This window comes from Microvirga massiliensis (assembly GCF_001006805.1).
GTDB lineage: Bacteria > Pseudomonadota > Alphaproteobacteria > Rhizobiales > Beijerinckiaceae > Microvirga > Microvirga massiliensis.
Window position 1 is genome coordinate 1,069,800 of the sequence record NZ_LN811350.1, and the last position, 47,347, is coordinate 1,117,146.

The 47,347-nt window shown below is 65.2% G+C and carries 43 protein-coding genes, 1 tRNA gene, 1 other RNA gene, 1 pseudogene and 1 riboswitch; of the genes and pseudogenes, 18 read left to right on the plus strand and 28 right to left on the minus strand.

The window, feature by feature from the left end:
• Positions 1-33: 33 nt before the first annotated feature.
• The 12 genes from BN1233_RS04955 to BN1233_RS05010 all read right to left on the minus strand — a co-directional run bounded on the left by BN1233_RS04955 (position 34) and on the right by BN1233_RS05010 (position 15,871).
• Positions 34-1,533, minus strand: a complete 1,500-nt coding sequence (locus BN1233_RS04955) for a phosphomannomutase/phosphoglucomutase (RefSeq protein WP_046862241.1) — start codon at positions 1,531-1,533, stop codon at positions 34-36.
• A gap of 81 nt (positions 1,534-1,614) precedes the next feature.
• Positions 1,615-2,526, minus strand: coding sequence for a 2-dehydro-3-deoxygalactonokinase (locus BN1233_RS04960; protein ID WP_046862242.1), 912 nt, complete (start codon positions 2,524-2,526; stop codon positions 1,615-1,617).
• Positions 2,527-2,571: 45 nt separating this feature from the next.
• Complete coding sequence (gene upp / locus BN1233_RS04965) at positions 2,572-3,201, minus strand: uracil phosphoribosyltransferase (protein ID WP_046862243.1); 630 nt, start codon at positions 3,199-3,201, stop codon at positions 2,572-2,574.
• A 61-nt stretch (positions 3,202-3,262) separates the two neighbouring features.
• Positions 3,263-4,510: a URC4/urg3 family protein gene (locus BN1233_RS04970; protein ID WP_147706958.1), complete on the minus strand. Its 1,248-nt coding sequence runs from the start codon at positions 4,508-4,510 to the stop codon at positions 3,263-3,265.
• Between the two features lie 44 nt (positions 4,511-4,554).
• The gene (locus BN1233_RS04975; protein ID WP_046862244.1) at positions 4,555-5,811 is read right to left on the minus strand and encodes a GTP cyclohydrolase II; all 1,257 of its coding nucleotides are present in this window, start codon (positions 5,809-5,811) and stop codon (positions 4,555-4,557) included.
• A gap of 179 nt (positions 5,812-5,990) precedes the next feature.
• Positions 5,991-7,247, minus strand: a complete 1,257-nt coding sequence (locus BN1233_RS04980; protein WP_046862245.1) for a phosphopentomutase — start codon at positions 7,245-7,247, stop codon at positions 5,991-5,993.
• Positions 7,248-7,293: 46 nt separating this feature from the next.
• Positions 7,294-8,922: an ABC transporter ATP-binding protein gene (locus BN1233_RS04985; protein ID WP_046862246.1), complete on the minus strand. Its 1,629-nt coding sequence runs from the start codon at positions 8,920-8,922 to the stop codon at positions 7,294-7,296.
• Complete coding sequence (locus BN1233_RS04990) at positions 8,919-10,082, minus strand: ABC transporter permease (protein WP_046862247.1); 1,164 nt, start codon at positions 10,080-10,082, stop codon at positions 8,919-8,921. Before BN1233_RS04990 ends, BN1233_RS04985 begins: the two co-directional genes overlap by 4 nt.
• 52 nt (positions 10,083-10,134) lie before the next feature.
• The gene (locus tag BN1233_RS04995) at positions 10,135-11,244 is read right to left on the minus strand and encodes a microcin C ABC transporter permease YejB (RefSeq protein ID WP_046862248.1); all 1,110 of its coding nucleotides are present in this window, start codon (positions 11,242-11,244) and stop codon (positions 10,135-10,137) included.
• A gap of 225 nt (positions 11,245-11,469) precedes the next feature.
• Positions 11,470-13,332: an extracellular solute-binding protein gene (locus BN1233_RS05000; protein ID WP_046862516.1), complete on the minus strand. Its 1,863-nt coding sequence runs from the start codon at positions 13,330-13,332 to the stop codon at positions 11,470-11,472.
• Between the two features lie 98 nt (positions 13,333-13,430).
• On the minus strand, positions 13,431-15,284 hold the full coding sequence (locus tag BN1233_RS05005) for an extracellular solute-binding protein (protein ID WP_046862249.1): 1,854 nt from the start codon (positions 15,282-15,284) through the stop codon (positions 13,431-13,433).
• Between the two features lie 260 nt (positions 15,285-15,544).
• On the minus strand, positions 15,545-15,871 hold the full coding sequence (locus tag BN1233_RS05010) for a hypothetical protein (RefSeq protein ID WP_046862250.1): 327 nt from the start codon (positions 15,869-15,871) through the stop codon (positions 15,545-15,547).
• A 102-nt stretch (positions 15,872-15,973) separates the two neighbouring features.
• On the opposite strand from BN1233_RS05010, the gene BN1233_RS05015 reads away from it, so the two are divergent.
• Positions 15,974-16,921, plus strand: a complete 948-nt coding sequence (locus tag BN1233_RS05015) for a LysR family transcriptional regulator (protein ID WP_046862251.1) — start codon at positions 15,974-15,976, stop codon at positions 16,919-16,921.
• 136 nt (positions 16,922-17,057) lie between these two features.
• Here the strand turns inward: BN1233_RS05015 and BN1233_RS05020 are convergent, their stop codons facing one another.
• Positions 17,058-17,603 carry a c-type cytochrome gene (locus BN1233_RS05020; RefSeq protein ID WP_046862252.1) on the minus strand — a complete coding sequence of 182 codons (546 nt, stop codon included), beginning with the start codon at positions 17,601-17,603 and terminating at the stop codon, positions 17,058-17,060.
• A 326-nt stretch (positions 17,604-17,929) separates the two neighbouring features.
• Between BN1233_RS05020 and BN1233_RS05025 the strand changes: the two genes are divergently transcribed.
• Positions 17,930-18,676, plus strand: coding sequence for a 3-deoxy-manno-octulosonate cytidylyltransferase (locus BN1233_RS05025; protein ID WP_046862253.1), 747 nt, complete (start codon positions 17,930-17,932; stop codon positions 18,674-18,676).
• Between the two features lie 31 nt (positions 18,677-18,707).
• On the plus strand, positions 18,708-19,562 hold the full coding sequence (locus BN1233_RS05030) for a prephenate dehydratase (RefSeq protein ID WP_046862254.1): 855 nt from the start codon (positions 18,708-18,710) through the stop codon (positions 19,560-19,562).
• A 22-nt stretch (positions 19,563-19,584) separates the two neighbouring features.
• Here BN1233_RS05030 and nudC read toward each other — a convergent pair whose 3' ends face one another.
• Together nudC and BN1233_RS05040 are read right to left on the minus strand one after the other, a co-directional pair.
• Complete coding sequence (nudC, locus tag BN1233_RS05035) at positions 19,585-20,496, minus strand: NAD(+) diphosphatase (RefSeq protein WP_046862255.1); 912 nt, start codon at positions 20,494-20,496, stop codon at positions 19,585-19,587.
• Between the two features lie 3 nt (positions 20,497-20,499).
• The gene (locus tag BN1233_RS05040; RefSeq protein ID WP_046862517.1) at positions 20,500-20,916 is read right to left on the minus strand and encodes an HIT domain-containing protein; all 417 of its coding nucleotides are present in this window, start codon (positions 20,914-20,916) and stop codon (positions 20,500-20,502) included.
• A gap of 213 nt (positions 20,917-21,129) precedes the next feature.
• Between BN1233_RS05040 and ffs the strand changes: the two genes are divergently transcribed.
• The 7 genes from ffs (at position 21,130) to BN1233_RS05070 (ending at position 27,006) form a co-directional block, all read left to right on the plus strand.
• An RNA gene (ffs, locus tag BN1233_RS44115) (signal recognition particle sRNA small type) lies at positions 21,130-21,226 on the plus strand.
• Between the two features lie 51 nt (positions 21,227-21,277).
• Positions 21,278-23,095 carry a DNA polymerase III subunit gamma/tau gene (locus BN1233_RS05045; protein ID WP_046862256.1) on the plus strand — a complete coding sequence of 606 codons (1,818 nt, stop codon included), beginning with the start codon at positions 21,278-21,280 and terminating at the stop codon, positions 23,093-23,095.
• Between the two features lie 68 nt (positions 23,096-23,163).
• Positions 23,164-23,484 carry a YbaB/EbfC family nucleoid-associated protein gene (locus BN1233_RS05050; protein WP_046862257.1) on the plus strand — a complete coding sequence of 107 codons (321 nt, stop codon included), beginning with the start codon at positions 23,164-23,166 and terminating at the stop codon, positions 23,482-23,484.
• Between the two features lie 6 nt (positions 23,485-23,490).
• On the plus strand, positions 23,491-24,096 hold the full coding sequence (gene recR, locus BN1233_RS05055) for a recombination mediator RecR (RefSeq protein WP_046862258.1): 606 nt from the start codon (positions 23,491-23,493) through the stop codon (positions 24,094-24,096).
• Positions 24,097-24,212: 116 nt separating this feature from the next.
• Positions 24,213-25,052 carry a 2,3,4,5-tetrahydropyridine-2,6-dicarboxylate N-succinyltransferase gene (gene dapD, locus BN1233_RS05060; RefSeq protein WP_046862259.1) on the plus strand — a complete coding sequence of 280 codons (840 nt, stop codon included), beginning with the start codon at positions 24,213-24,215 and terminating at the stop codon, positions 25,050-25,052.
• Between the two features lie 15 nt (positions 25,053-25,067).
• Positions 25,068-26,237, plus strand: coding sequence for a succinyl-diaminopimelate desuccinylase (gene dapE, locus BN1233_RS05065; RefSeq protein ID WP_046862260.1), 1,170 nt, complete (start codon positions 25,068-25,070; stop codon positions 26,235-26,237).
• A 181-nt stretch (positions 26,238-26,418) separates the two neighbouring features.
• Positions 26,419-27,006, plus strand: a complete 588-nt coding sequence (locus BN1233_RS05070) for a hypothetical protein (protein WP_048708748.1) — start codon at positions 26,419-26,421, stop codon at positions 27,004-27,006.
• Here BN1233_RS05070 and truA read toward each other — a convergent pair.
• The 4 genes from truA to def are packed head-to-tail and all read right to left on the minus strand — an operon-like array spanning position 26,985 to position 29,755.
• The gene (truA, locus tag BN1233_RS05075) at positions 26,985-27,779 is read right to left on the minus strand and encodes a tRNA pseudouridine(38-40) synthase TruA (protein WP_046862262.1); all 795 of its coding nucleotides are present in this window, start codon (positions 27,777-27,779) and stop codon (positions 26,985-26,987) included. The genes BN1233_RS05070 and truA overlap by 22 nt on opposite strands.
• 37 nt (positions 27,780-27,816) lie before the next feature.
• A complete protein-coding gene (locus BN1233_RS05080; RefSeq protein WP_046862263.1) occupies positions 27,817-28,305 on the minus strand; it encodes a GNAT family N-acetyltransferase in 489 nt (162 codons plus the stop codon).
• Positions 28,302-29,237, minus strand: a complete 936-nt coding sequence (gene fmt / locus BN1233_RS05085; protein WP_046862264.1) for a methionyl-tRNA formyltransferase — start codon at positions 29,235-29,237, stop codon at positions 28,302-28,304. The genes BN1233_RS05080 and fmt overlap by 4 nt, the downstream gene beginning before the upstream one ends.
• Positions 29,234-29,755, minus strand: coding sequence for a peptide deformylase (gene def, locus BN1233_RS05090; protein WP_046862265.1), 522 nt, complete (start codon positions 29,753-29,755; stop codon positions 29,234-29,236). The genes fmt and def overlap by 4 nt, the downstream gene beginning before the upstream one ends.
• Before the next feature lie 130 nt (positions 29,756-29,885).
• Here def and BN1233_RS05095 point away from each other — a divergent pair, with 130 nt between their 5' ends.
• Both BN1233_RS05095 and BN1233_RS05100 read left to right on the plus strand, forming a co-directional pair.
• Complete coding sequence (locus tag BN1233_RS05095) at positions 29,886-31,052, plus strand: DNA recombination protein RmuC (protein ID WP_046862266.1); 1,167 nt, start codon at positions 29,886-29,888, stop codon at positions 31,050-31,052.
• 233 nt (positions 31,053-31,285) lie between these two features.
• On the plus strand, positions 31,286-31,789 hold the full coding sequence (locus BN1233_RS05100) for a YciE/YciF ferroxidase family protein (protein WP_046862267.1): 504 nt from the start codon (positions 31,286-31,288) through the stop codon (positions 31,787-31,789).
• 171 nt (positions 31,790-31,960) lie between these two features.
• Here the strand turns inward: BN1233_RS05100 and thiC are convergent, their stop codons facing one another.
• From thiC to rpmH, 8 genes are all read right to left on the minus strand, one after another.
• The gene (gene thiC / locus BN1233_RS05105) at positions 31,961-33,787 is read right to left on the minus strand and encodes a phosphomethylpyrimidine synthase ThiC (RefSeq protein ID WP_046862268.1); all 1,827 of its coding nucleotides are present in this window, start codon (positions 33,785-33,787) and stop codon (positions 31,961-31,963) included.
• A 42-nt stretch (positions 33,788-33,829) separates the two neighbouring features.
• Positions 33,830-33,940, minus strand: a riboswitch (TPP riboswitch).
• A 27-nt stretch (positions 33,941-33,967) separates the two neighbouring features.
• Complete coding sequence (locus BN1233_RS05110) at positions 33,968-34,762, minus strand: pyrimidine 5'-nucleotidase (protein WP_082145153.1); 795 nt, start codon at positions 34,760-34,762, stop codon at positions 33,968-33,970.
• A 273-nt stretch (positions 34,763-35,035) separates the two neighbouring features.
• Positions 35,036-35,932: an acetylglutamate kinase gene (gene argB / locus BN1233_RS05115; RefSeq protein WP_046862269.1), complete on the minus strand. Its 897-nt coding sequence runs from the start codon at positions 35,930-35,932 to the stop codon at positions 35,036-35,038.
• Positions 35,933-36,036: 104 nt separating this feature from the next.
• Positions 36,037-36,408, minus strand: coding sequence for a DUF423 domain-containing protein (locus tag BN1233_RS05120; RefSeq protein ID WP_046862270.1), 372 nt, complete (start codon positions 36,406-36,408; stop codon positions 36,037-36,039).
• Complete coding sequence (gene yihA, locus BN1233_RS05125) at positions 36,405-37,052, minus strand: ribosome biogenesis GTP-binding protein YihA/YsxC (protein WP_046862271.1); 648 nt, start codon at positions 37,050-37,052, stop codon at positions 36,405-36,407. The genes BN1233_RS05120 and yihA overlap by 4 nt, the downstream gene beginning before the upstream one ends.
• 27 nt (positions 37,053-37,079) lie before the next feature.
• A complete protein-coding gene (yidC, locus tag BN1233_RS05130) occupies positions 37,080-38,948 on the minus strand; it encodes a membrane protein insertase YidC (RefSeq protein ID WP_046862272.1) in 1,869 nt (622 codons plus the stop codon).
• Positions 38,941-39,363, minus strand: coding sequence for a ribonuclease P protein component (gene rnpA / locus BN1233_RS05135; protein ID WP_046862273.1), 423 nt, complete (start codon positions 39,361-39,363; stop codon positions 38,941-38,943). Before rnpA ends, yidC begins: the two co-directional genes overlap by 8 nt.
• A gap of 16 nt (positions 39,364-39,379) precedes the next feature.
• On the minus strand, positions 39,380-39,514 hold the full coding sequence (gene rpmH, locus BN1233_RS05140) for a 50S ribosomal protein L34 (RefSeq protein WP_027314822.1): 135 nt from the start codon (positions 39,512-39,514) through the stop codon (positions 39,380-39,382).
• Between the two features lie 346 nt (positions 39,515-39,860).
• Between rpmH and BN1233_RS05150 the strand changes: the two genes are divergently transcribed.
• The 5 genes from BN1233_RS05150 (at position 39,861) to BN1233_RS05170 (ending at position 44,714) form a co-directional block, all read left to right on the plus strand.
• Positions 39,861-40,676 carry a TVP38/TMEM64 family protein gene (locus BN1233_RS05150; RefSeq protein WP_046862275.1) on the plus strand — a complete coding sequence of 272 codons (816 nt, stop codon included), beginning with the start codon at positions 39,861-39,863 and terminating at the stop codon, positions 40,674-40,676.
• Positions 40,677-40,766: 90 nt separating this feature from the next.
• The gene (locus tag BN1233_RS05155; protein WP_046862276.1) at positions 40,767-42,212 is read left to right on the plus strand and encodes a dihydrolipoyl dehydrogenase family protein; all 1,446 of its coding nucleotides are present in this window, start codon (positions 40,767-40,769) and stop codon (positions 42,210-42,212) included.
• Entirely contained in the window at positions 42,205-43,725 is a 1,521-nt protein-coding gene (locus BN1233_RS05160; RefSeq protein ID WP_063776672.1) for a sensor histidine kinase, read from the plus strand. The genes BN1233_RS05155 and BN1233_RS05160 overlap by 8 nt, the downstream gene beginning before the upstream one ends.
• Positions 43,726-43,772: 47 nt before the next feature.
• Positions 43,773-43,849: transfer RNA gene (locus BN1233_RS05165), tRNA-Arg, on the plus strand.
• Positions 43,850-44,354: 505 nt separating this feature from the next.
• On the plus strand, positions 44,355-44,714 hold the full coding sequence (locus BN1233_RS05170) for a hypothetical protein (protein ID WP_147706962.1): 360 nt from the start codon (positions 44,355-44,357) through the stop codon (positions 44,712-44,714).
• Between the two features lie 353 nt (positions 44,715-45,067).
• On the opposite strand, the pseudogene BN1233_RS05175 reads toward BN1233_RS05170, so the two are convergent.
• Positions 45,068-45,262, minus strand: a pseudogene (locus BN1233_RS05175) (hypothetical protein); the annotation flags it as partial.
• A 1,060-nt stretch (positions 45,263-46,322) separates the two neighbouring features.
• Here BN1233_RS05175 and BN1233_RS05180 point away from each other — a divergent pair.
• Entirely contained in the window at positions 46,323-47,165 is an 843-nt protein-coding gene (locus tag BN1233_RS05180; RefSeq protein WP_046862278.1) for a Hint domain-containing protein, read from the plus strand.
• Positions 47,166-47,347 lie beyond the last annotated feature (182 nt).

Sequence of the window (47,347 nt, forward strand, 5' to 3'; positions counted from 1 at the left end):
AGCGCCGACCTTGCAAGCTATTCTCCCAGCCCATCAAATCGTCTGATTGTAAGCCCCAACTTCTGGATTCTCGCGCAGCACACCATCAACCGCCTTGAACATCTCGCGCATGCGCGCTTCGGAAGCGGGACTTTCTACGACTACGACGAGTTCCGGCTTGTTGGACGAGGCGCGCACGAGGCCCCATGTTCCGTCATCCGTGATCACGCGCACGCCATTGACGGTCACGAGATCGCGGATCGCGTGACCGCCGACGGCTTCGCCCGTCTCCTTCATGCTCTTGAAGCGCGAGATCACCCAATCCACGACGCCATACTTAACCTCGTCCGCGCAATGCGGCGACATCGTGGGTGAGCCCCAGGTCTTCGGCAATTCCACATAGAGATCCGCCATCGACTTGCCGGGGTTCCGGTCGAGCATCTCGCAGACGGCAATCGCCGTCAGGGCGCCGTCGTCGTAGCCGCGTCCGACCGGCTTGTTGAAGAAGAAGTGGCCGGATTTCTCGAAGCCCGCGAGAGCGGAGAGCTCGTTCACCCGCCGCTTGATGTAGGAATGGCCGGTCTTCCAGTAGTCCGTGCGAACGTTCCGAGCCTGCAGTTCCGGATCGGTGAGGAAAAGCCCAGTTGATTTGACGTCGACCACGAAGGTCGCGCCCGGATGCAGCTTCGAGAGATCGCGGGCGAGCATCACGCCGATCTTGTCGGCGAAGATCTCCTCGCCGTTATTGTCGACGACGCCGCAGCGGTCCCCGTCTCCGTCGAAGCCGAGGCCGACATCCGCTCCCGTCTCGCGCACCTTGTCCGCGATGGCATGAAGCATCTTCATGTCCTCGGGGTTCGGGTTGTAGCGTGGGAAGGTGTGATCGAGCTGCGTGTCGAGCGGGATGACCTCACAACCAATCCGCTCCAGGATCTCCGGCGCGAAAGCGCCGGCCGTGCCGTTGCCGCAGGCCGCGACGACCTTGAGGCGCCGCTCGAGCTTCGGCCGGTTGGTGAGGTCGGCGATGTAGCGCGCCGGGAAGTTCTCGACGAATTCATAGGAGCCGCCGCCCCGGAGGTTGAAGGCGGCGCCGAGCACGATCTCCTTCAGGCGGCTCATCTCCTCCGGCCCGAAGGTCATGGGCCGGTTCGCGCCCATCTTGACCCCTGTCCAGCCGTTGTCGTTGTGCGAGGCTGTCACCATCGCGACGCAGGGGCAATCTAGCTCGAACTGCGCGAAATAGGCCATTGGCGAGAGTGCAAGACCGATATCCTTCACGCGCAGACCAGCCGCCATCATGCCGGAGATGAGCGCGTATTTGATCGAGGACGAGTAGCCACGGAAGTCGTGTCCCGTCGCGATGTCGGGACGGACGCCGAGCTCGTGAACCAGCGTCCCGATCCCCATCCCGAGGGCCTGGACGCCCATGAGGTTCAGTTCCTTCTCAAACAGCCAGCGGGCATCGTATTCGCGAAAGCCTGTCGGCTTCACGAGCGGGAGGGACTCGTATTCATAGGTGTTCGGGACAAGGTCGCTCTGCGGCTTTGGGAACATGTCGGTCCAGTCCGTTGGGCGGGCATCGGGCCGCCGGGTTTGTCAATTTGTGGGTGGGTGTCGCCTGGGTGGAGGAGTGCATCAAGGCGCATCCCGGCACCTGAGGATCTGCGCGATCCCGACGACGAGGGCGGTCTCGGGCGCGCGCACGGTGCTGTGGAGTCTACGCGCTTCGAGCGCGCTCACGTAGAGATCAGCTCTCGCCTGATCGGCGATGATCGTCACGCTGTCGTAGCCGGCAAACTGGCTGAGCGCTCCATTGACCTCGTCACCCGTGAGGAGGCCGGAGAGGTAGGGCCCGAGCCGCGCCGGCTCCATCTTCCCGGCGACCACTGCGGCGCGCGCGCCGAACAGGAGATTGAGAAGGCCGACACGGGCGGCTCGATCCTCACCGCGGTTGCGCTCCGCTGCGGCGAGCCCCATCGCAAAGCCGGACGGGTCGCCCGGCTCGGTCGCCGGACGCCCGATCATCGAGTGCTCGCGCAACAGCGCATACATCTCGCCGGTCATGTAGCTGGCGAAGCGTTCGATCCGCCCGCCGCTCATCACAACCCATTTCGAATGCGTGCCGGGCAGGCAGACAAGCCCGTCCGCAATGGCGGAGCCGAGCGCCAGCGTCTCTTCGCCCCGCATGACATCACAGGCCTCGGGAGCCGGCTCGAAGAGGAGGCCCGGCACGATATGAGCCTGCCGCCCGTTCCCGAGGTCGACCGGCACCATCGCGCGGGCGATGTCGCGGGCATCGGCGGGGCAGGGCGCATAGGGCGCAACGGCCCAGCCCTCGCGGCTTCCCACCATGCCGACGAGAACTACCGGAGCGTCGGGATTTTCTGACAGCCAATGCCCGCATTGGCGGGAGAACACGCCAGCGTGCTCACCGGGTTTCAGGACGGACACGCCGGATGGAGCCGAGACGCGATCGAGGATCGTTTCGCTCTCGACGAGATAAGCGCGGAAACGCGTCGTTCCCCAATCCGCCAGGATGAAGCGCATGCCGGCCGCTCTTCTGCTCGTGGTCGTGACAACCGAAGTGCGAGCCTACCGCGTTCCGAACATCCGGTCGCCGGCATCGCCGAGGCCGGGAATGATGTAGCCATGGTCGTTCAGGTGATCGTCCACCGCTGCGGTCCAGATACGTACGTCGGGATGTGCGCCCCGGAGCTTCTCGATTCCCTCGGGAGCCGCAAGGAGACACACGAAGCGGATCTCGCGCGCTCCGCGCTCCTTGAGGCGATCGATCGCCGCGACGGCGGAATTTGCCGTGGCGAGCATCGGATCGAGAACGAGAGTCAGGCGATCCGCGAGATCCGAAGGCGCCTTGAAGTAGTATTCGACAGCGTGAAGCGTCTCGGGATCGCGATAGAGCCCGATATGCGCGACGCGTGCCGAAGGGACCAGCGTCAGCATTCCATCGAGGAAGCCGACCCCAGCCCGCAGGATCGGCGCGAAGACGAGCTTCTTGCCCGCGATCTGCGGGGCTTTCATGTGGGTGAGCGGCGTCTCGATCTCGACCATCTCGGTCGGCAGATCGCGGGTGACCTCGTAACAGAGGAGCATCCCGATCTCGTTGAGCAACTGCCGAAATCCCTTCGTCGAGCGCTTCGCCTCCCGCATGAGCGTGAGCTTGTGCTGCACGAGCGGGTGATCGACGATCGTGACGCCTTCCATGTATCTGCCCCTGGCGATGAATGCTCGAAACTGATGGCTGCAAGTCCGTTCGGCCACGCGCCTAGAATACCGTCCCGTCGCTGACAATCGAGAGCGGAGGCGAACCGTCGGCGCGGCGCTCCCGGGCCAGCCGGCGTCCCGTGGCCCAGGTGCCGCCCTCGAGGACCTTGGCGAGCGGAAAATCCGCGGCGGACAGGCCGAGCCTCTCGCGGACGAGGTCAGCGACACGATCGAGGAGCGCGACCGTCAAAGCCCGCCACTCCACGACGAGCTGGGAATCGACCGTATGGGACCGAGCCGCATCTTGCGGGTCGCGCAAGGCCAGAACTCCGGTGTCGAGAAAAAGGCCGCCATTGCGGTATTCCGGCAAACCGGTGAGCCCGTCGACTTCCTCGATCGTGAAACCGGTCCAGGACAGCGGTTCCAGGAGGGAATAGGCGAGCCACTGGGACAGCTTGTGAAACGGCACGAGCCCGTCCGAGGCATCATCCGCATGGGCGAGCGGATGCCGCCAAGTGTCGCCAAGATCGACACCGCCGAGCGTGATCCGCGAGGGCCAGATCGGGCCGAGATGCTCGAGCAGCGCCCCCAGCACGGCAGGCGTCACGATGCGGCCGCTGCGCGCTGTCGCGGCAATCACGTCGAACAGGCCACCCGGCCTTGGATCATCCTCCCGGCCGAAGACCTCCGGCGCCCCGGCGACGACCTGGCCGAGCCGGCGCAACAGGGCGGCGCGCGCCTCGAGTCCGACGAGCGGGTTCTCTGCCGAGACCTGAAAGCCTGCAGCGAGTTCATCCGCGGTCAGGCTCGCGAGGGCCTCCCCGTCGACCCGGAAAGGATCCTCCGGGTGGTTCGAGAAGCTGCCGCCAATGAACATGTCGAAGCTCGCGACCGCGAGGCCCTCCGAGCGTGAATAGGTCTCGCCCGTGCGGCCCTCCTCGTAACGCCAGGCTGGTCCGGCACCGGCATCGAGAAGCACGGAGATGATCGCGAGATCGAAGGCCGCGCGCGCCATGGCGGGCTCGCTGTCGAAGGCGGCGAGGCTGGACACGGTTTCCCACCGGTCAAGGCCTCCGGCCGTGAAGTGGCGCCAGCGGGCGTGAAACGGAACGTCGAGATCGGGATAGGCAGCCTTGATCGTCGTCACGACCTCGTCGGCACAGCCTCCGAGCCGATCCGGATGGACCGTGAAATGCTCGAGCCGTCCGGCCAGTCCTTGATCGAGAAGCTGATGGGCGCGCTCGCGCACTGCAGCAGCGGACAGAAGGCGATGAGCGGCGGCGGCTTCAGGGGGCAAATCTCGGTTCACGACGGCCTGCGCTGCGAGGGGAGAAGAGGGACGGTGGGCGACGGCTAGAAGCGCTCGAGATCGCGCCCCTTGACCCGGGCGAGACTCTCCTCGTCAGGGCCGCCGTCCGGCGTGTAGTAGCCCGCTGCCTTCTTGGCCTCCAGCTCCACCTGCGCATCCGGCGGCACGAGCTCGGGCGGAATGGGCACGCGCTCCACGACCTCGATCCCGGACTCGGTGATCGCGTCGTACTTCATGTTCGACATCGACATCAGGCGATCGATACGCCGGATGCCGAGCCAGTGCAGTACATCGGGCATGAGCTGCTGGAACCGTGCATCCTGCACGCCCGCCACGCATTCCGTGCGCTCGAAATAGGTGGCGGCGGAATCGCCGCCTTCCTGGCGCTTGCGGGCGTTGTAGACGAGGAACTTGGTGACCTCGCCGAGGGCGCGCCCCTCCTTGCGGTTATAGGCGATCACGCCCACGCCGCCGTCCTGCGCTTCGCGCACGCATTCCTCGATGCCGTGCACGAGGTAGGGCCGGCACGTGCAGATGTCGGATCCGAACACATCCGAGCCGTTGCACTCGTCGTGAACGCGGCAGGAGATGCGGCGCTTCGGATCGGCGAGACCAGCAACATCGCCGACGATGTAGACGGTGATGTTGCCGATCGGGGGCAGGAACACGGACATGTCCGGGCGCGTGACGAGCTCCGGAAACATGCCGCCCGTCTGCTCGAACAGCGTGCGCCGCAACTGGCCCTCGGATACGCCGAAGCGGGAGGCCACGCCGGGCAGGTACCAGACGGGATCGATCGCGACCTTGGTGACGGAAATGTCACCCGACGCATGGAGGATGCCACCGTCCGCGCGCAGCCGCGTCCCGAGCGACGCCTGGATCTCGGGCATGTTGAGGCGGGCCTTCGTGACCGCGATCGTCGGGCGGATGTCGACACCGGCGGCGATCTCGTCGCGAAACACCTCGCCGACGCAATGGCCCCAAGGGTCGAGGGAGACGATCCGGCCCGGCTCCGACCATTGCGGGTAAGGACCGATCTCCGTGGTCGGATGGGTGTTGCGGAGGTCGGGCCGAGCGACCGGATTGAGCGCGCGGGCGGAAATCGCCAGCGCCCGGTAGATCGAGTAGGAGCCGCCATGCGCTCCGATGACGTTCCGGTCACCGGGATTTGTGACCGATCCGATGACCGGCCCTCGTTCCTTCGGGTCGGCAGCGCCCCAGCGGATCGGAAAGCGAGCCGTGGCCGTGTTCGGCTCCGGGTGCGAGGTCAGCCGGATATGAGTCGATCGGTTGGCGGTCATCTGTATGTCCGTAACGGCGAAGGCTCCCCGGACATCCCGAGGAGCCCTCTCCTGACAGAGATCGAAGTCTGAGCCGAAACCCCAGGAGCGTCAACGTGTTCGCTGCCGCTTCGTGTGACGGTCTTTCGGGCGGCCGCATCCATCCTTGGTGGCATTGACGGGAGGCGCGGCCCTCAACCTCATGCCCCCGGTGCAGGCTCGTCCTGAAGCCAGGACCGTCCCGCCGCAGGCCTGGGCACGCCGAGATGATCGGCAAGTGTCGCACCGATATCGGCGAGGCTTTCGCGGCGGCCGAGTTCCCGGGGCTGGATGCCGGGCCCGAAGCACAGGATCGGCGCATTCTCGCGCGAATGGTCCGTGCCACGCCACGTCGGATCGTTGCCGTGATCCGCCGTGATCACGACGAGATCCCCCGGTCGAAGGACTTGAAGGATCTCCGGGATCCGGCGGTCGAAGGCCTCGAGCGCGGCGGCGTATCCCGGTACGTCACGCCGATGACCGAACTCGGTATCGAAATCGACGAGATTGACGAAGACGAGGCCGCCATCGGGCAGATGGGCCATGGCTTCGAGAGCAGCCGTGAGGCAGGCCTCGTTGCCGTGTGGCTTGATCTCTTCGCCGGTGCCGCGATGCGCGAAGATATCGCCGATCTTTCCGACGGTGATCACGGGCCGTTCTGCCTTCGCGAGAATATCGAGCAGGGTGTCGGAGGGCGGAGGCGTCGCGAAGTCCTTGCGGTGCGCCGTCCGGACGAAGCCCTCCTCGGGCGAGCCTGTGAACGGCCGCGCGATCACCCGGCCGATGCGGTAGGGATCGCAGAGCCGCCGCGCGATGATGCAGAGATCGTAAAGACGCTCGAGCCCGAACGTCTCCTCATGGGCTGCGATCTGCAGGACGCTGTCTACGGAAGTATAGAGGATCGGCTTGCCGGTGCGCATGTGCTCGGCGCCTTCCTCTTCGATGATCACGATCCCCGAGGCATGACGGTTGCCGAGAATGCCGGGTAGGCCGCCTTCGCGGATGATCGCCTCGGTGAGCTCTTCGGGGAAGGCCGGAATCGTCGTCGGGAAGTAGCCCCAGTCGAAATTGACGGGAACGCCCATGATCTCCCAATGGCCCGACGGCGTGTCCTTACCCTTCGAGGTCTCGACGCCATAGCCCCAGGCTCCGCCGACGCGAGGCGAATCCTCACCGGGCGCCGCGAGCCCGGGCGGCACGCGCCCGGTCGAGGCTTCGCAGGCGAGCCCGAGTCCGAGCGCGGACAGGAACGGCACGGCGAGCGGACCCTCGCGCAACCCTTCTTGGTCTCCCGCGCCGCGGGCGCAGGCTTCCGCAATGTGCCCGACCGTGTCGGCTCCCTCGTCGTCATAGGCGCCAGCATCCGATGCGCCGCCAATGCCGACGGAATCGAGAACGATCAGCAGAGCGCGCGGCATGTCAGGTCTCCGGGAAGGCCGTCACGCGATCCAGCGACATCGCGGTTCACTCCCGCACGACGCCGGTGCCGGCCGTCTCCAGGTGGAAGGCGGCGTTGAAGAGCGCGCGGGTGTACTCCGTCCGGGGCTCCGCGAAAAGGCGCTCGGCCGGCCCCTCCTCGACGACTTTTCCGTCGCGCATGACGAGCACATGGTTGGCGAGCGCACGCACAACCTTGAGATCGTGGCTGATGAACATGTAGGCGAGCTGGTGGCGTTTCTGGAGTTCGCGCAGCAGCTCGACGATCTGCGCCTGCACGGACATGTCGAGGGCGGAGGTCGGCTCGTCGAGCATGACGAAATGCGGCTCGAGCGCCATGGCCCGCGCAATGGCGATGCGCTGGCGCTGACCGCCGGAGAATTCGTGCGGATAGCGATCCATCGTGTTCGGATCGAGCCCGACATCGTGCATGGCGCGAGCCACGACATCGCGCCGTTCGCGATAGGACAGCGCCTTCTCCTGTACGAGAAGCCCTTCGGCGATGATTTCCGCGATCGACATCCGCGGCGACAGCGAGCCGTAAGGATCCTGGAACACGACCTGAAGGTTCTTGCGCATCGGTCGCAGCGCTCTTCTGGGCATCCCATCGAGCCGCTTGCCCAGAAAGACGATCGGTCCCTCGGAGGAGATGAGCCGCAGGATCGCGAGTCCGAGCGTCGTCTTGCCCGATCCGGATTCTCCGACGACGCCGAGGGTCTCGCCCTGGCGAATCTGGACCGAAACCCCGTCGACCGCTTTCACGTAGCCGACGGTCCGCCGGAAGAAGCCGCGCTTGATCGGGAACCAGACTTTGACGGGCCCCGCCTCGACGACGACCGGCGCTCGGGCCGCAACAGGATTGGCACGTCCCTTCGGCTCGGCCGCCAGAAGCCGTCTCGTATATTCGTGTTTTGGATTGGCGAAGATCGTAGCGACCGGGCCTTCCTCGACGATGCGGCCCTTCAGCATCACGCAAACGCGATCGGCGACCTTCCGGACGATCCCGAGATCATGAGTGATGAAGAGCATCGCCATGCCGAGCCGGTTCTTCAGCTCGGCCAGCAGCTTGAGAATCTGCGCCTGCACGGTCACGTCGAGAGCCGTCGTGGGCTCGTCCGCGATGAGCAGGTCCGGTTCGTTCGCGAGCGACATCGCGATCATCACGCGCTGGCGCTGGCCACCCGAGAGCTGGTGCGGGAACGCGCCGAGCCGGCTCTCCGCATCGCGGATCCCCACGAGGTCGAGGAGCTCGAGCGTCCGCGCCCGCGCCTGCGCTGCAGACATGCCCCGATGAAGCTGCAGGATCTCGCCAATCTGCCGCTCCACGGTGTGGAGCGGGTTCAACGATGTCATGGGCTCCTGGAAGACCATGGTGATGTCGTCACCCCGCACTTGGCGGAGCTCATCCTCCGATGCGGCGAGGAGATCGCGTCCCTTGAAGTGGATGCTGCCGCTCGGGTGCCGGGCGGTGGGATAGGGCAGAAGCTTCAGGATCGACAGGGCCGAAACCGACTTGCCGGATCCGGACTCGCCGACGATAGCGAGGGTTTCTCCTTTGCGGATCGAGAACGAGACGCGGTCGACCGCGAGAAGATCCGCCCCGTCCTGGCGAAAGGCGACGGACAGGTCGCGCACATCGAGGAGCGGCTCGTTCATGCGAAGGCCTTTCGCGGATCGAAGGCGTCGCGCACCGCCTCGCCGACGAAGATCAGGAGCGAGAGCATAATCGCGATGACGAGAAAGCCGGTGAGGCCGAGCCAGGGGGCTTGAAGATTGGCCTTGCCCTGCGCGAGCAGCTCGCCGAGCGACGGAGAGCCCGGCGGTAGTCCGAAGCCCAGAAAGTCCAGCGAGGTCAGGGTAGTGATGGAGCCATTGAGGATGAAGGGTAGGAAGGTGAGCGTCGCGACCATGGCGTTCGGCAAAAGGTGCTTCAGGATGATCGCGGTGTTCGACAGTCCAAGCGCCTGCGCGGCGCGCACATATTCGAAATTGCGGGCGCGCAGGAATTCCGCGCGCACGACGCCTACGAGCGAGACCCACGAGAAGAGCAGCAAGATGCCGAGCAGCACGAAGAAACTCGGCGTGATGACGGCAGAGATGATGATCAGCAGGTAGAGCGACGGGATCGCGGTCCAGATCTCGATGAAGCGCTGGAAGAGAAGATCGAGCCAGCCGCCGAAGTAACCCTGCACGGCGCCGGCGGCGACTCCCACGATGGAGGATATCCCTGCTAGGATAAGACCGAACAGCACGGAGATCCGAAAGCCGTAGATCAGACGTGCAACGACATCCCGGCCCTGGTCGTCGGTGCCGAGCCAGTTCCATTCGATGTCGCGGCATCCGGTGCCGCCGTTTCGTTCCGCCAGCGGCCGGCACTGCTCGTCGGTCAACATCCAGGTCGGGGGCGCGGGCGCAGGAACCGGCAGATCCAGATTATGCGTGTCGTAGGAGAAGTGAATCGGCGGCCACAGCATCCAGCCGTTGTCATTGATTTCCTTCGCGATGACCGGATCGCGGTAATCGGTCGTGGCCAGGAATCCGCCGAACTTCTCTTCCGGGTAATCGACGAAGATCGGGAACAGCGTCTCGCCTTTGTAGGAGGCCATGATCGGGCGATCGTTCGCGATGAACTCGGCGAAGAGGCTGAGGATGAACAGGATCGTGAAGATCCAGAAGGACCAGTGACCCCGCCGGTTTGCGCGAAAGTTCTTCAGGCGCCGCCGGTTGAGGGGCGAGAGCCGGATGAAGCCCTCGCGCGGCAGAGGCGGCGCCGTGGGAGCGGCCGCAGGCGACGCGATGGGAACGTTCTCGTTCACCGGCAGAGGCTCCGGCAATGGTGACGCTGGACCGACATGAGCGGTGAGAGCTTCATACTTCGCGGGCCTCGAAGTCGATGCGAGGGTCGATCCAGGTATAGGTCAGGTCGGAGATCAGGTTCACGAGGAGGCCCAGAAGGGAGAAGATGTAGAGGTTCGCGAACACCACGGGATAGTCACGGTTGACGATCGATTCGAACGAGAGAAGTCCGAGACCATCGAGCGAAAAGATCGTCTCGATCAGCAGCGCGCCGGAGAAGAAGGCTCCGATGAAGGCGCCCGGAAAGCCGGCGATCACGATGAGCATCGCATTGCGGAACACGTGGCGATACAGGACGGCGCGTTCCGACAGGCCCTTCATGCGGGCGGTCAGCACGTATTGCTTGCGGATCTCGTCCAGGAAGGAGTTCTTCGTCAGAAGTGTTGAGGTCGCGAAGGCGCCGAGCGACATCGCGATGATCGGCAGCGTGATATGCCAGAGATAGTCGAGGATCTTCCCGCCGAGTGAGAGCTCAGAGAAGTTTTCCGACGTGAGTCCCCGCAAGGGAAAGATCTGAAAGAAGGATCCGCCCGCGAAGAGGACGATCAGGAGAATCGCAAAGAGGAAGCCCGGAATCGCGTAGCCCACGATGACCACGCCGGAGGTCCAGACGTCGAAGGATGATCCGTCCCGCACGGCCTTGCGGATCCCGAGCGGAATCGAGATCGCATAGGAGAGCAGTGTCATCCACAGGCCGAGCGTGATCGAGACAGGCAGCTTCTCCTTGATGAGCTCGACCACAGAGATGTCGCGGAAATAGCTGCGCCCGAAATCGAAGCGGGCATAGTCCCAGAGCATCTTGAGGAAGCGCTCGTGAGCCGGCCGGTCGAAGCCGAACTGCACCTCGAGCTGCTTGATGAATTGCGGATCGAGGCCCTGCGCGCCGCGGTAGCGGGACGATGTATCTCCACCCGCCCCGCCTGGCTGCCCCTGAGCACCGGAGAAATCGCCGGTGCCGCCCGAGATCCGGGATGTGGCGCCGGAATCCTGGCCCTGGATCTGCGCGATGATCCGTTCGATCGGACCGCCCGGCGCGAACTGAACCAGCGCGAAGGAGACGAGCATGATGCCGAGCAGAGTCGGAATCATGAGAAGCAGTCGGCGGGCGATATACGCGAACATCAAACCATCAGTGAGGCAGCGCGCACATCACCTCTCCCACAAAGGGCGAGGCGAAGGTACATTTGGGTTCGTTCTGCCAAATCGGGCCGACCTCTCCCACAAGGGGCGGGTGAGGGTGGCGGCGCCAACGCTCAGGGTCCTGCAAGTTCCCAGTCCTCCAACTCCGGACGAAGCCTTAGATCACGCCTTCTACCCGAGGGAAAGCGTAGCCGAGGCCTTTACGCCTCAGGCGCGGCCGATGCGCTGGGCCTTGGCGGCATCGAACCACCAGGTCCCGGGAGCTCCGGAGCCGTAGCGCGGCTTCCTCTCGGGCCGCGCGAAGACATCCCAATAAGCGATCCAGTCCGTGTCCTTGAACCACATCGGGACCCAGTGATGGCCCGCCCTGAGCACACGGTCGAGGGCCCGGCATGCGAGGTTCAGGTCGGGCCTGGACTTCGCATTGGCGATGCGCTCGATGAGGGCGTCGACCGCAGGGTCCGCGATGCCGGCAATGTTCCGGCTGCCCGGCGTGCGCGCAGCTTCCGATCCGAAGACCACCCGCAGTGAGTCCCCGGGAGTCAGCGAGCCCCCAAGTGCACGGCTCGCCATGTCGAAGTCGAACTCCTCCATCCGGCGCTGGTATTGCGCCGCGTCCACCAGACGCGAACGCGCCTGGATCCCCAAGCGCTTGAGATTGGCCTGGAACGGCTGTGTGTGCGGTTGCAGCGCGGGATTGGAATCGAGAAACTCAATCTCCAAGGGATGGCCGTTGGGGAGACGCAGGATTCCACCGTCCCGCTTGCATCCGGCGGCGCGCAGCAGCTCGTCGGCCCGGCGCAGAAGCTTTCGGTCCTGACCCGATCCGTCGGACACGGGCGGCGTCACGGGCTCTCCGAAGACCGCAGGCGGCAGGCTCGACCGGAACGGCTCGAGGAGAGCGATTTCCTCGGGGCTCGGTGGGCCCACGGCCTTCATCTCGGAATTCTCGAAATAGGACGTGGTGCGCCGATAGGCGCCGTACATGATGTTCTGGTTCACCCACTCGAAGTCGAAGGCGAGGCCGACGGCTTCGCGGATCCGCGGGTCCTTGAAGGCCTCCCGGCGTTGGTTAAAATACCAGCCCTGGATCGGCGCCGGCATATCGTTCGGGATCTCGTCGCGCTTGACCTTTCCCTCGCGCACTGCGGGGAAGTCATAGTTCGTCGCCCAGAATCGCGAGGTGTATTCCTCGTGGTAGTTCAGAGTGCCGTTCTTGAAGGCCTCGAAGGCGACCGTCCGGTCACGGAAATATTCCCAGCGCACCCGGTCGAAGTTGTTCTGCCCGACCTGCACGGGGAGATCGTGTCCCCAGTAATCGGAGACCCGATCGAACTCGATGAAGCGCCCGACCTCGAAACGCCCAACCTTGTAGGGCCCCGACCCGAGGGGGGATTCGAGGGTGGATGCTTCGAAATCGCGATCCTTCCAGTATGCTTCGGAAAAGATCGGCATGCCCGCGACGACGAGGTGGAGGTCGCGGCTGCGTTGCGGCGTAAAGGTTACGCGCAGCACGTCATCTGCTTCCGCCTCTGCAGCCGCAAGCTCGCGGAGAACCGCGCGGAAGGTCGGGTGTCCCTTTTTCTTCAGAATATTGAGCGAGAAGGCGGCATCGCGCGCCGTCAAGCGTGAGCCGTCATGGAAGCGTGCCTCCGGGCGAAGAAGGAACCGGTAGATCAGCTTGTCCGGCGAAATGCGGACGCTCCGAGCAACGAGCCCGTAGAGCGCATCGGGCTCGTCGGCGGAGCCTGACATCAGGGTGTCGAAGGTGGCGCCCATGCCGGCGGCGCCGTCGCCCCGCAGGACGAAGATGTTGAGCGTGTTGAACGTGTCGAAGCTCTGATTCCCGGTCGCCTGCTTGATCTGCTGGACCAGCGTTCCGCCCTTCGGGGCCTGCAGGTTGACGTAGTCGAAGTGCGGAAAATCGGGGCCGTATTTCAGGTCGCCGAAGCTCGAAAGGCCATGCGTTTCTTCCTCGGCTTCGGCGCGGGCCGGCAGCCTTGCAAGCCGCGCACCCGCTAAAAGGGCTGTGCTCCCGGCAAGCACATGTCGTCGTGTCGGATGCCACATCCCGAAACTCCCGTCTTCCGCACCCGGCGGGTTCTGCATCAGATCTCCGGCCACGCGATCGAGAGCCACCTGGGCCCGCAAGCGGAGCCCCAGGTGGCTCAAGGCGAGCCGGTCTTCGCCGCTTCCGTCCGATCGTACCACCAGATCGTCGGGAAGGCGGCAGCCCCGTAGCGCGGCATCGTGTCGGGATGCTTGTAGCGGTTCCAGCGGGCCGTGCGCTGGAAGCGGTAAGTCCATTGAGGCACGACGTAGTCGTGAGCCAGAAGAACGCGGTCGAGCGCCTTCGTGGCGGCGACGAGCTCCTCGCGGGACTTTGCGAAGATGACGCGGTCGATCAGGGCGTCGACACCGGGATCCTTGATGCCGGCGATGTTCTGCGAGCCGAGGCGATCGGCGGCCTGCGAGCCCCAGAACTCGCGCTGTTCGTTGCCGGGCGAGATCGACTGCGCCCAGACATTCGAAACCACATCGAAATCGAAACTGCGCACGCGGTTGACGTATTGAACGGGATCGACCGTGCGCACCGATACGGCGATGCCGAGGCGTTCCAGGGCGGCCTTGTAGGGCAGGAAAACTCGCTCGTCGTTCGGATCGTCGCCGAGGAGCTCGATCGAGAGCGGTTCGCCCCGCGCATTCACGCGATTGCGGCCCTTCAGCTCCCACCCGGCTTCCCGTAGCAGGCGGTCGGCCTCTCTCAGGTTGGCGCGGGTCTTTTCAGGGGTTCCGCCCACCGGGTTGGTATAAGGGGTGGTGAAAACGGATGCGGGAATCTTGTCCCGCACACTTTCCAGAATCTCCTTCTCGAGCCCTTCCGAGAGGCCCGTGGAGGCCAACTCCAAGCCGTGGAAATAGCTGGAGATGCGCTCGTACTGGCCGAAGAACAGGGTCCTGTTCATGTCCTCGAAATCGAAGGCCAGGTTCAGGGCGCGCCGGACCCGGTGATCCTTGAACTGGTCGCGCCGCAGGTTCGGGACGAATGCCTGCATCACGCCGGTGGCGCGAATGGGAAACTCCTCGAGGACGACCCGGCCCTCGTTTCTGGCCGGAAAATCATAGCCGGTCGCCCAGTTGCGGGCCGAGTTCTCGGACCTGAAATCGATCCGGTCGCTCTTGAAGGCTTCGAGCAGGACGGTCGCGTCGCGATAGTACTCGTAGCGGATCTCGTCGAAGTTGTTCGTGCCCTTGTTGACGTTGAGATCCTGTCCCCAGTAGTCCGGCACGCGCTCGAAGCTCGCCACGCGACCCGTCTCGAAGCTCTTCAGACGATAGGGCCCTGAGCCGAGCGGTGGCTCCAGAGTCGTCTGCGTGACATCTCGCGGCCGCCCGTCCGGGCCCGTTCCCTCCCACCAGTGCTTCGGGAGAACGAGAAGCTGCCCCATGATCTGCGGCAACTCGCGGTTGCCTGTCTGATTGAACAGGAAGCGAACCTCGCGCTCGCCGAGCTTCTCCGCCTTCGTGACGTTCCCGTAATAGAAGGCGTACATGGGGCTGTTCGCCTTGAGGGCCGTGAAGGAGAACACGACGTCGTCGGCGGTCACGGGCTTCCCGTCGTGCCATCGCGCTTCCGGCCGGAGACGGAAGGTCACGGAGGAGAAATCGTCCGGATAGCTGAAGCTCTCCGAGAGCAGGCCGTAGGACGCGCTCGGCTCGTCCAAAGCTGCCGTCGTGAGCGTCTCGTAGACGAGTGCGATGCCTTGGACGACCTGCCCCTTCACGCCGGCCACTACGACATTGAAACTGTCGAAGGTCCCCTGCGCACCCAGCCGTACGAGCCCGCCTTTGGGAGCATCCGGGTTTACATAGTCGAAGTGCGGGAAGCCTGCGGGATATTTAGGTTCGCCGAGAAGCGCCGCGCCGTGGCGCCACGTCTCGCCCTGAGCCATGGCGGCCGGTGCGGCAAGCGCCGCGATGGCCGCGAAAACCGCGGCAAGAAGGTGTCGGATCACGGGCATCTCCGGCTGTTGGACCCGGCAGTTATCTTTGTCCGGCATCCCTGCAGGGCAAGTGACGATCCGCCCGATCAAACGGCCGGACGTGACGGGACCTATACCCAAAACGGAGAGAGCGCGTGAGCAAGAGACCGAAAATCGATCGTGGCGGCGGCTTGGTTGATCGAGGCGCGATGAGGGCATGCATCGCATTGCCGACGGGGAGCGTGGCGTCCGCCACGCTCCCCGTCTGCCCTGCAACTCGGTGAAAATGCCGATCCGGCTCAGTGCGCCACGGCCCCATTGACAAGCACCTGATCGTTCCGCCGGCTGATCTCGATTAGGCCGGGGGCAGCGCCCGCCTCGCGGGCCGTGGAGAGCACGATGCTCTGGTTCGGAGCGAGGACAGTCTCGATGCGCATGGGCGTTCCGTTGTCCCGCGCCAGGGTCGCTACGACCCGGAAGCCGTCGCGCTCGACGGTGTAGTAGGCAATGCCGGATACCTCGCCGAGATCTATGTGCCGGGCCTCGATCGGTTGCAGGCCGTCCGCATGGGCCGCACCGATGAGGGCCCATGCGGACGCGGCAAGGATGGTGGTTCGAAGGGTCATAGTCATCTCCTGAGGGTGGGCCGCCGTGCCCGCAGCACGGTGCGGCCGTTACTCAGGAAAGTGGTTTCACTATCATCATTAGTCCAACAGATTGGATCAATGATGACTATCGATCACGTCAATCTTGCCCGTCTGGACCTGAACCTCCTCATCGCCCTCGATGCCCTGCTTACCGAGCGGAGCGTGACGCGCGCTGCAGCCCGCGTCGGTCTCGGCCAGTCGGCCATGAGCCACAATCTCGCGCGCCTGCGAGACCTGTTCGGAGACGAGTTGCTGACCCGAGGGCCCAAGGGCATGCGGCCCACGCCCCGTGCGCTGGCCTTGATCGAGCCTGTGCGGGCCATCCTGTCTCAGGTTCAGGCCCTGGTCTCTCGAGACGAGGCCTTCGATCCGCGGACGGCGGAGCGTACGTTTAGGTTCGGGCTGCCGGACAGCGTGGAGATCATGATCGTCCCTTCGCTCCTCGCCCATCTCTGCGAGGTCGCACCCGGCATCCATCTCCGGTTGCACAACATCGATTCCTCACAGCTTCTGGAAGATCTCGATGCCGATCGCCTCGATCTTGCGATCGGCTACGGGGACTTCGCGCAGGGGCAGGCGCACCACAAGCGGCGTCTCCTGTTCACGGAAACCTATCTGTGCATGTTCAATGCAGAGCGGACGGGGATCACCGGCCCGATCTCGCTCGACGACTACGTGCGGCTGCCCCACCTGCTCACGAGTTTGCGCCCCGGAGAGCGGGGCGTCGTGGACGATGCACTGGCGAAGCTGGGCCTGCAGCGCAATGTCGTGCTCACCACGCCCCGCTTTCTGGCAGTGCCATTTCTGGTGGCGCGAGCGCCGGTCGTCGTCACGATGCACGCGCGGCTGGCTCGCTTCTTTGCTTCGAAGCTGGGGCTCAGCCTCAGCCCACCGCCGGTGGAATTGCACGAGATCGCCGTTTCGCTGCTCTGGCACGAATCCTACGACCGGGATCCCGCACACGCATGGTTGCGTCAGGCCGTTTTGCGACGCGTCGCGGAAACCGCGCAGGAACTCGGGCCGGTATAGCAGTGATCTGCGCCGGGCTCTTTTTCGACTCGGATAGGTTCCGCTGCAAAAACAAAGCCCCTCGGCGAGGGGCTTTGTCGGAAGTCGGTGGAACGGAACGACCCGGCAGTTCGGCGCGGGACCGTTCAGCCCGGCATCACTGCGCCGCAGGAAGCGGCTCCGGGTTGTCCGAAAGAGTGCGGAGATAGGCGAGCAGGTCGGCCCGCTCCTGGGCCTGGCCGATTCCCGCAAAAGCCATGGCGGTGCCCGGAACGGCTTTCTTCGGGCTTGTGATGAAGGCGTCCAGATCCTCGTAGGTCCAGTTGCCCCCCTTGGCCTTCAAGGCCGCCGAATAATTGAAGCCCTCATGGGAGGCGACGGGACGTCCGACGACGCCGTAGAGATCCGGGCCGACCTTGTTGGGGCCGCCCTTCTCGAAGCTATGGCAGGAAGCGCACTTCTTGGCTGCGGTCTGGCCCTTGGCAGAGTCGGCCTTCGCGAGCAGCACGGGGAGCGGTTCGGCGGGGGCTGCCGGCGCGCTTGACGCCGCCTCGGCGCCCTCGGCCGGCGCCGGAAGATCGTAGCCCGGAACAGCGGGCTTCTTCGGCGCGAAGAGGCCGCTCGCAATCACGTTCATGGCAACGACGAAGAGGAGCGTCCCGAATAGTGCGCCCGCGAATTTGTTAGTTTCTAGATTGTCCATGAGGAAACGAACTCTCCAGGCCTCGATCGACGGGCGTCGGCACGCACGTCCGGAGCGCGCAAGCGAGTGCCCGCGCGGCGCGCCGTTGCTTAGCCGTAGTCGGCGGGGTCTGGCAATGGCTCTTTCGCCGGTCTTTGCGTCGCAGTGACGCGCATTGCGCGAATGGAGAGGAGCCGTCCGTTCGGGACGCAGTTCGAGACCTGACAAGAATGAGTGCGCTTGCTAAAGCGCGGCCGCGCCCTCTTAGGGCGCGATGATTTTTCTCCCGTTCCAGTGATGCCGAATCCCTTCATGCTCATCTCATCCGGGTACAGGGCGGGGCGATAATGTCGGCCCCTATCGTCCTCATTCCCGCCAGGCTCTCGGCGACCCGGCTGCCGAACAAGCCCCTCGCAGAAATTGCAGGGGAGCCGATGATCGTCCATGTCTGGCGGCGGGCCGTCGAGGCCGGGATCGGACCCGTTGCGGTTGCGACCGATGCTCCCGAGATCTTGGAGGCGGTGGAGCAGGCGGGAGGCACAGCGGTGATGACCCGCGCCGATCATGTCTCCGGATCGGACCGGATCCACGAGGCGGTCGAGTGCCTCGATCCGGACGGCCGGCACGACATCGTCGTCAATGTCCAAGGGGATCTCCCGACGATCGATCCGGGTGCGATCGCGGCATCCGTACCTCCCCTCGCCGATACGGGTGTCGACATCGCAACCCTCGTCGCAGTGATCACCCGCTCCGAGGAACGGACCGATCCGAACGTCGTGAAGATGGTCGGAAGCGAGATCGTTCCGGGCCGGTTTCGCACGCTCTACTTCACACGGGCGACGGCTCCATCGGGGGAGGGGCCGCTCTATCACCATATCGGCCTCTACGCCTATCGCCGGGCCGCGCTGCGGCGCTTCGTAAGTCTTCCGCCGTCGCCGCTCGAGCGGCGGGAACGACTGGAGCAGTTGCGGGCGCTCGAGGCGGGCATGCGGATCGATGCGGTCCTCGTCGAGGACGTGCCGCTCGGGGTGGATACCCCCCACGATCTCGAACGGGCGCGTGCGGTCCTTGCGCAGAGGCGGCGGTCCGAGTGATCCCTCATAGGCCGTACAATCGGGGAATGACATGAACAAGGTAATCGCCTTCCAGGGGGAGGCCGGCGCGAACTCTCATATCGCCTGCAAGGAAGTCTACCCGGACTTCGAGCCGCTAGGCTGCGCGACGTTCGAGGACGCCTTCGCGGCCGTCTCGGATGGGCCGGCGGCGCTCGCCATGATCCCGATCGAGAACTCCATCGCCGGCCGCGTCGCCGATATTCACTACCTCCTGCCGAATTCCGGCCTGCACATCATCGGGGAGCACTTCCTCCCGATCCATTTCCAGCTGATGGGCGTGCCGGACGCCAACCTCGGCACGATCCACTCCGTCCACAGCCACGTCCATGCGCTTGGGCAATGCCGCAAGATCATCCGGAAGCTCGGGTTGAAGGCCTATGTGGCTGGCGACACGGCGGGCGCCGCGCGAGAGATCTCGCAGGCCGGCGATCCCACGAGGGCGGCCCTGGCGCCGCGCCTCGCGGCCGACGTCTATGGTCTCAAGATCCTCGCCGAAGATGTCGAGGACGAGTCACACAACACTACGCGGTTCATCATCCTGTCGCGCACGGCCCGGTGGGCGGAGCGGAACTCGGCCCCGATGGTCACGAGCTTCGTCTTCCAGGTCCGCAACCTTCCCGCGGCGCTCTACAAGGCGCTCGGAGGCTTTGCGACCAACGGCATCAACATGACGAAGCTCGAGAGCTACATGCTCGAGGGGCGTTTCGCGGCCACGAAGTTCTATGCCGAGGTCGACGGTCATCCCGAGGACCTGCCGTTGAAGCGAGCCCTGGAGGAACTCGCCTTCTTCTCGAAGGAGATGCGGATCCTCGGCGTCTACCCGGCGCATCCGCACCGCGAGGTAGTCCGTCTCGAGGCAGAGTAACGATCGGGCCGGAAAGGCTTGGTCAAGGCGATTCCGCGTAACACCAAGCCCGCAGAAGGTGGTGCGCGATCGCAATCGGCTGCGGCGCCGAGAGGCCTGCCGGGTGCCGGCCTGCCAGCATCAGCTTCACCTCGTCCCGGGAGAACCAGCGGGCATCCTCCAATTCCTCGCGGTCGACGTTGAGCTCCTCGCTCGTGGCCTCAGCGATGCAGCCGATCATCAGGGAAGACGGAAACGGCCAAGGCTGCGAGGAGTGATATCGCACCGCCCCGACGCGTACCCCGGCCTCCTCGAAAGTCTCGCGGCGGACCGCGTCCTCGATCGTCTCGGCAGGCTCAAGGAAGCCTGCGAGACACGAATACATTCCCGGCAGGAACCGGCTCTGGCGTCCGAGAAGGCAGAACTCGCCCCGGGCGACCAGCATGATCACGACCGGATCGGTCCGCGGGAAATGCTGGGCGCCGCAGGATCCACAGTCGCGGCGGAAGCCCGACTGGGCCGGAACGGTCCGCGTTCCGCAGACCGCACAGAACCGATGCCGCCGGTGCCAGTCGAGGACTGACTTTGCGGTCGCGAGGAGCCCGAGCTCTTCCGGAGGAACGAGCCCGCGTACGGCAACCGAGCGGAGATCCGTGACCGTGAAGCCGGGATCGTCCCGGTAGAGATCCGCAGCCGAAGGTGAGGCGAGGGTTGCCACGACCGGCCGTCCCTCCAGAGTCCCGAGGAAGACATCCTCGAAGAGCTCGCCGGCACGAGACAGGCCGGCTGCATCCAGGAGCGCGGTTCCGGGCTCGCCGGCTCGGAGAATGGGGATATCGCCGGCGATCAGAAGATGTGCGGTTCCGGGCTCGTTGCGGTGACGCTCGAGGGCGTCCGCGGGGTGCTCGACGCTATGGCGTACGAGGGGGTTCAGGGAGAAGGCAGGAAGGTGCATCGGTCAGGCCGCCGCGAAGAGGGCTGCCGCGCGGTCGATCAGCGCCTGCGCGGCATGGTCGGGATAGGGGCGGCGCTCGCCATGGCCCCAGACGGGGCTGGGCCAGGCCGGGTCGGAGCGAAAGCGACCGACGACGTGGACATGAAGCTGCGCCACGATGTTCCCGAGGGCGCCGACATTGATCTTATCGGGCTTGGCGATCTCCTCGATCACCCGGACGGCGATCCGGATCTCGTCTATGAGCGCGGCCGCGCTCGCTCGGTCAAGGTCCGTCAGTTCGCTCGCGCCCGGCACCCGCGGAACGAGAACGAGCCAAGGGAAGCGGGAATCGTCGTGGAGAAGCACCTGGCAGAGCGCCAGGTCGCCGATCGGCCGCGTCGATTCCGCGAGCCGCGGGTCGAGGGTGAAGGCGGGCGTCATCGCGGAGGCTGCCTTTCCGGTCGAACTCCCGAACAGGACAGGAGACCCGGGATCAATGGCGGCGAATCGGCTTTCGGCACGAGGGAGGGTGTCATCCGGCCAGTTATTAGACGAGAGTGGCGCGATCCGCATCCTCTTGCGTCCGCTCCCCGCTCTGCCTCCTGCGCCCTGACGCTTCTTGCGTTTGCGCGTTCGAAAGGCCATATAACGGCCGGGAGGTTGGCGAGGGACGTCTCACTCGCCAACCGGGTCAGGTCCGGAAGGAAGCAGCCCTAACGAGACCGAACGGGTCTTCGTCCAGCCTCCCACCTGGTGCTCCCATTCGGCTCAAGCGCCGTCCAGTTTCTTAGCTCACCTGCCGATGGACGACACCGTAGCCGGCACGCCTCCCCTCGACGAGCTGGCTCTGCCCGGTTTTTCGCCAGCGAGTCCGGCAGCGACGCCGTACCGGGTTCTCGCCCGCAAATATCGCCCCAGGACCTTCGATGACCTGATCGGTCAGGAGGCGATGGTCCGCACGCTGTCGAATGGCTTCGAGACCGGACGCATTCCCCAGGCCTGGATGCTTACCGGTGTGCGCGGCGTCGGCAAGACGACGACGGCCCGGATCCTGGCGCGAGGACTCAACTATCAGCGTGCCGACGGAACCGGTCAGCCGACCGTCCACATGCCCGAGCTCGGCATCCACTGCGAGTCCATCATGGAATCGCGGCACGTGGACGTGCTGGAAATGGACGCCGCATCCCATACCGGCATCGAGGATGTCCGGCAGATCATCGACGGCATCCGCTATGCGCCGGTCAGCGCGCGCTACAAGGTCTACATCATCGACGAGGTTCACATGCTCTCCGAGAAGGCGTTCAACGCCTTCCTGAAGACGCTGGAAGAGCCGCCGCCACACGCGAAATTCGTGTTCGCCACCACCGAGATCCGGAAGGTTCCGGTCACGATCCTGTCGCGCTGCCAGCGCTTCGATCTGCGCCGGGTCGAGGCGGACGTGCTCGTCCAGCACCTCGAGCGCATCTGCCGGGCCGAGAACGTGACCGCAGATGAGGACGCTCTCGCGGCGATTGCCCGGGCGGCCGAAGGCTCGGTGCGCGACAGCCTCTCGTTGCTCGACCAAGCGATTGCCCACGGCGCGGGGACGGTCACCGCGGCGATCGTACGCGACATGCTCGGACTCGCCGACCGGGGCCGGATCATCGACCTGTTCGAGGCGGTGATGCGCGGCGACATCCCCGCCGCCTTTGCGGCCCTGCGCGACGCCTACGATGCCGGCGCCGATCCGGCCGTGATCGTGTCGGATCTCGCCGCCTTCACGCATGTCGTCACGCGCCTCAAGCTCATCCCGGATGCGGCGCGCGATCCGGCGCTCACCGAGATCGAGCGGGTCCGCGGCGCGTCCTTCGCAGAACGGCTCACGGTTCGCGCGCTGTCGCGCGCCTGGCAGATCCTGCTCAAGGGCCTTCCCGAAGTGCAGGGGTCGAACAGGCCGGTCGCCGCAGCAGAGATGCTGCTCGTGCGGCTCGCCTATGCGTCCGATCTCCCGACTCCGGACGAAGCTCTGCGGGCGCTGTCCCGCCACGGCGCGGCTGCATCGCCCGCCCCATCGCCTTCGGGAGGCTTCTCGCCAGGAGCAGGCCCCAGTGCGTCTTTGGCGCTCGCCACCGTGAATGCACGCCCCGAACGGCAGGCTCCGGCGCCCGCGCAGAATGCAGCTCCGGTTCTGCGCCTGCGCCGGTTCGAGGACGTGGTGGCCCTCGCCGGAGAGAGGCGCGAGATCAGCCTGAAGACCGCTCTCGAACGGGACGTGCGCCTCGTGCGCTTCGAGGAAGGCCAGATCGAGTTCGCGCTCGCCGAGGGTGGCAATCGCACCCTGGCGAACGATCTGAGCCGTGTTCTCCAGGAGTGGACCGGCGTGCGCTGGGTCGTCGCCCTTGCGGCGTCCTCGAACACCCCGACGCTCTATGAGCAGCAGCAGGCCGCGGCGCGCCAGCGAACCGAGGGGGCGGCAAACCATCCGCTCGTGCAGGCGGTGCTGTCCCGGTTCCCCGGCGCGCAGATCGTCAACGTCGTGGAAAAGGTGCGCGCTGCCGATGATTCCACGGCAGAGACGGATCTCCTCGGCACCGAGGATGCCGCAGCAGCACGGGAACTCGAAACGGACGACGACCTCTGATGAATGGGCCGGCGCCCGGTGCGCACCGGGCAAACGGCGAGTGAAACCAAGGCGGAACGGAGAGAGTGATGCGTGATCTGATGGGGATCATGAAGCAGGCGCAGGCCATGCAGCAGAAGCTGAAGGATGCGCAGGAGGAACTCGAAAACCTCGAAGTCGATGGAGCGGCGGGTGGCGGCATGGTCGCCGTGAAGGTCACGGCGCGCGGCCAGGTGAAATCCGTCCAGATCGATCCTTCTCTCCTCGTGCCGGACGAGAAGGAGATCCTCGAGGATCTCCTCGTGGCTGCCCTCAACGATGCGCGCACGAAGGCCGAGCGCGTCAGCCAGGAGCGCCTCGCAGAGGTCACGAAGGGGCTGCCGCTTCCACCCGGTCTCAACCTGTTCTGACCACCTATGGCCGTGTCCGTTGCAGGTCCCGAAATCGAGAGGCTGATTCAGCTGCTCGCCCGCATACCCGGCCTTGGCCCGCGCTCGGCCCGGCGCGCAGCGCTGCATCTCATCAAGAAGCGCGACACGCTGCTCGCGCCGTTGAGCGAAGCGATGCGCGTGGCGAGCGAGCGGATTGTCGTGTGCTCGACCTGCGGCAATGTCGATACGTCCGATCCCTGCACGATCTGCGCCGACCCGCAGCGCGATCCCGGCATCATCGTGGTTGTCGAGGATGTCTCGGATCTCTGGGCGCTCGAACGGGCCGGTGCCCTCAACGCGCGCTATCACGTGCTCGGAGGCGTGCTGTCTCCACTCGACGGCGTGCGCCCGGAGCATCTCAACCTCGACCGCCTCGTCGCCCGGGCGTCGGAGCCCGGCGTGTCCGAGATCCTGCTGGCGCTCAACGCCACGGTGGATGGCCAGACGACGGCGCATTACATCACGGAACTCCTCGCCCACCTGCCCGTACGCGTGACGCGGCTGGCCCATGGCGTGCCCGTCGGAGGCGAACTCGACTATCTCGACGAAGGCACGCTCTCGGCCGCCATCCGGCAGCGCACGGCTCTTTGAGTCGAGAAGAGGCTCGTCGAGCGCAGCCCGCTTGGGCGCGCTCTTCGACCGCCATTTGCCTTTGTTGCGAAAGCCAGTAAGCAGCCGCGGTCATTCCTTAGCTGCCGAGGCCCTTCATGCATGCCGAACTTGCCCAGACGATCGAAGCCGCGTGGGAGAACCGCGCGGATGTGACCGCCGCGACGACGGGCCCGGTCCGCGATGCCGTCGGGACGGCGCTGAATCTGCTCGACCGCGGGGAGGCGCGCGTCGCGGAGAAGATCGACGGAAGCTGGCATGTGCACCAATGGCTGAAGAAGGCCGTGCTGCTGTCCTTCCGCCTCAACGACATGACGACGATCCCGGGTGGTCCGGGCGGCGCCGTGTGGTGGGACAAGGTGCGCTCGAAATTCGAGGGCTGGACGGATGCGCAGTTCCGCGCCGCGGGTTTCCGCGCCGTCCCGAATTGCGTGGTGCGGCAGGGCTCGTTCATCGCGCCCGGCGTCGTGCTCATGCCGTCCTTCGTCAATCTTGGCGCCTATGTGGGCGAAGGCACGATGATCGACACCTGGGCAACGGTTGGGTCATGCGCCCAGATCGGACGCCATTGCCACATCTCCGGCGGAGCCGGGATCGCCGGCGTCCTCGAGCCCCTGCAGGCGAACCCGGTCATCATCGAGGACAATTGCTTCATCGGCGCCCGCGCGGAAGTTGCGGAGGGCGTGATCGTCGGCGAGGGATCCGTCCTGTCGATGGGCGTCTATATCGGCGCCTCGACCCGCATCGTCGATCGCGAAACCGGTGAGGTCTTCAAGGGCCAGGTCCCACCCTTCTCCGTCGTGGTGCCGGGCGCGATGCCGGGCAAGCCGCTGCCGGACGGGAACCCCGGTCCCTCACTCTATTGCGCCGTGATCGTGAAGCGCGTCGACGCGCAGACGCGCGCGAAGACCAGCATCAACGAACTCCTGCGCGACTGAACCGCCGGACTCCTCATGCCCCACACGCCGCTCTCTCTCGCCGCGAGCCTCGTGCGCTGCCCCTCCGTCACGCCTCAGGAAGGCGGAGCGCTCGCCTTCCTTGCGGGCGTGCTGCAGGAGGCGGGGTTCACGGTGCACCGGCCGGTCTTCTCCGAGCCCGGCACGCCCGATGTCGAGAACCTTTATGCGCGCTTCGGGGCCGGGAGCCCCTGTCTCGTTCTCGCGGGGCATACGGATGTCGTGCCGCCCGGAGATCCCGCCCTCTGGCGCCATGATCCCTTCGGGGGCGAGATAGAAGAAGGCGAACTGTTCGGACGCGGGGCCGTCGACATGAAGGGCGGCATCGCCTGCATGGTCGCGGCCGTCCTCCGGTTCCTCGAGGAGCGGCCGGCCTTCGCGGGCTCGATCGCCTTTCTGATTACCGGGGACGAGGAGGGGCCCGCGGTCAACGGAACCGTGAAGCTCCTCCAATGGGCGCGGGAGCGTGGCGAACGCTTCGACCATTGCATCCTGGGCGAGCCCACGAATCCGAACGTACTCGGCGAGATGCTCAAGATCGGCCGGCGCGGCTCGCTGACCGCACGCCTCGCGGTTCACGGGAAGCAGGGCCACGTCGCCTACCCGCATCTCGCCGAGAACCCGATCCCGGGACTGCTCCGGCTCCTCACCGCTCTTGTCGCAGAGCCGCTCGATGCAGGAACGGCGCATTTCGACGCTTCGAATCTCGAGGTCACGAGTGTCGATGTCGGCAACCCGGCTTCGAACGTGATCCCCGCGGAAGCGCGTGCAGTCTTCAACATCCGGTTCAACGATCTCTGGTCGCCCGAGTCTCTGGCCGCCGAGCTGGACCACCGCCTGCGCGAGGCTGCCGGAAATACGGTTCGTTATACGCTGACCGTCGAGCCGACCAATGCCGTGGCGTTCCTCACGCCTCCCGACCAATTCGTGGCATTCATGAGCGAAGCCATCGAAGAGGCGACCGGGCGGCGTCCCGTTCTTTCGACGACGGGTGGGACCTCGGATGCGCGCTTCATCAAGGACGCCTGTCCGGTGGTCGAGTTCGGCCTCGTCGGCCAGACGATGCATCAGGTCGATGAGCGCGTTGCGGTCGCCGACCTCGATCGTCTTGCCGCGATCTATCTTTCGGTGCTGCGCCGCTATTTCGCGGCTTCTGCAGGGGGCTAAACCGGGAGCCACCTGCCCCGGTGGCGGTAGTGCGGATCACACGATCGAGTGAATGCCCGCGCAAGGCGCCCGTGTTATAATTTTACGATGTGATGCCGTCGGCCGCTGGCTCGCCGCCTCGACCCGGGAACCTGCCGGCGGGCGGAGTCGTTTGGTGTGCGTCGCACAAGGAGCCCCCTTGATGGTTACGGCGGACGAAGTGCAACGTTCCGTGCGCGGCACGGTCGATCTGCTGCAGCAGAAGCAGGAAGCGCTGCGGAGTTTCGATGTCAGCGAGGCTGGATTCTGGAGGTCTTTCGAGGCGATCTGGCTGACACTTCCGGCGCTGACGGTTTCGTTTGTTTTTGCGGAGCGCCGCCTCGTCAGCAACGGCGTTGATATCGGCCTCTGGATGGAGCTGGCGCTTTTCCTCTTTGTCAGCTTCTGCCACGTCGTCAGCTTCGTCGCGTTGCCGGTTGCCATGGCGTTCCTCGCGCGCAGGCTCGGCCTTGGCTGGCGTTATGTTCCATTCGTGATCGTCACGAACTGGGTCAATGTGTTTTCGCTCTCGGCACTGTCGATCCCAGCAGTCCTGATGCTCCTCGGCTGGATTCCCTCGGGCATTGCCGCCCTCACGGGCCTCGTCCTCGCGGTGCTGCTTTTGAGGGTGCAGTGGTTCGCGACGAAGCTCACTTTGGGCGTTTCGGACTCGCTGGCGTTTACGCTCGTGGCGCTTGGCCTGTGCCTCTCGTTCGTCGTCGGGGTCTTTCAGAGCTGGGTGATCGGATGATCATCGGTCGCGGGATCTTTTGACGGATCCCGTACACCGTAGTCCACCCCGACGAGGTAGAGACCGCAAGGTGGCGCCATGGGGCCGCAGCGCGCCCGGTCACGGGCGTCGAGGGCAGCGCGGACGTCGGCGACGCTCCAGCGGCCGCTTCCCGCTTTCATGATCGTACCGACCATCGAGCGCACCTGATGGTGGAGAAAGGAGCGCGCCGAGGCATGGACGCGAATCTCCTCGCCGAGCTCTTCCAGGTCGAAACGGTCGAGAGTGCGGATCGGGCTGTTGGCCTGGCATTCGGCGGCCCGGAATGTCGTGAAGTCGTGCCGACCGACCAACTCCCGTGCGGCGCGCTGCATCTCGTCGGCCCGGAGCGGCCACGGGACGTGCCAGACCCGGTTGACGTCGAGAGCGGAGGGAGGGCGCCGGTTGAGGATCCGATAGAGATAATGACGCTTCACCGCCGAAAGCCGGGCGTGGAAGCCATCATCGACCTGCATCGCACTGACGACGACCACGGGCTCGGGACGAAGATGCGCATTCAGCGCGTCTCGCACCGTATCGGTCCGGTGATCGCGCGAAAGATCCACATGGACCACCTGATGCAGCGCGTGCACGCCAGCATCGGTGCGCCCGGCGCAGTGGATGCGCACCGATTCACCGCAGAACCGCTCGATGGCCTCCTCGACTGCCTGCTGCACCGATCGCCCATTGAGCTGGCGCTGCCAGCCCGTGAAAGACGTGCCGTCATATTCAATGACGAGCTTGTAGCGCGGCATCTCCCGTCACCCGATCGTCTGCGCGTCGCATGGCATGTCAGCTCAGCGCCGCGAAGGCCGGAGCATAGTGTACCGTTCCCGCGATCTGCCGTGCGCGCCTCGTGAGTGCCCGCGCCTGGAGAGACGGGCCGGAATAAGGTGTCCGGAGTTCCTGCGCGGCACGAGCGCTGAATCCGAAGCGGGCGTAGTAATCGGGATCGCCGAGGACGAGCACGAGATCCTCTCCGCCCTCTACCAGCATTTCGAGCCCTGTCGTGACGAGGGCCGTACCGTGCCCCCGGCGCCGATATCCCTCCGCAGCGGCGAGCGGCGCGAGCGCGGTGATGCGCAGGTCAGTGGGCTTCATGCTCATGCGGGAGAACGCGACATAGCCGACTACGCTTTCCACGACGGACACGAGTTCGAGAACGAGGTCGCCGTCATGACGCAAGGCGCAGACGAGGGCTGCTTCCTGCGGGCTCGGGAAGGCAGTCTCCAGAAGCTCGCCGATCGCAGCGTAGTCATCGGGGAGAGCTTGACGGATCACGGTGCAAGCGCCGCGCCGGACGCAAGCCGTACGCCACGCAGGAACTCTACTGCGGGGAGTGGCCCGCGGCCGGCCCGCTGAACCGTGATCAGGCGTAGGGCACCCTCTCCGCACCCCACGATGCCTTCCGCATCGAGAAGTTGGCCGGGAGTCCCGCTTGCATCCACGAGCGCGGCCCGCAGCACCTTCACGCGTTCCGGGCCCTTTCCGAAATCGGCCTCGAAGAAGGCACCGGGAAAAGGCGAGAGGCCGCGCACGTGATCGTGCACCGCCTGCGCGCTCAAGGTCCAGTCGATGCGCGCTTCGGCGTTCGTGATCTTCTGGGCGTAGGTGATGCCCTCGGGAGCCTGTGGGGTGAATTCGAGCGCCCCGCGGGAGAGGGCAGCAAGCGCCCGCACCATGAGATCCGCTCCCAGAGCCATGAGGCGGTCGTGCAGTTCGCCGGCATTCATGTCGGGGCCGATCTCGACTCGCTCGATCATGCCGACCGGTCCGGTGTCGAGGCCCTCTTCCATGCGCATGACGGCGGCGCCGGTCTCCCGGTCGCCGGCCATGATCGCGCGCTGGATCGGGGCGGCGCCGCGCCATCGCGGCAGGAGCGAGGCATGAAGGTTCAAGCAACCGAGAGCGGGCGCCTCGAGGATCGGCTTGGGGAGGATCATCCCGTAGGCGACGACGACCGCCACATCGGCCTGATGGGCGCGGAAAATCTCGGCCGCCTCTTCGGTGCGGAGCGACTTCGGCGTGAGCACGGGGATCCCGAAACGCTCCGCGAGCCGGTGCACGGGGGATGGCCGCAGATCCATGCCGCGCCCCGCGGCGGCCGGCGCACGCGTATAGACCGCGCACACGTCATGGCCATGGCCGATGATTTCCGAGAGCGTCGGAACCGCGAAATCCGGGGTTCCCATGAAGACGACGCGCAGGCTCATCCGGCCTGTGCCTCGCGTCTCGCCGCTTTCCTGAACTTGGTGATCACCCGATCACGCTTGAGCTTCGAGATGTGATCGATGAAGAGCACGCCGTTGAGATGGTCGATCTCGTGCTGGACGCAGGTCGCCATCAGGCCTTCGGCGTCCCGCTCGACGACATTGCCGTCGAGATCCGTGTAGCGGAACCGGATCCGATCCGGCCGCTCGACCTCCTCGTAATATTCGGGAATCGAGAGGCACCCCTCCTCGTAGGCACGCAACTCCTCGGAGGCCCAGGTGATCTCCGGATTGATGAGCACCATCGGATTGCGCTCATCCTCGCTCTTCGACACGTCCATGGTGATGAGGCGCTTTGGCACGCCGATCTGAATCGCGGCGAGTCCGACGCCGGGCGCATCGTACATCGTGTCGAGCATGTCCTTCGCGAGCTGCCGGATCTCGTCGGTAATAGGGCCGACGGGCTCGGAGACGAGGCGAAGCCGGGAGTCCGGCAGAATGACGAGGGGGCGAATGGTCATGAGGCGGTTCGGAGCATCCGGCCGGCGAAATCCACAAGGACTGCGGCGATGCCCGCGGGAGATAAGCGCTCGTTAACCGGCGGTCAAATCGTTCGCGGTCTGTTCGGGGTAGACCAGGGAGACCTCGCTCATGAAGGACATCGCGCTCGTCGTCGCCGGCCGGGCATTCACTTGGGGGGATCTCGTCCTCTTCGGCGGCGGGCTCTGTCTCGTCATGCTCCTCGTCACGGTCTGGCAGCTCATGCGGGCGCGCCGGGAGCGGATCTTCGAGGCCGCCCTCGCATCGGAGCGGGCGCAGGAGATGGACGACAGGGTCGCGGATCTGACCCGCCTTCAGGCCGAGATCAGCGGGCGACTTCAGACCGTGGCCGAAGTGTTCGGAAGCCGGCAGGGGGAATTCGCCAGGCTCGTCGCCGAGCGGCTCGAGGGGCTGCAGCACCGGATGGGGCAGGGGCTCGAGGCGAGCGCGCGGCATCAGGCTGAGAACCTCTCAAAGCTTCACGAGCGCCTGGCGGTCATCGATGCGGCACAGAAGAACCTAAAAGATCTCACCGGCGAGGTGCTGAATCTTCGTGACGTTCTCGCCAACAAGCAGAGCCGTGGCGCTTACGGCCAGGGGCGCATGGAGGCGATCATCCGTGATGGGCTCCCGGCCGGCTGTTTTCAGTTCCAGGCGACGCTTTCCAACCGCACGCGGCCGGACTGCCTCGTTCACCTTCCGGGTGATGCCCGCCCGCTCGTGATCGATGCCAAGTTCCCGCTCGAAGGTTTCATCCAGTTCCGAAACGCCAGGGACGACGAGGCGAGGGCTCGCGCGGCGTCACGGGTGCGCGGCGACCTTGCCGTCCACGTTCGCGACATTTCCGAGAAGTATCTCCTTCCCGGCGAGACGCAGGATCTCGCCCTGATGTTCGTCCCGGCGGAATCGATCTATGCGGATCTCGCCGAGTTCTTCGAGGACATCGTTCAGAAGGCTCACCGCGCACGCGTGGTGATCGTGTCGCCTTCCCTTCTTTCCCTGGCCATCCAGGTTCTGCAGGCCCTCGTGCGCGATGCGCGCGTGCGCGAAGAGGCCCGGATCATCCAGACGGAGGTCCAGAAGCTCGTGCGGGATGTCGGGCGGCTCGGCGAGAGAGTCGCACGGCTCGACGGGCACTTTCGTCAGGCCCAGGAGGACGTGGCGCAGATCCGCACCTCGACCGAGAAGATCACCAAGCACGGCGCCCGCATCGAGGCGCTGGAATTCGCCGAAGCGGACGCCGAGATGCCGAGCTTGCGCGCGGTGCACACCGCGTGAATGCGAGGCACATTGCAACGGCAAAGCTGATGCAATGCACGCCGATGAGCGTTGCGCTCCCAGTGTATTCATGAAGCCAAGCTTGCCGAGACGGGGAAGCCGTTGGACGCGCTCGGCACAGGAACCCGCGCATCACCCTTCGCGTTCAGCCCATAACCGCACGTCGCGAAATGCGACCGGTCTGTCGCGCGTCCCGCGATTTCTTTGCAACGAATATCAGAGGAGCTATGCCTATGGGCCTCCTGTCAAAGGACATCAAGACACTCGACGATCTGTTCGTGCATGGGCTGCAGGACATCTACTATGCCGAGCAGCAGATCACGAAAGCTCTGCCGCAGATGATCAGCAAGGCGAGCGATCCGCAACTCAAGCAGGCCTTCGAGAGCCATCTTGGCGAGACCAAGCAGCAGATCCAGATGCTCGAACAGGTCTTCCGGATGCACGGTCAAGAGGCGAAGGGCGTAACCTGCCCGGCCATCGACGGCATCATCGACGAGGCTCAGGACATTGCGGGCGAAGTCGAGGACTCGCAGGTGCTCGATGCTGCACTGCTTTCCGCAGCCCAGGCCGTCGAGCATTATGAGATCACCCGTTATGGTACCTTGACCGCCTGGGCCAAGCAACTCGGACGCCAGGACTGTGCCCAGATCCTGCATCAGATCATGGAGCAGGAGAAGGCGACCGATGAGAAGCTCAACCGGATCGCCGAGAGCAAGGTGAACGTCCGGGCTGCGTAATATTCAAGCGTCGGCGCTGACACCCCTCACCCGGCTGCTTCGCAGCCGACCTCTCCCACAAGGGGAGAGGTGACGTGCAGCGCCGACGTCTTCACCTCTTTCTCGATGGGAGAGGTCGACGCCCGAATGGCGGCGGGTGAGGGTGGCGGCGCTTATATACCGGGTGAACTTCTACGCTTCCGCCTTCACGTACAACGCCCCACCGCCCGCGCGGAATTCTTCGCTCTTCGTCTGCATCCCTGCCAGTGCTTCCGCTTCCGCACGCAAGTCCTGTGTGATCTTCATCGAGCAGAATTTCGGTCCACACATCGAGCAGAAATGCGCAACCTTGTGGGCGTCCTTGGGCAGGGTCTCGTCGTGATACTGGCACGCCGTGTCGGGATCGAGCGAGAGGTTGAACTGGTCCTCCCACCGGAAGTCGAAGCGGGCTCGTGAGAGAGCGTCATCCCGCATTTGCGCGGCCGGATGTCCCTTGGCGAGATCGGCCGCGTGTGCTGCGATCTTGTAGGTGATGACACCGGTCTTCACGTCGTCGCGGTTCGGCAACCCGAGATGCTCTTTCGGGGTGACGTAGCAGAGCATCGCCGTTCCGAACCAGCCGATCATGGCGGCGCCGATCGCCGAGGTGATGTGATCGTAGCCGGGCGCGATGTCGGTCGTGAGCGGGCCGAGCGTGTAGAACGGCGCTTCTCCGCATTCGCGAAGCTGCTTGTCCATGTTGATCTTGATCTTGTGCATCGGCACGTGGCCGGGCCCCTCGATCATGACCTGGCAGCCCTTGTCCCAGGCAATGCGTGTAAGCTCGCCGAGTGTTTCGAGTTCTGCGAACTGGGCGGCGTCGTTCGCATCGGCGATCGAACCGGGCCGCAATCCGTCGCCGAGTGAGAACGAGACGTCGTAGGCGCGCATGATGTCGCAGATCTCGTCGAAGCGCTCGTAGAGGAAGCTCTCACGGTGATGCGCGAGACACCAGCGTGCCATGATCGAGCCGCCGCGGGAGACGATGCCGGTCACGCGTTTTGCCGTGAGTGGCACATAGGCGAGCCGTACGCCGGCATGGATGGTGAAATAATCGACGCCCTGTTCGGCCTGCTCGATCAGCGTGTCCTTGAAAACCTCCCAGTCGAGTTTGGTCGGATCGCCATCGACTTTCTCGAGTGCCTGATAGATCGGAACCGTGCCGATCGGCACAGGTGCGTTGCGCAGGATCCAGCCGCGGATGTTGTGAATGTTGCGACCGGTCGAGAGATCCATGACCGTGTCGGCGCCCCAGCGGATCGCCCAGACGAGCTTCTCGACTTCCTCCGCAGCGCCCGAGGTCACGGCCGAATTGCCGATATTGGCATTGATCTTCACCAGGAAGTTCCGACCGATCGCCATCGGCTCGAGTTCCGGATGATTGATGTTGGCGGGAATGATGGCGCGTCCGCGCGCGACTTCCTGGCGGACGAATTCCGGCGTGATGAGGGGCGGGATCTCGGCCCCGAAACTCTCTCCATCGGCGAGCTTCGCCTCAGCATCCATGAGCATCTTTTCGCGCCCGAGATTCTCGCGGTGCGCGACGTAGATCATCTCCTCGGTGATAATTCCGGCACGGGCGAATTCGAGTTGCGTCACCGGAGCACCGGGCCGGCCTTTGAGGATCCTGCGCTCCGCGGGGCAGGGTGGCACGAGGCGGTCGGCACTCACGTCGCCATTGTCCTCCGGGCGCACGGCGCGTCCCGCGACCGGATCGAGCGCGCGGGAGCCGAGCCAGGCCGAACGAAGGGCAGGGAGGCCACGCGACAGATCGATGACGGTATCGGGATCCGTATAAGGGCCCGATGAGTCGTAGAGCCGCACGGGAGGCTCGTTCGGATCCGAAAGCGCGATTTCCCGGAACGGTACGCGAATCTCCGCGCGGTCCTGCGGGCAGGAATAGATCTTGCGCGATCCACGGACGGATCCCGTGGTCACGGTCTGGGGAAGATTCTTCGAGGGCAGGACAGGGGCGTTCATTCTTTCCTCCTTGACTCCGGAGGAACGGAACGGGCGCCTGCGGCCGTCCGAACGTTCCAGTCCCTCCGCCGGCATGACCCGGATCAGGTTCAAGGGTCAGGGCGGATGACTAGCCCAATCTCAGCTCCTTCCGGAGCTCCCCTCGGAACGAGCCGACACTCGTCCTCGAGGGGCGTCTTGTCAACTGCCAGTATCAGCTTGGCCGGATTCGGGGTCCGAGGGCGCGTCCGCGCCGATGTCGATGCCCTTAGCGGGCCCGACGCGATCCCGCAGGAACGACGAGAGCTCGTTCGTGATGTGATCGATGTGCGGCGCCTCGACGGCTTCCTGTTCGAAGCTCTCGCGGAACGGATCGATCGTCTTCGGGATGATCAGGATCGTCGTCATGCCGAGATCGTGCGGCACGACGAGATTCTTCGCGATGTCCTCGAACATCGCGGAGCGCTCCGGATCGACGCCGTGCCGCTCGAGAAAGCGTTCGTAGGCGCGCCGTTCCGGCTTCGGCACGAAATCGCTCGCGACGATGTCGAACACGTCCTCGAAATGGTCGAGAATCCCGATCTTGCGGGCGACGTTCTCCGCGTGCTTGCGTGAACCGTTCGTGAGAATGAGCCTGCGACCGGGCAGGCGCTCGATCGCCTCTCCGAGTGCCGTGTTCAGCGCGATATCCGAATGATCGATGTCGTGAGCGAAATCGAGGAAGTCATAAGGATCGATCCCGTATTCCTCGATCAGCGCCCGCAACGTCGTGCCGTATCGATGATAGAAGTATTTCTGCAGAGCCCGTGCGGAGAGCCCGTCGAGCCCGAAGAGATCCGCGATATACAGCGTGATCCGCTCGTCGACCTGCGGCCAGACCCGCGCTTCATGAGGATAGAGCGTGTTGTCGAGATCGAAGATCCAGGTGTCGACATGCGCGAAGCCGCGCGCAGACGTGGCGGAAACATGAGGCCGGATCGGGGGAGGGCCGTTCATTGGATTACCCAGACGCAAATGGGGCCGAGAGCAAGATCGGCACGAACGATCCCGGCCTCGAAAGCGCACTCCGCCGGAGTGCGTAATTTCGCACGACCGGGGCCATTCGCACGGATTCCGCGCACGGGCCCCATAACGGGAAGATAGGTTCGGAAATGGCCCGAGGGAAGATTCCGCCCTCACACGCGATCGAGGAGCCTCCCCGCGCCGGATTCATGCCCCTTCCTGTCAGGAGGGGAATTTGGCAGTTCCCTCGATAGGAGGATGACGCACCTACTCACGACGGATGAGCGTGCCGGCGCCGTGGTCCGTGAAGAGTTCGAGCAGAACCGCATGGGGCACTTTGCCGTCGAGGATCACGACCGCCTCGACACCCTGCTCGAGGGCGTAGATACAGGTCTCGATCTTCGGGATCATCCCGTCGGTGATCGTGCCGTCCGCGATCAGCCGACGGCAATCCTCGATGGTCAGTTCGGGAATGAGGTTCCGGTTCTTGTCGAGGACGCCGGCGACATCGGTCAGGAGCAGGAGGCGCTTCGCCCGCATGGCGCCCGCGATGGCGCCCGCGAAGGTGTCCGCGTTCACGTTATAGGTCTGGCCGTCGGCGCCGACCGCGATCGGCGCCAGAACGGGGATAAGCTCCGCCTTCACGACTGCGTCGAGAACGTCGCGGTTCACCGACTCGGGCTCGCCCACGAAACCGAGATCGACGATCTTCTCGATGTTGGAATCCGGATCCGCCACGGTGCGAGTGACCTTGCGTGCGGTCACCATGTTCCCGTCCTTGCCGCAGAGCCCTACGGCTTTGCCGCCCTCGGTACCGATCCAGCCGACGATCTGCTTGTTGATGGAGCCAGCGAGGACCATCTCGACGATCTCGACGGTCGCGGCATCCGTGACCCGCAGGCCCGCCTTGAACTCGGACTCGATCCCGAGCTTCTGGAGCATCCGTCCGATCTGCGGACCGCCGCCATGCACGACGATCGGCTTGATGCCGGATTGCTCGAGCAGGACGATATCCTCCGCGAAATCCTCGGCCGCCGCGCGGTCTCCCATGGCGTGGCCGCCGTATTTGACCACCACGATCTCCTGATCGTAGCGCTGCATATGAGGCAGGGCCTGGACGAGCACCTCTGCGCGGATGTGCACGTTGGGCAGGGATTCGGTCATGGAAGAACGCTCTTTCGTCTCGCGGCGGGGCGCGGGCGTTCTAGAGAATTTTTCGGGGAAGTGAAATCTCGGATCCATGGCGGCCGGGGCATTCCCGCCAAGCCTCAGCGAGGGTGCGGGACCACCGCAGCGACGAGGCACAGGAGCCAACCCGTCATCAGCGTGAAGCCGCCCGCGGGCGCGGCATAGGGAGCGAGGCGCACGCCTTCGAAAGCGCGCCGCGCCAGATCACCGCAGAAGAGGACGAGGCCGATCGCCAGGAGGAGGCCGCCCGCGCGCGCCAGGCCGGGCCTCAGGACACCTCCGTGCGAGAGAGCCGCAACTCCGAGGAGAGCCGGGGCATGGGCGAGCAGAAAGCGCGCTGCGGTATCGAGTTGCGCCCCGGAGACATGATGGGCGGCGAGCGCCGAGAGGGCGATGCCGAGAATGCCGCAAAGCGCGCCGATGCCTGCGAGTGCCCGGTCGGAGCCGCTCACGCGCCCCGTTCCAGCAGCAATTGCGCGATGGCGGCGCGCAATTCGGGAATGCCCGCGCCGGTGCGGCTCGAGGTCGGCAGCACGATGGGGTGAGCGGCCGGACGGCGGGCGAGGGCCGCGCTGGTTTCCGCGACCCGCGAGGCGAGGCCGCCTCCCTTCACCTCGTCGGCCTTGGTGAGCACCACCTGGTAGGAGACGGCAGCACTGTCGAGGAGGTCCAGGATCGTCTGATCGACTGGCTTGATCCCGTGGCGGGCGTCGATGAGCACATAGACGCGCGCGAGGCTGGCGCGGCCGCGCAGGTAATCGTGGATCAGCTTCGTCCAGGTGCCGACCTTCTCCTTCGAGACGGCGGCGTAGCCGTAGCCCGGCATGTCCACGAGGCTGAAACGGCCGCCGATCTCGAAAAAGTTGAGTTCCTGGGTCCGGCCCGGCGTGTGCGACGTGCGCGCGAGCGCATTACGCCCCGTCAGGGCATTGACGAGGCTCGACTTGCCCACATTGGAGCGACCCGCGAAAGCGATCTCGACCGGGCCCATGGGAGGCAGGCCCGGCAGGCTTCCCGCAGCCCACCGGAAGCCGGCTTCGCCTGCAAAGAGCAGGCGGCCTGCTTCGAGGAGCTCAGGATCGAATGCCTCGCTCATCGGTTGCGAGCCGGGCGGGTTCAACCATCAACCTTTCGCAGGCGCCTTGCGGGCGAAGACACTACGCAGGTTGTCCCACAGCTCGACCTTCACGCCGTGACGCCTCATGATGAGGTATTGCTGCGTGATCGAGAGCGTATTGTTCCAGGCCCAGTAGATCACGAGGCCGGCCGGGAACGACCCGAGCATGAAGGTGAAGATGATCGGCATCCAGCCGAAGACCTGCTTCTGCACGGGGTCGGCGGGCTCCGGGTTCATCTTCATCTGGAGCCACATCGTGATGCCCATGATGATGGGCCACACGCCGAGCATCAGGAAGTGCCCGACCACCGGCACGGCGGCCGGGTCGTAGGGGATCAGTCCGAACAGGTTGAAGATCGAGGTCGGGTCGGGGGCCGCGAGGTCCTTGATCCAGCCGAAGAACGGCGCGTGCCGCATCTCGATGGTGACGAACAGGACCTTGTAGAGCGCGAAGAAGACGGGGATCTGGATCAGCACCGGCCAGCAGCCGGCCACCGGATTGATCCTCTCCTTCTTGTAGAGCTCCATCAGAGCCTGCTGCTGCTTCATCTTGTCATCCGCGAAGCGGTCGCGGATGGCCATCATCTCCGGCTGCACCGCCTTCATCTTCGCCATCGAGGCGTAGGATTTGTTGGCGAGCGGAAAGAACAGGATTTTCAGGAGAACGGTCACGATCAGGATCGAGACGCCGAAATTCCCGAAGAGATGGTAGAAGAAGTTCAGGACTTTGAAGAGCGGCTTGGTGATGAAGTAGAACCATCCCCAGTCGATCAGCAGATCGAAGTTCTTGATCCCGAGCGTCTCCGCATACTGATCGACGACGCGGACCTCCTTCGCGCCAGCAAACAGGCGTGATGACACTTCGGTCGTCGCCCCGGGTTCGATCGTGCGCGCCTGGCCGAGCATGTTGGCCTGGTAGACGTGGCCAGCGCCCTCCTGCCGGGAGGTGAAGGACCCCTGGTAGGTCTGCGTCTGATCCGGGATGACGGCGGCCGCCCAGTACTTGTCCGTGATGCCGACGAAGCCGCCCGTCACGGAATTCCAGACATGGCCGACCGTGTTCTGGCCCGGCACCGGTTCGCCCTTGTCGACGGCATCATACTTCCATTCCTGGAGGCCCTGATCGCCGAGCACGCCGACCAGGCCCTCGTGGAGCACGTAATAACCCAGCGTCGCGGGCTTCCCATGACGGGAGACGAGGCCATAGGGATAGAGGCTGACGGGTGCGCCGCTGCGGTTCTCGACGGCATCCCTGACCGTGAACATCGACTTGTCGTCGACGGAGATGGTGCGGGTGAAGAGGAGGCCCTGGCCGTTGTCGTAGGTGAGCCTCACCGGACGATCGGGCGTCAGCGTAGTGGAATCCGCCGTCCAGACCGTGGTCGGGCCGGGAACGGTATCGGGCTGACCACCGACGAAGCCGAATTCGGCATAATAGGCCTTCGGGCTGCCCGACGGCGAGAAAAGAACGATGTTCGGGCTGTGCGGATCAACCTGCTCCCGATAGTTCTTGAGGACGACGTCGTCGATGCGCCCGCCCCGCAGGTTGATCGAGCCCGACAGGCTCGGGGTAGCGATGCTCACCCGCGGCGAGCGCGCGAGCGCCGCCTCACGGGTTTCCACCGTGGGCGCCCCAGGCGTGGACGGTATCGTGCCGGGCACCGGAGCCGCCGGGCCGCCGGCCTGGCTCGGGGAGGGGGCCTGAGCGCCGGGCGCCGGCTGCGCGCCCTGCTGTGCCGTGTGCTGCTGCGCAGCCTGTTGCTGGGCGAGCCGCTGCTTCTCGGCTTGCGGAACGCCGTAGAAGTAGTTCCAGCCGAGTAGGATCGCGATCGACAGCGCGATGGCGATGAGGAGATTTCGATTGTCTTCACGCATTGTGTGATCCGCCAGGCTCGCGGTCTTTGGAGAGGATCCCCGGATCCGGGCGGGGCGCCGGCCGTTCCTTCGGCCGCCTCACCGCCTTCAGGGCGCGGCGAAGATCCTCGATGAGGGTCTCGTAGTCAGCAGAGAGAATGTCGCGTCGCCCGATCACCACCACATCCATATCGACGGCGGTGTGGTCTCCCGCGGCATCGGCCATGGCCGCTCTGAGGCGCCGGCGGATGCGGTTTCGCTCCGTCGCGTGGCCCACCTTCCTGGTGACGGTCAGTCCGAATCTGAGGCCCTGCGCGTCACCGCGACAGTGGCCCTGGACCGTCATCCGCTGGGTATGGAAGCGGCGGCCGGAGGCCGCCGCGACGAAATCCGATCGTTTCGTCAGACGCCCGACTATGTGCGCGCGGGCGCGCATCGGGCGAGCGCAGCCGTCAGGCCGACAGGCGCTTGCGGCCGTGCGCGCGGCGTGCGGCGATGACCTTGCGGCCACCCTTGGTCGCCATGCGGGCACGGAAGCCATGCCGCCGCTTGCGGACGAGCTTGCTGGGTTGATAGGTCCTCTTCACGGCTCATCTCCGTCCAACGCGGGCGAACGCCTCCCGGCGCCTCTCGCCCCCGCGGGTTCGTCCCGAAACTGTTTTAGAAACGCGAGCAGCGCCCACGATGAGCGCTGACTGGCCGCGCGCTTATGGCGGAACGCCTGTGCGAAGTCAATGTGCGCGCGGACGCACAGGCAATCTTTGGCGCCACCTTTGGCGTCACGGAGCCCAGGCGCGATCACGCACTCGCGGCCCGGACCGCCATGCGCTTGTGCCTTGCAGGAATACGCGATGTTTCTCGCTCTCACGAGGCCGTGACGGGTGCTGTGTCGTGGCTGCCGCCGCGCTACTCTCCGGTCGCACGGAGGATGATGTGAGCGAAGGAGAGGCCGGGAGCGACGAGTCAGGGCAGCGGCGGATCCTCCTGCGTATTCTGCCGGCTCTCGTCCTCGTGCTCGGATTCGTTGCGTTCTTCGCAAGCGGTGCCCATCGCTATCTCAGCCTCGCGGCGATCGTGGAGCACCGGGACCGTCTCCGGGGCCTCGTCGCGTCCCACGGACTGAGTACGATCCTCGTCTATATGTCGGTCTACGTGACGGCGGTCGCCCTCTCGGTCCCTGGCGCCGTCTTCCTGACGATCCTCGGAGGCTTCCTGTTCGGCTGGCTCCTCGGCGGAGCGCTCGCCTCCTTGTCCGCCACGCTCGGCGCGACGGCCCTGTTCCTGATCGCCCGCACCTCGATTGGTGATGCGCTGCTGAGGCGCGCGGGCCCGCGCGTGCAGGCGCTCGCAGCCGGGTTCCGAGAAGATGCCCTGTCGTATCTCCTGTTCCTTCGCCTTCTGCCGATCGTTCCGTTCTGGATCACGAATCTCGCCAGCGCGTTCTTCGGCGTGCCGCTGAGAATCTATGTTCTCGCGACGCAGATCGGCCTGATTCCCGCAACCTTTGCTTTTGCCATTGCGGGCTCCGGGCTCGACAGTGTGATCGCCGCGCATCGCGAGGCCAGAGATTCATGCCTCGCCGCGGCCCGTGCCGATTGCGAAATTGGTCTCAGCGTGGAGAGCCTGCTCACCCCGGAGATCGTCATCTCTCTGGTCGTCCTCAGCTTCCTCGCTCTCGCCCCGGTTCTGGCGAAGCGTCTCGCACGGAGATTCGGCTCTTCGGAAGCGCGTCGCGCCTCAGGCGGCTGAAAGGCGGCTCATGGGGTTGTCGATGCATCCGCCCGGCCGAATTGACCGAGCCGAAACAAAGCTGGTTTCCTCATCAAGGAGGCATGCAGCGTGAGCGAGGTTCTGCAGCCGGATTTGTGCGTGATCGGGGCAGGCTCGGCCGGCCTGTCAGTTGCGGCCATCGCGGCCTCGTTCGGGGTGCCGGTGGTGCTGATCGAGCGGGCGCGCATGGGCGGCGAGTGCCTGAACACGGGCTGTGTTCCCTCGAAGGCGCTGATCGCGGCGGGCGAGCGCCGCCACGCCGCGGAGGCTGCCGCGGCCTTCGGCGCGTTGCCGCCCCTCCTGCTCCCCTCGGCCGATTTCTCCCACGTGCGCGACCATATCAGGAGCGTCATCGCGGCAATCGCGCTGAATGATTCGCAGGAGCGTTACACGGCCATGGGCGTGATGGTGCTGCGCGACAGCGCCCGCTTCACGGATGCGCAGACGGTTGAGGCCGGATCGCGCACGATCCGCGCCAGGCGCTTCGTCATTGCGACGGGCTCGCAGCCTGCCGTCCCCCGGATCCCAGGACTCGAGGCTGTCCCCTATCTCACGAACGAGACCATCTTTGACGTCGCAGAGCGGCCCGCCCGCCTCGTCGTGATCGGCGGTGGGCCGGTCGGCGTCGAGATCGCCCAGGCCTTTCACCGGCTCGGGACGCCGGTGATCATCGTCGAAGCCGAGCCCCGTCTGCTCCCGCGGGACGACCCGGAACTGGCCGGAGTAGTGGAACGGACCCTCATGCGCGAGGGGATCAGCCTGCGCCTCGGCATGGCGATCGAGCGCGCCGAGATGCGCAACGGCAATGTCGCACTGATTCTGAGCCGGGACGGACGCGAAGAGAGCCTCGAGGGGAGCCACCTTCTCGTCGCGACCGGACGCCGGTCGGTCGTCGATGATCTCGGACTCGAGGCGGCCGGGATCCTCCACGACCGGACGGGCATCACTGTCGATCGGGGGCTGCGGACCACGAATCGCCGGGTCTATGCGATCGGCGATGTCGCGGGAGGGCTTGCCGCCGCCTTCCGCTTCACGCATGCCGCCAGCCACCAGGCCGGCCTCGTGATCAGGAACGCCCTGTTCCGCCTTCCCGTACGCGTCGACGATGCGCCGATGCCGCGGGTCACCTACACGGATCCGGAACTCGCCAGCGTGGGGTTGTCCGAAGAGGATGTCCGGGCGAAACGGCGATCCTTCCGGATCCTGCGCTGGACCTTCGCGGAGAACGACCGGGCCCAGGCTGAGCGTGAGACCGCCGGGCTCGTGAAGGCGATCGTCACCCCGCGGGGGCGGATTCTCGGCTGCGGCATTGCCGGTGCGCGGGCGGGCGAGCTCATCACTCCCTGGACGCTCGCGATCGCCAAGGGGCTCAAGGTGCAGGATCTCGCCGCGCTCGTCGTTCCCTATCCGACCTTCTCGGAAGTCACGAAGCGGGCGGCCGTCGAGTTCATCCGGCCGGCCGCCCAGAGCGCCTGGGCGCGGCGCGCGATCAACCTGGTGCGACGCCTTGGCTGATCCTCCCGCGACCGGGGCACCCGATGGTTTTCAGCGGCAGCTGGCGGCGCGGCTCGGGCTTTCCGGCCGCATCCTGTTGCTCACGATCCTGTTCGTGATGATCGCGGAGGTCCTGATCTATGTGCCGTCCGTCGCGAATTTTCGCTTCAACTGGCTGAACGATCGCGTGGCCGCAGCGCAGATCGCGGCCGTCGTTCTCGATGCGGCCCCCGAGGAGCGGATCTCCGAGGAACTCGAGGATCGCCTGCTCAACGGCGTCGGCGCGGAAGCGATCGCGGTGCGGTCCGGCGGAGCCCGTCGCCTCCTGGCGCGGGCCGAGAAGCCTCCGATGGTCGCCAAGACCATCGATCTCAGGGAGAGTCGCTGGTGGACCCTGATCGAGGATGCCTTTTCCGTTCTCCTCTTTCCCGCCGACGAGCCGATTCGCATCGTCGGCCATGGAATGGGCGTCGATTTCGTCGAGATCATCATCGACCAGCGTCCGCTCCGAATCGCGATGCTGGACTTCTCCCGCAACATCCTCCTGCTGTCGCTGCTCATCTCCGGGATTACAGCGAGCCTCGTCTACCTGGCGCTGCAATGGGTGATCGTGCGGCCGGTGCGACGGCTCACCGGCAACATCGCGGCTTTCGCAAGCGATCCGGAGAATGCGGCGCGCATCATCCGGCCGAGCGCCCGGGCCGACGAGATCGGCGTCGCCGAGCAGGCGCTGGCCGGGATGGAAACGGTCCTCGCGGACGAGCTTCGGCAGAAGCGGCGGCTTGCGGAACTCGGGCTCGCGGTCAGCAAGATCAATCACGAGCTCAGGAATATGCTGAGCGTGGCGCAGCTTCTGACGGACCGCCTCGAAGGCGACCGCGGCCGCGCCGCTGCCCAGAGGGTCGCGCCACGCCTCGTTGCGACGCTCGACCGGGCCATCCGCTTCTGCGAGGCAACGCTGGCCTACGGCAGAGCAGTGGAACCGCTGCCGCAGCGCCGTCGGGTCAAGCTCGCGCCGCTCGCGCGCGACCTCGAGGATCTGCCTGCCTTGGCGCCAGGCGCCGGAATTGCCGTGGAGCTCGCGATCCCGGAGGACCTGGTGATCGACGCCGACCCGGACCAGATCTCGCGCGTCCTCCTGAATCTCGGTCGCAATGCCATCCAGGCCCTCAGCCAGGCCGGCGCCACGGACGGGCCGCCTCGCCTGCGGGTTTCGGCAGAGCGGAGCGGGAGCGTCGTCACCGTCACGGTCGAGGACAACGGCCCCGGCGTGCCGGAGCGCGCCCGCGCGAATCTCTTCACGGCCATCAGGGGTGCATCACGAAACGGCGGCGCCGGCCTGGGACTGGCGATCACGGCCGAGCTCGTGCGCCTGCATGGCGGCACGATCGCTCTCGAGGACACGCCCGTCGGGGCCCGCTTCGTCTTCACGATCCCGGACAGCACTTCGGGAGTCGGGCGTGTGGACGAGGCCGGCGCAAAGGACACTGCAAAGGTCGAGAGGGGTGTTGCCAAGGACCCGGGAACACGCTAGACCGCCCGCCTCCGGCCAACATGCCCTCCCGGGCATCCCGCCGATCAGCGCCCGTAGCTCAGCTGGATAGAGCACCAGACTACGAATCTGGGGGTCAGAGGTTCGAATCCTTTCGGGCGCGCCATTGTTTCCGCAACATTTTTTCGCTTAGAGCGCCGTGCGCTGCTTCCCAGAAATCGCGATTGGGAAGCACATGGGAAGCAGCACAGCAGGAATGACTGCCGGCAGCGCCATGCTCGCCGGCCTTTAGGCCCAAGAAGCGACTCTCCGCCAACTGTCTCCGAGCTGATCCCTCAGTTGGCTAATGCCCTGGACAGGCTAGGGAGTGCCATTCTGAACCGCCGGCAGACGGCTTGACCGAGGCGAAGGCTGCCGATCGGCAGGGTCCGCCTCGCGCAGCACCAAGACGCGATTCGCGGCGGGCTGAATAATCGGAACGCAGCCGACGGACGGCGATCGCACCGACGCCATCCTCGCAATAGCGGAGATCGAGAAGGCCCGTAAGGCGCTCAACGACGCCTGCCACGGCATTAACGGGCTTGGGATCTTCAATGGCCCTACAACCGCAGAGCCCTTGCGGCCGCCCGTGAGGCGATCGAGCGGGCCGAGAAGATCATGCAGGAAACCACTTGGCCGACAGACGAGGATTACGACGTTGCCTGATCCGCTTGCGCCGCAGTCGCCGCCGCGCCTATGACGAGACTGGCGCCGAGATCCCGCCGATGACGCTGGGCTCCATGCGCGCGCACGGCATCCGCGTGATCGATGCGTTCTGCGAGGCGGCCGGCTGCGGGCATGCCGCGACGCTCACCGTAGACGAGCTGCCCGACGCGCTACCGGTCCCCGACGTGAGTCTGAGGCTGCGCTGCTCGAAGTGCGGCAGCCGTTCGATCCACACCCGGCCGAACTGGACCGAGATGCGGGCGGCCGGCATGAGGCGGGATAATGAGGTGCGGAACAAACCGGGAGTGTTGTCACAATCGGTCTAAAACGTCCCGAACGGTCAAGAACATCGGGGCAACAGACAGGGCGCGTGGCCGGGCGGCTAGACCGTCTGGCCACGCCGCCCGGCGCGTCGTCGCGGCCTACGAGGAGCTGCTGCGGCGGGCGCGCGGCTGGAGGCTGGCGCCGGAGGATTACGACACCGCGTGAGGCCACATGATTTGCAGAAGACGCTTCACGGAACCCAAGTTCAGGCGAGGCGGGGGCATGCCGAACAAGAACCCGCCCGGCCTGAAGTGACCGAGCGGGGGCAGAGGTCACGGCCCGTCGAGATCGGCAGCCTCACAGGCCGTGGAGGCTGCTAGTGCCGACCCCGAGGACCCGTATGGATGTGGTTCTTATCTCCATATCCGTTGCCGGGTTTGGAGCCCGATGCCGCGATGGCCTCGGAGGTCAGCGACGTGGACAGCAGCATGGTGACGGCGGGCGGCACCGTCGCGGCAAACTTTCCACACCGCTTCAGGAACTCACGCCGATCATCGTCGCTGGACGACACCTGATCGGGTGTCGGGAGGGGAGTCGGTTCACGTTCCATAGGGACTCTCCTTGGGTGCGAAGGGCCAAGCCCATCCGCCCCAGGCCACAGTAGCCGGTTCCCGAGTAGAAGCAGAGGGACCCGAAGTAGTAACACCCGGCAGCACATCGATCGGCCATCCGCTTGGAATAGAGAGAGTTTAGAAGCGGACCTGGGTGAGATTTGCACCGTTTGCGGAAGCCCTGTTTCCGGAACGAGGAGGGGCATCAGGCTATTATACAGGAGTGCCACTCGTATTCTGGTTCCGGGTCACCAGCGATGGTAGCCATTTATGCGCTCATAGCTCTTGTCGTGGCAATGATCACCTCCGCCCTCACGGGGTTGCTGGGCACTCAAGACGCTCTGTCCGTTTTGCTCTGGGGAATCGCTGGTGCAAACGTGGCGATCCTATCGCTCGCCATGTGCATGTTGTGCTCAGTGGATGCGGACAGCCCTGACGGACTTCAGCGCACGCGCGGAACAAGCCCGGATCGCTGTCACGATCTGTCGAGAACGCTGGCGCAAAAGGTCGAAGGTCGAGAACATCGGCGCAACAGGTCAAGAGTGACGCCTGGCGTTCCGCGCGCGTGAAGCGCCGCTCTGCTCACGCTATGGCCCGCCACATCGCGAATTGTTTCCATCGTGGAAGAAAATCGGAGCGGGAGCGCAGTGCCTCCGTGCTTCCTTCGTGTTGGCGAGTCGCAACTCACTGCGCCGCCTCATGCATTGGGAGGCGCATGCGGCGGGATGTCAACGAAGGGGCGTTGATCCGATGTGAGAGGCCGCCGAAAGCCTCGCATTGTAGCCGCCCACGATCTCGAAGCCGGCCACCTTGGAAGCCAAACGGCCAATGTTTACAAACAAAAGTTGACCCCCTTCATGCTTTTGCGGGAGGGGGCTGCCAAAATTGCTACAAGTCTTCACGCATGTGATATTTCGCAGCTTCTTACAACAGCATAGTTACGCCATAGTTTTCGCCCTCGATAGCGAGACTAGTTCCTAGTAGATGGACTCTAAATACTGAACCGAGTTCACATCTTACCTCTTGGCGGGCAACCTCACTCCTCAGGGAGGATTCTCGATGTCCCAAGCTCCAGAACGGTATCGGTCCGCGAACCAAGCACGGCGTCATTTCCTGGGCATCGCAGCCGCCACGAGCGCCAGGGCTGCCGCGATAGGCACTCTGGCCATGACAGCCCTTTCGTCATCCGCACATGCTGCCCAGCGCAGCGGCGATCAGGGCGATCAGAACGATCAGGGTGATCAGGGCGGCGGCCGCCCACATTGCTATCTCCGCGGCACCGCCATCCTGACCCCGACCGGCGAGGTTCGGATCGAGGATCTCCGGATCGGCGATCTCGTCGAGACGGTGCGCGGCGAGGCCATGCCGATCAAATGGATCGGCCGCCATGTCTTCCGAAAGAGCGGCTCCTCCTGGAGCAAGAGCGTGATGCCGATCCGCGTCTCGCGCCATGCGCTCGACGCGCGCACGCCTCAGGCGGATCTCTACCTCTCCCCCGAGCACGCCCTGTTCATCGACGGCGTCCTCATGCCCGTGCGGGAACTCGTGAACGGGATCTCGATCGTGCCTGCGCTGCCCGAGGGCACAGAGGTCATTGAGTATTTCCAGATCCTGCTCGACAGCCATGAGGTGATTCTGGCCGAGGGGGCCCCGACCGAGACCTATCTCCTGCGCGGGCGCGATTACGAGAGCTTCACGAACTTCATCGAATACGAGCGGCTCTACGGGCATGAACCGCGTCCCGCGCTGACGCCTTTCGCGCCGCTGGTGAGCTACAATGGCGGCCGGGCGCACCTGAAGGCGCTGCTGCTCCTTGGAATATCTCCCTTCGTCCAGGTTCGTGACCCTGTCGGAAGTGCATACGAGAGACTCGCCACACGGGCAGAGGAACTCGTCAGCTAGAAGGGCTAGAGCCGCTTAAGGGGCCACCTCAGAATAGGCAGCCACGACCTTCTTGACGGCTCGTGGCTGATCTTGCCCGGAGGGATTCACAAGCCTACTGGCCCGGCTCACGGCCGGGTCTATTTCGTCGATCTAGGGGGCGAGAACGCTCCTCTCGCGCCAGCGCGTAATCATCCCGCGTT

Coding starts and splice junctions, on each gene's coding strand:
- BN1233_RS04955 (WP_046862241.1), bottom strand. CDS start 1,533: ATGTTCCCAAAGCCGCAGAGCGACCTTGTCCCGAACACCTATGAATAC.
- BN1233_RS04960 (WP_046862242.1), bottom strand. CDS start 2,526: ATGCGCTTCATCCTGGCGGATTGGGGAACGACGCGTTTCCGCGCTTAT.
- upp (WP_046862243.1), bottom strand. CDS start 3,201: ATGGAAGGCGTCACGATCGTCGATCACCCGCTCGTGCAGCACAAGCTC.
- BN1233_RS04975 (WP_046862244.1), bottom strand. CDS start 5,811: ATGACCGCCAACCGATCGACTCATATCCGGCTGACCTCGCACCCGGAG.
- BN1233_RS04980 (WP_046862245.1), bottom strand. CDS start 7,247: ATGCCGCGCGCTCTGCTGATCGTTCTCGATTCCGTCGGCATTGGCGGC.
- BN1233_RS04985 (WP_046862246.1), bottom strand. CDS start 8,922: ATGAACGAGCCGCTCCTCGATGTGCGCGACCTGTCCGTCGCCTTTCGC.
- BN1233_RS04995 (WP_046862248.1), bottom strand. CDS start 11,244: ATGTTCGCGTATATCGCCCGCCGACTGCTTCTCATGATTCCGACTCTG.
- BN1233_RS05000 (WP_046862516.1), bottom strand. CDS start 13,332: ATGTGGCATCCGACACGACGACATGTGCTTGCCGGGAGCACAGCCCTT.
- BN1233_RS05005 (WP_046862249.1), bottom strand. CDS start 15,284: ATGCCCGTGATCCGACACCTTCTTGCCGCGGTTTTCGCGGCCATCGCG.
- BN1233_RS05010 (WP_046862250.1), bottom strand. CDS start 15,871: ATGACCCTTCGAACCACCATCCTTGCCGCGTCCGCATGGGCCCTCATC.
- BN1233_RS05015 (WP_046862251.1), top strand. CDS start 15,974: ATGACTATCGATCACGTCAATCTTGCCCGTCTGGACCTGAACCTCCTC.
- BN1233_RS05020 (WP_046862252.1), bottom strand. CDS start 17,603: ATGGACAATCTAGAAACTAACAAATTCGCGGGCGCACTATTCGGGACG.
- BN1233_RS05025 (WP_046862253.1), top strand. CDS start 17,930: ATGTCGGCCCCTATCGTCCTCATTCCCGCCAGGCTCTCGGCGACCCGG.
- BN1233_RS05030 (WP_046862254.1), top strand. CDS start 18,708: ATGAACAAGGTAATCGCCTTCCAGGGGGAGGCCGGCGCGAACTCTCAT.
- nudC (WP_046862255.1), bottom strand. CDS start 20,496: ATGCACCTTCCTGCCTTCTCCCTGAACCCCCTCGTACGCCATAGCGTC.
- BN1233_RS05040 (WP_046862517.1), bottom strand. CDS start 20,916: ATGACGCCCGCCTTCACCCTCGACCCGCGGCTCGCGGAATCGACGCGG.
- BN1233_RS05045 (WP_046862256.1), top strand. CDS start 21,278: ATGGACGACACCGTAGCCGGCACGCCTCCCCTCGACGAGCTGGCTCTG.
- BN1233_RS05050 (WP_046862257.1), top strand. CDS start 23,164: ATGCGTGATCTGATGGGGATCATGAAGCAGGCGCAGGCCATGCAGCAG.
- recR (WP_046862258.1), top strand. CDS start 23,491: ATGGCCGTGTCCGTTGCAGGTCCCGAAATCGAGAGGCTGATTCAGCTG.
- dapD (WP_046862259.1), top strand. CDS start 24,213: ATGCATGCCGAACTTGCCCAGACGATCGAAGCCGCGTGGGAGAACCGC.
- dapE (WP_046862260.1), top strand. CDS start 25,068: ATGCCCCACACGCCGCTCTCTCTCGCCGCGAGCCTCGTGCGCTGCCCC.
- BN1233_RS05070 (WP_048708748.1), top strand. CDS start 26,419: ATGGTTACGGCGGACGAAGTGCAACGTTCCGTGCGCGGCACGGTCGAT.
- truA (WP_046862262.1), bottom strand. CDS start 27,779: ATGCCGCGCTACAAGCTCGTCATTGAATATGACGGCACGTCTTTCACG.
- fmt (WP_046862264.1), bottom strand. CDS start 29,237: ATGAGCCTGCGCGTCGTCTTCATGGGAACCCCGGATTTCGCGGTTCCG.
- def (WP_046862265.1), bottom strand. CDS start 29,755: ATGACCATTCGCCCCCTCGTCATTCTGCCGGACTCCCGGCTTCGCCTC.
- BN1233_RS05095 (WP_046862266.1), top strand. CDS start 29,886: ATGAAGGACATCGCGCTCGTCGTCGCCGGCCGGGCATTCACTTGGGGG.
- BN1233_RS05100 (WP_046862267.1), top strand. CDS start 31,286: ATGGGCCTCCTGTCAAAGGACATCAAGACACTCGACGATCTGTTCGTG.
- thiC (WP_046862268.1), bottom strand. CDS start 33,787: ATGAACGCCCCTGTCCTGCCCTCGAAGAATCTTCCCCAGACCGTGACC.
- BN1233_RS05110 (WP_082145153.1), bottom strand. CDS start 34,762: ATGAACGGCCCTCCCCCGATCCGGCCTCATGTTTCCGCCACGTCTGCG.
- argB (WP_046862269.1), bottom strand. CDS start 35,932: ATGACCGAATCCCTGCCCAACGTGCACATCCGCGCAGAGGTGCTCGTC.
- yihA (WP_046862271.1), bottom strand. CDS start 37,052: ATGAGCGAGGCATTCGATCCTGAGCTCCTCGAAGCAGGCCGCCTGCTC.
- yidC (WP_046862272.1), bottom strand. CDS start 38,948: ATGCGTGAAGACAATCGAAATCTCCTCATCGCCATCGCGCTGTCGATC.
- rnpA (WP_046862273.1), bottom strand. CDS start 39,363: ATGCGCGCCCGCGCGCACATAGTCGGGCGTCTGACGAAACGATCGGAT.
- BN1233_RS05180 (WP_046862278.1), top strand. CDS start 46,323: ATGTCCCAAGCTCCAGAACGGTATCGGTCCGCGAACCAAGCACGGCGT.